Origin of the sequence: Alistipes sp. cv1, from assembly GCF_900240235.1 — a bacterium.
In the GTDB taxonomy this organism is placed as follows: Bacteria; Bacteroidota; Bacteroidia; order Bacteroidales; family Rikenellaceae; genus Alistipes_A; species Alistipes_A hominis.
Window position 1 is genome coordinate 115,343 of record NZ_OEPW01000003.1, and the last position, 57,671, is coordinate 173,013.

Sequence of the window (57,671 nt, forward strand, 5' to 3'; positions counted from 1 at the left end):
TAATTTCGTGCAAATATACAGCGATTATTTTAAATTGAATAATTTGCTCATTTTTTCACTATGAAATGTGAAAAATTATATTATTTTTGCCCGAATGCTCCAGAGCGTTTTCTCGTTTCGGATGTGTTTTTTTGAAAATTAATTGTCTGTAAATCTTGATTATGCGCTACTTGCTGCGGTTGGTAGTTTATCTGTCGCTGTTTTTTGTGACCTATTCGATTTGCTCGGTGCTGTTGCTTCGGGCGGTGCCGGTAACGGTCACGCCGCTGAAGGTGCTCCGTTTCTTCGAGAATTTCACGCAGGACGGTTTTTCAGTGCATTCAAATTGGGTGCCATTCGACCGGATCAATCCGTCGGTCGTACAGGCGGTAATCGCCACCGAGGATAATAATTTCGCTACGCACAACGGTTTCGACTGGGAGGCGATCAACCAGGCGTTCGACGAGAACCGCGAGGGTAAGCGCCTCCGCGGCGGAAGCACCATTTCGCAGCAAACGGCCAAGAACGTTTTCTGCTTTCCTTCGCGCACCTGGCTGCGAAAGGGGTTCGAGGCTTATTACACCGTGCTGATCGAGTGCTGCTGGAGCAAACGCCGTATCATGGAAACCTACCTGAATGTCATCGAGACCGGCCGGAACATGTACGGGGTTGAAGCTCCCGCCCGCGAGGTGTATGGTAAGAGTGCCAAAGAACTGAACCGTTACGAGGCGTCGATGATCGCCACCGTGCTGCCGAATCCGCTGCGGATGCGGTTACAGAACCCTTCGAACTACATGGTGCGCCGCGCCGCCCGCGTGCGTACCCTGATGAACATGGTCGGCGAGGTCGATCTGGGCCGGTGAGCCGCGCCGGATTTTATAGACCGCCGATAAAATTTTTCAGTTCGCTTTTGCTTCCCGAAAATTTCAGCGTCGACAGCAGCGTGTTCCTGTTGGCGTCGAACGCCTCTTCCCGGATCATGTTCAGCAAGCCGGCCGAACTGCGCCCGGCCGATCGCCGGAGCGTTGAACAGGCACGGCTACGGTTTTCGACGCTGATTTCGGTGACCTCGCGGCCCGAATGACGTACGATTTCTGAAAAAACGGGACTGCCGTCGCGTTTATTGTCGCCGTACCCGTCGTAGGCCTCGATCCGGCAGTCGCCGCTTTTCAGGTTGGCGATGAAACAACTGTTGGTGACGGACAAGACCCGCTCGCCGTTCAGGTAGATCGTTACGGGATTTGCCGGACTGACGATGCGGATTCCCCGCAGCGGACGCGCCGCCTGCGCAACGGAAACCGCCGGCAACAGGATCGACAGCGTCGGCAGGACTTTTACGGATTTCATGATTTCCGAATAGAATTCGTTAGTACTTGTATGATACGGCCCTACGCATACAAAACTAATCATTTCTGTGGAATATGCAATATATTATAGGTGAAATTGCGGATTTTTCGGTTGAAATTCGGTATCTTTGTCCTGTCTCGGCCGTCCTCTCCGGAACGGCGTATCAGAAAAAAACGAAATATGGCAGTGCAGATGGATCAAGCGACGGCCCGGCTCGGGTCGGAGCGCGTAGGGAAGTTATTACTCGATTATTCCATTCCGGCGGTGATCGGGATGGTGATGGCGTCGTTGTACAACATCGTCGACAGAATTTTTATCGGGCAGGGCGTGGGCCCGTTGGCGATTTCGGGGCTGGCGTTGACTTTCCCGCTGATGACGCTCGTGATGGCGATCGGTACGCTGGTCGGCGTTGGCGCGTCGGCTCGGATATCCATCGTGCTGGGAATGAATGATGTGCGTTGGGCGCGTAATATCCTGGGGAACGCTTTCGTGCTGACGTTTTTGTTTTCGGCGGTGCTGATTACTTTTTCGATGCTCTACTTGGACGATATCCTGTTGGCGTTCGGCGGCAGCGCGCAGACGATCCCGTATGCGAAGGATTACCTGCGGATCGTGATTCCGGGGAGCGTCCTGTCGAACCTCAGTTACAGTTTCAGCGGGGTGATGCGGGCCACCGGTTATCCGCGCAAGTCGATGTACACGATTCTGATCGGCGTCGGGCTGAACGTGATCCTCGATCCGGTCTTCATTTTCGGATTGAATATGGGGATCGAGGGGGCGGCCGTCGCGACGGTCATCTCGATGTTTGTCAGCATGTTGTTCGTGATGAGTCACTTTTTCAACACCAAACACCAGGTGCATTTCCGGGTCGGTTGTTTCCGGCCGAAGGCCCGGATCATCCGCAACATCGTTTCGATCGGCATGGCCCCGTTCCTGATGAACCTGGCGGCAAGCGTCGTCAACATCATCATGAACAACCAACTGGTGCGCGAAGGGGGCGACCTGGCGATCGGAGCATTCGGCATCATCAACAGCTTCGGTATGCTGATCGTGATGTGCGTGCTCGGGCTTTGCCAGGGGATGCAGCCGATCGTCGGCTTCAATTACGGCGCCGGAAAACACAAACGGGTCAAAGATGTGCTGCTGCTGACGATCCGGATCGCCACGCTGATCGTTACGGTCGGTTTCCTCGCTTCCGAACTGTTTCCCCGCTGGCTCGTCAGGGCTTTTACCGACGATCCCGATCTGACGGCTATGGCCGTGCACGGGATGCGGCTGGGGTACTGCCTGTTGTTTCTGGACGGTTTTCAGATCGTCGTTTCGGTATTCCTGCAGTCGATCAGCAAGGCTCAGAAGGCCGTTTTCATGGGGTTGTCCCGACAGGTGATTTTCCTGATCCCGGCGCTCTATTTCTTTTCGCGCTGGTTCGGCCTGACCGGAGTGTGGCTATCGATCCCGGCCGCCGACCTGCTGGCGGCCGTTGTGGCGATTCTGTTCCTGCGCAGCGAAAGACGCGTATTTTATCCCTCTTCCGGCCGACGGGTATGATTGTTGCACGTTCGAAAATCCGTAAACGATTTTTAAACACATCAATCACATGGAAAAGTTCAATGTACAACCGGGCACGAAAGTGGCCCCCGACCGGTTTCATATCACCGTTATGGAGGAAGGGCCCTATCTGGTTTACGGACAGCCGCCACTGAAACAACAATTCATGTTGCCGAACCGCGAAGGCGAAATCTGGTATTACAAGGCGGGCAAAGAGTATGCTACCCAAGACGAACCGACGGCGCTGTGCCGTTGCGGCGCGTCGAAGACCAAGCCGTACTGCGACGGTTCGCACGTGCATACCGACTGGGACCCGTCGCTTACCGCATCGGAAGAACCGCTGCTGGATGAAGCCGAGTCGTTCGGCGGTCCGGAAGTGGCGTTGACCGATAACCGCGAGTATTGCGCTTTCGCCCGTTTCTGCGATGCGAAGGGGCAGGTGTGGAATCTGGTAGAGGAGGAGGGCGAACGCGCCCGCGACCTGACGATCCGCGAGGCGGACCGTTGTCCGGCCGGACGTCTTTCGGCGTGGCTCGACGCCAGCCATCCGCACGAACCGCATTTCGAACCTTCGCTCGGCCTGTTGGAAGATCCGCAGCGCGGGTGTAGCGGCGCGTTGTGGGTGCGCGGCGGCATTCCGATTCAACGCGAAGACGGGTTTGTCTACGAGATCCGCAACCGGGTGACATTGTGCCGTTGCGGCCAGTCGTCCAACAAGCCGTACTGCGACGGGACGCACGCTTCGATGGGGTTTCGCGACGGATTGCCGGGAAAGCCCGAGCCGGACGGCGAAGAGTGGTAGGGTATTTCGAAAGCTTCGTCGCTGTTTTCGAAAATAATGTTTGTCGGAGGGAAATTTTTCCCTCCGTTTTTTATGCCTGTCGAAATCGTTCGGAAAATCCGCGAAAAATGGTAATTTTGTCGAACTCCCCGATTTTATGACCGCGGGAGGATGCGGAAAACCTAAATAACCGAATTTATGAAAAAACTGAGTGCAAAAGTTGCGGGCCTGCTACTGGCGGCCTGTCTGGTCGTTTCCGGCGCGTCGTCCGCGGCGCGCGGAAGCGCCGGAATCGTTCCCGGAAAACTGACCTGCGAATACCAGATCGACCCGTCGGTCGTAGACGCGCAGCATCCCCGCTTGTCGTGGATCAATACCGCTGCCGCAGGCCTTCGCGGCCAGGAGCAGCGAGCATACCAGATCGAGGTGGCCTCTACCGAAAAAGCGTTGCGGGACGGGACGGCCGATCTGTGGAACAGCGGGAAAGTAAAAAGTCCGCAGTCCACGCTGGTGAAATATGCGGGAAAGCCGTTGCAGTCGCGCGAGACCTGCTGGTGGCGGGTGCGCGTGTGGGACGGGAAGGGCAACGTATCGGCGTGGAGCGAACCGGCCCGCTGGAATATGGGTATCCTCGATCCGTCGGAGTGGAAATGCCGCTGGATCGGCGCGCCGTGGCAGGGCGAGGAGTCGCTGGAGGCCCTGGGCAAGGATGTGCCGCCCCCGGCCCCGTTGCTGCGCAAGTCGTTCGGCGTGGATAAGGAGGTCGCTTCGGCTTACTTCTACGGAACCGGCCTCGGTTATTTCGAGTTGTATATAAACGGCGAAAAAGTCGGCGACGACGTGTTGGCTCCGAACCTGACCAATTACGGCAAGCGTCCCGGGCTCGAAAAGCGCGGAATCCCGGTCGAGGATAATTTCAGGGAGTACCGGGTGATGTACGTCGGATACGACGTGACCGACCGGGTGCGCCGCGGCGAAAACGTGCTCGGAGCGATTCTCGGCAACGGTTTCTACAATGCGAAGATCCATTGGGTAATGGCGTTCGGGTCGCCCCGCTTTTTCGGGGAACTGCATATAACCTATGCGGACGGAACGCAGGACGTGGTATTGAGCGACGGGTCGTGGAAAGCGTCCGAAAGCGCGATCGTCTCCGACGGGGTCTATTCCGGCGAACAGTACGACGCCCGCCGCGAACAGCCGGGGTGGTGCGCTCCGGGATTCGATGACTCGGCCTGGCAGCCGGTCGCGCTGCGCAAAGCGCCCGAAGGGAAGCTCGTCGCCCAGAACGGTCCGGCCGACCGGGTGATGGAACGGCTCGAACCGGTGAAGATCGAAAAACTCGGCGAAGGTCGTTACAAAGTGGATTTCGGACAGGAAATTTCGGGCTGGCTGCATCTGAAAGACGTTCGGGGCGAACCCGGGCAGAAGATCGATATCCGTTATATCTGCGAATCTCCGGTCGGTTCGAACAGCTATACGATGAAGGGCGGCGGCCCCGAGTCGTACCACACCCGTTTTACGTGGTATGTATTCCGTGAAGTGGAACTCAGCGGCTGGCCCGGAGAACTGCGTCCGGAACAGGTGACGGCCGAGGCGGTATATTCGGACGTGGCTACGACCGGCTGTTTCGAGTGTTCCAATCCGCTGTTCAATACGATCAATCGGATCTGGTGGCGCAGTCAGACCGATAACATGCACGGCAGCGTGGCGAGCGACTGCCCGCACCGCGAACGTTCGGCCTATACGGGCGACGGGCAGGTCGCGTGTGTGACGGTGATGCATAACCTCGATGCCGCGGCATTTTACAACAAGTGGATCCGCGACATGTGGGGGGCGCAGAATCCGGAGACGGGTTACGTGCCTAACGGCGCGCCGTGGCAGCCCGGCTGCGGCGGCGGCGTGGCGTGGGGAGCCGCGATGAATATCATGCCGTGGGAATTCTACGTGCACTACGGCGACCGCGACCTGCTGGCCGGCAATTACGACGCGATGAAGGAGCAGATCCGTTTCATGCAGAACTGGGTGGGCGACGACGGCGTCATGCTGATGCAAACGCCGAACCAGTGGATGAACCTCGGCGACTGGTGTCCGGCCTTCGATTTTCCGCCTGCGGAAATGGTGCATACGTTCTACCTGTGGCGTTGCGCCGATTACACGGCCCGCGCAGCCGAAGCGCTCGGCAAAACGGACGATGCAAAGGCCTACCGTGAGCTGGCCGACCGGACGGCTGCCGCTTTCCACAAGCGTTTCTACGATCCGCAGAAAGGAACTTACGGCCGTTACGGAGGAAATATTTTCGCATTGCGGATCGGGGTTCCCGACGAATACCGCGACCGGGTAGTGGCGTCGCTCAGGCAGGATATTCTCGATAACGGAGGTCATCTGGATACCGGCATTTTCGGCACCCAGTTCTTCTTCGAGGTGCTGGCCGAGAACGGATTGGGCGAATTGGCTTACGAAGCGATGAACAAACGGGACTATCCGAGTTTCGGTCACTGGATCGACCAGGGCGCCACGACGACTTGGGAACAGTGGAACGGCGAAAATTCGCGCAACCATCCGATGTTCGGCGGTTCACTGACCTGGTTCTACCGCAAACTGGCCGGCCTGAACGCCGACCCGTCGCAGCCCGGTTACCGTCATATCGTGTTTCGCCCGCAGCCGGTATCGCAGATCGACTGGGCGAAGTACGCCACGGCGACTCCTTACGGGCAAGCGTCGGTCGACTGGAGCAAACGGGGCGGTCGGTTTACGATGACGGTCGAAGTGCCGGTAGGCTGTACGGCTACGGTGTGCGTACCGGATGCGAAAGCCCCTTCGGCCGTTCGCACGGACGGAACCGGTAAGAAAGACGGGAATATCGTTTATAACGGCATGAAGGACGATTACGCCGAATATACGGTGCGTTCGGGCAAATATACCTTTACGGTGGAATAGCCCGGACGGTCGCGATCGACGGAAACGGAGGCATGTAAACGCCTCCGTTTTTGTATGGAGATAAAAATGAGGCGTTTATTCCGTCGATTGCGGAAATTTTATTAAATTTGAAATCAGAATATTCATAAAATACTAAAACTTAGACCGATGAAAAAAATCTTCTTGCTGTCTCTATTGGCTGCCGGTCTGGCCGGATGTTGTAATTCCGGACAGAAGCAGGTGGCGGAACAGGCTGTCTGGCCGAAACTGCAGGCGACCGGCGAAATGCCGATCCTGGCTTGGCACAGCATCCCGTCCGACTGTACGACGCTCGAACGTTTCCGCGAAATGAAGGAAACCGGGATCACACACAGTTTTACCAGTTACCCCGATGCCGATGCGATGCAGCGGGCGCTGGATACGGCGCAGGCGGCCGGCGTCAAACTGATCGTTTCGTGCCCGGAGCTCGAAAAGGAACCCGAAGCGACCGTGAAACGCTTTATGAACCATCCGGCGACGGCGGGTTATTTCCTGCGCGACGAGCCGAACACCGAGTCGTTCGCCGAGCTGGGCCAGTGGGCGAAACGGATCCGCGCCACCGACGACGCGCATTTCTGCTACCTGAACCTGCTGCCCACGTACGCTTCCCTGGAGGCGTTGAAAGCCGACAGCTACCGCGATTACGTGCACCGCTTCGATCAGGAGGTGCCGTTGCAGTTGCTGTCGTTCGACCATTATCCGGTCGTAGGCCGGACGCTGCGTCCGGATTATTACGAGAATCTGGAGATCTTCTCGGACGAAGCGCGCCTGGCCGGGAAACCGTTCTGGGCCTTCTCGCTGGCGACCGCGCACGATCCGTATCCGATCCCGGATCTGGCCCAGATGCGGTTGCAGATGTTCAGCAACCTGGCTTACGGGGCCCAGGGGTTGCAGTATTTTACTTACTGGACTCCGGGAAAGAACCCGAATTGGAATTTCCACCACGGGCCGATCGGTCTGGACGGCAAGCGTACCGACGTCTATGACAAGGTGACGGAATTGAACCGTGAGATCAAGGCGCTTACCGGCGTGTTCCTCGGTGCGAAAGTGCTGTCCGTACGTCATACCGGCGATACGATTCCGCAGGGAACTACTCCGTTGGCGGAGCTGCCCGCGTCGGTCAAGAAGCTGCAAACGACCGGAACCGGCGCCGTCGTTTCCGAATTGCAGAACGGAGACAACCGGTTCCTGGTAATCGTCAACCGCGATTTCAACGACCGGATGCAATTGGATATCGAACTCGATCCGTCGGCGAAGCGGATTCTGAAAGACGGTTCGATCGTTCCGGCGTCGCTCTACTCTTCGACGTTGATGGTCGAGCCGGGGGATGCCGTAATTTATATGCTGCAATAGGATGAAAAGAGTACGGATAAATACGCTGTTGCTGTGTTGTGCCGCGACGCTGCTGGGGGCCGGAATCCTCGGCGCCCAGCCGAAGCTGCCGCAGAAGGAGATTCCGATCTTGGCCTGGTACGGCATTCCGGCCGACGAAGCTAAGGTGGAACGGTTCCAGGAGCTCAAGGACGCCGGATTTACCCTCAATTTCAGGGGGTATTCCAATGCGGACGAGGTCGTGAAGGCGCTCGATGCGGCCCAAAAAGTAGGGGTTAAGATAATCGCCGCCTGTCCCGAATTACGCAACGATACGGAGGCTACCGTGAAACGCTTTATGAAACATCCGGCGTTGGCCGGATATTTCCTGCGCGACGAACCGCTCAGCAGCGATTTCCCCGCATTGGGCGAATGGGCCCGGAAGGTGCAGGCGGTCGATGACAAGCATTTTTGTTATTTGAACCTGTTCCCGAACGGCGGCAAGGAGCATCTCGATGCGCTGGGCGTTCAAAGTTACCGCGAGTACGTGTCGCGGTTCGATCGGGAGGTGCCGATGCAGTTCCTGTCGTTCGACCACTATCCGATCACGTACGACGGCATGAAGCCGGAATGGTACGAGAACCTCGAGGAGTTTTCGGACGAATCGAAAAAGGCCGGCAAGGATTTCTGGGCGTTCGCCATGGCTACCAAGCATTGGAAATACCCGCATCCGACCCTCGCCACGCTGCGGCTGCAGATGTTCAGCGACTTGGCTTACGGCGCACAAGGCCTGCAGTATTTCACTTACTGGACGCCCGTGAATTCGGAGGGTTTCGACTACGAGTTCGGACCGATCGGCCTGGACGGCAGGCGGACGGTCGCCTATGATCTGGTGCGGCAGGTGAACGGGGAGATCAAGGCGCTGTCGGGCGTTTTCGCCGGGGCGAAGGTCAAATGGGTGCGCCATACCGGCAAAACGATTCCGCGCGGTACGCAGCGGCTGACCAAGTTGCCCGAACCGGTCGACGTTCTCGAAACGGAAGGGTTGGGAGCCGTGATTTCGCTGCTGGAAAACGACGGTCGCACGTTCCTGGTGATCGTCAACCGCGATTATCAGCAGCCGATGAGGCTGATCTTCTCGGCCGATCCGTCCGTAAAACGTATTCTGAAAGACGGTTCGATCGTATCGGCCGGAGATTATACTCCGGCGATGAACGTCGATCCGGGCGATGTGGCGATCTATATGTGGTAACGTTTGTGCGTTCCGTTTTCGAAAAACCCGCTTCATCAGAAGCGGGTTTTTCGTTTCGATCCGATGCCGTTCGAGGGTAAATTCTTATTTTTGCCGACAAAATCGGAATGATCGGTATGAAAAGTATGCGAAAATGCGCCGTCCTGTTTGCGGCGGTATTGTTGGCCGCGGCGTCCGTGCGGGCGCAGACGGTCGATACGGTGGAGGTTTACAGTCCTTCGATGGACAAGAAGATCAAAAACGTCGTGATCCTGCCGGCCGGGTACGGTCGGAACGCCGTCGGCCGTTACCCGGTGGTGTATCTATTGCACGGGTATAATAATCGGTACGACAGCTGGTTGCGTAAAACGAAACCCGAACTGCCGCAGACGGCTTCCGCTTTCGGGGTGATCGTCGTATGTCCGGACGGCGAGTCGAGCTGGTATTGGGACAGTCCGGTCAATCCCCGCAGCCGTTACGAGACTTATGTCGGGACGGAACTGGTGGCTTATGTGGATGCGCATTACCGGACGTTGCCCGACCGCCGCGGGCGGGCGATTACGGGGTACAGTATGGGCGGGCATGGCGCTCTATGGCTCGCTTTCCGGCATCCGGACGTTTTCGGCGCGTGCGGGTCGATGAGCGGCGGAGTCGATATCCGGCCTTTCCCGAACAATTGGAAAATCAGCGAGCAACTCGGTCCGTATGCCGAAAACCGGGCGGTGTGGGACGAACATACCGTACTCAGTCAACTGTACCGCGTGGTGCCGTTTACCGATGCGAACCGGGAGGTGGCCTCGACGAAAGCCCGGCCGGTCGATTACGGCTTGCAGCCGGGACAATTGGCGATCGTGATCGACTGCGGGACGGAAGACTATTTTTTCGAGGTCAACCGGAAGCTCCACGAGCAGATGCTGTATTATCATATTTCCCACGACTACATCGTGCGGCCCGGACAACATACGCACGATTACTGGCGCAGCGCGGTCGAGTACCATTTGTTTTTTTTTCGGCGTTTTTTCGATACGCAACAGAACCGGTCGGGAGAGCCTATTTAAACAGCAGTGCCTTGTACTCCGGGTGTCTTTCCAGATAGACTCCGACGAACGAGCAGGACGGGATTACTTTCAGCCCGTTGTCGCGGGCGTAGTCGAGCGCGTTGCGTACCAACCGGGAGCCGTAGCCGCGGCCTCCGAGCATCGGCGATACGATCGTGTGGACGATGTCGATCCCTCCTTCGACCGGGACGTACTCGAGGTAGGCCCGGTGTCCTTCGCCGTCGATTTCGAACCGGCGGCGCTGTGTGTCGTGAATGATCTCCATAAGCGCAGTTTTTAAAGTCGTCGCGGCAAACGGTGTGCCGCTTTCCCAAAGATAAGCGAAAATCGGGTTTTCGCAAACGGTTCTCCGTTTTCCGGATCGCCGGGAAAACGGCAATCCGGAAAAATTTATTACTTTTGTGCTATTGCGGGCAGAAGGTGCAAATTACCGGCGCTTTCGGTGCTCCGGCCGGTCTTTTTACGAAAGACGTTCCCGGCCGGAAATGATCCGGGAAGCGCCTAACAACATATATTCGGATGGATTGCAAAGAGTGTAAAAATAAAGATGCGAAATCGACGCTCGACATCGGACGGGGCTGCGAGTTCTGCCGGTGCGGCGGAGAGGTTTCGGCGTCGCCCTGTTCGGGCTGTTTTAAGTTGCATGCCTACGACTGGCTCGAGGGCATGCCGGAAGTTTTTCCGGACGATATTTTCGAGGTGCGCTTTAAGAATACGCGGAAGAGTTATTACCGGAATGTCAACGGCCTGCCGCTCAAGCGCGGCGACATCGTGGCCGTCGAGGCCTCGCCCGGACACGACATCGGGATCGTGTCGCTGACCGGCGATATGGTAGCCCGGCAGATGAAGCGCGTGGGGTTCAATCCGCAGAACGGCGAATTCAAGAAAATTTACCGCAAGGCGAAACCTTACGACATCGAAAAGTGGCAGGAGGCGATCGGTCTCGAGCACGAAACGATGATCCGTTCGCGCCAGATCGCGGCCAGCCTGAACCTGAATATGAAGATCGGCGACGTCGAATACCAGGGCGATAAGATCAAGGCTATTTTCTATTACATTGCCGACGAACGGGTCGATTTCCGCGAGTTGATCAAGGTTTTCGCCGAGCAGTTCCGCATCCGGGTCGAGATGAAGCAGATCGGGGCGCGGCAGGAGGCCGGGCGCATCGGCGGGCTGGGGTCCTGCGGCCGGGAGCTGTGTTGCGCGTCGTGGATCTCGAATTTCGTATCGGTGACGACCAACTCGGCGCGGCATCAGGAGATTTCGCTGAACCCGCAGAAACTGGCCGGACAGTGCGGCAAGCTGAAGTGCTGTCTGGTGTACGAACTGGATACGTACCTGGACGCCCGCAAGGATTTCCCGCGCGTCAACCAGCCGTTGCAGACGATCGAAGGCGATTACTTCCTGGTGAAAAGCGATATTCTGGAGCGCACGATGTGGTTTGCGACGGATCCGGGATCGCAGGCGAATCTGGTTGCGCTGCCGGTCGAACGGGTGCGCGAGGTGATCCGGATGAACCAGAAAGGAAACAAGCCGGAACGGTTGAGCGACGCTTCGCCCGTATCGGTCGATATCGAACCGACGTTTGCCAACGTGGTGGGCGAAGAGAGCCTGACCCGTTTCGATAAGCAGCAAGGACGGCGCAAAAACCGTAAAAAGCGGAAAGCGCCGGCCGGAGCGAGTCAGAGCGGCGATACCCGTTCCGGATCGCCGAAAGGGGCGAGGGAGCAGAAGCCGGCTTCGGGGAAACCGGAAAACCGGCGTTCCGATAAACCGGCGCCAGGTCAGCAACCTGCCCGCAAACAGCGCGTTCCGGCCGATGCGGCCGGGGGCGCTCCGGCGGCCCGCGAGGATGCGCCGCGTCGCAACAACGGCCGTAATCGCCGTCGCAATCCGAACGGAGGACAGAACCGCGACGGACAGCAGTCCGGCGGCGGAAAACAGGAAAAAGGTGGCGCCGGCGAGTAAAATCGTCCGGAGGTTGCCGGGACTGGTTTGCCTGGCGACTATGGTGTCATGCCTCGCGCCGCAGCAGGCTTCGGTGGCGGAAACCGATCAGTACGGATGGAACCGGTCGGAGCGGGTCGCCGTCAGTTTCGAGAATACCGATACCGCGTCGCTGCGGACGATGGATGTCGTCGTGCGGTACGGCAGTAATTTCAGTTACGACCGGTTGGTATTGGCCGTGACCACCGTAACGCCTGCCGGGTATCGCTGGCGCGATACGGTGGTGGTGCACGTGCCGGACGGGCATCCGGGGTTGGGGCTTTACCGGGACGTCAGCCAGGCTTACCGCAGCGGGGTGTGCCTGTCGCGGCCGGGCAGTTACCTGTTTCAGTTCGAGCCGTTGATGCCCGGCGAAGAGGTGGAGGGCGTTGCTGCCGTCGGAATGGATATTTATTGAGTAGAGATTCCCGGAATACCGGATCGGTTTCCGGATCAGTCGAAGAGGATCGAATGGGAAAAGATAAGATCAGACGTTTTGCGGAGAATGCCACGTTCCGTTGTGTCGTTCAGCCTGGGTTCGAGGAGGTTTTCCGGAAAGATTATGCGTTGAAAGGGAAGTGGAACCGCGATTTTTTCGGGAACGACCGACCGATCGTTTTGGAATTGGGGTGCGGGCGCGGCGAATATACCGTGGCGTTGGGCGAACGTTTCCCGGAACGGAATTTTATCGGGGTGGACGTCAAAGGCGCCCGCTTGTGGCGCGGGGCCAAGACCGCGACGGAGAACGGAATGAAGAACGTGGCTTTCCTGCGTACGCGGATCGAATTCATCGATTCGTGTTTCGCTCCCGGCGAAGTCGATGAGATCTGGATCACGTTTCCCGATCCGCAACTGAACAAAAACCGGATCAAAAAACGGTTGACCGCCCCGCAATTTCTGGCTATGTACGCCCGCTTTCTGCGCGAGGGCGGCATGATCAATCTGAAGACCGATTCGGTTCACCTGCACGAATATACGAAAAATCTGGCCCGGGGCAACGGACTTCCGGTCGCCGCCTGCTGCGACGATATTTACGGGACGGGATTCGCCGACGAGGTGCTGTCGATCAAAACCACTTACGAACAGCGTTTTTTGCAGGAAGGGCTGCCGATCACCTACCTGCGTTTCGGGCTCGGCGACCGCCGGGAGTTCGAGACGATTCCTTTTGCTCCCGACGAAGCGTTGCTGTCGGCCGGAGTTGCCGTACAGCGGTAATTCTTTAATAATTTATTATCCGGGGCGTTCCTGTCGGGACGCCCTGTTTCGTATTTGCGGGGCGGGGATCGGCACAATAATTGAGTTTACGGAGACCGTCCGAGGACGCGTATGCCCGAAACCAATTTAAATTCCATAATTATGAAACATTGTATACTTTTTGCAGCAGCGATCATCGCATGTTTCTTTTCGGAGGGCCTGCAGGCCCAGGTGCTGAAGAACAATGCGAAACCCGATGTGCTTTTTATCAACCGCCGGGGGGCCGAAGTGGACACGATGTCGGCGACCCAGGTGATCGATCTGTACTATTCGACGATCGAAAAGGGGTTTCGCCAGACCGGTCTGCCCAAGTTCATCATTTCGGGTAAAGACCAGAAGATGATCTTCGGTATCGGCGGTAACGTGAACACGCGTCTTTCGTACGATTTCGACGGGATCGCCAACGATCTCGATTTCGTAACGTCGGCCATTCCCGTGCCGAATTCGCCGAAACAACGTCAGCAGTTCCAGCTCGATCCGTCGACTTCTACCCTGTATTTCAAGGCGATCGCCCATGCCGGCAAGCTCGGGCCGATCGTCGGTTACATTCAGGCCGATTTCCGGGAATCGAATAACCTGGGGTTCAGTCTGAATATGGCTTATATCGAACTGGCCGGATTCTCGATCGGACGCCGTTTCACGACGTTCTGCGACCTCGGGGCATCGCCTTCGACGGTAGACTTCGAAGGGCCGAACGGCTATCCGATGGTGTATAACACGATGATCCGTTATACCCGGAAATTCAACGATCACTGGTCGATGGCGGTCGCCGCCGAAATGCCGAATCTCAGCGCGTCGCTGGCGAGCGATATGAGTTCGATCCCGCAGCGGATGCCCGATTTCCCGCTCTATTTCCAGTATAGCTGGAACAAAGGGCGGAGCCACTTGCGCGCATCGGCCATTTTCCGCGATATGTTCTATTACGACGACCAGTCGGATGCCACCAAATCGGTTTTCGGATGGGGAACCCAGTTGAGCGGCTCGATCCAGGCCGGCAAACGACTGACGACCTACATGCAGTTCCTCTACGGCGAGGGGATCGCGGCTTATATTCAGGATATAGCCGGCACGGGACTCGACCTGGTGGTCAATCCCAAACGGCCGAACAGTCTGCAGGCGCTGCCGATGATGAGCTGGATCGCCGGGGCCCAGTACATGTTCTCTTCGAAATGGTTGGCCACCGCGGCTTACAGCGGCGTGAAGGTTTTCAGCCGGAACGACTACCGCGACGCGAATACTTATCAGATAGCCAATTACTTGTCGGTGAATCTGTTCTATAACCTGACCGAAAGTTGTCAATTGGGAGCCGCTTACCTTTACGGAACGCGCCGGAACATGGACAAGGAGCAGGGGCACGCCAACCGCGTTCAGGCGATCGTGCAGTACAATTTCTAAATCTTATTTAATTAGCGACGAAGGTTATGCTGAAAATACAAACGGGACGGGGTACGATTCCCCTGAATGTACTGGTGGCAATCTGGTCGGTTTCGGCGGTGGTTTCCCTGCCGGGGTTGGCCATATCGCCGATTCTGGGCGATCTGGATAAAATTTTCAAACACGCGACCGATCTCGAAATCCAGATGCTTACCTCGCTGCCGTCGTTGCTGATCATTCCGTTCGTCCTGCTGGCCGGTAAGCTGTCGGTGAGCAGGAACAAGCTGCTGATTCTTTACACGGGACTCGCGTTGTTCTGCATCAGCGGTTTTTTCAGCCTGTTCGCAAAGAACATCGTGCTGTTGATTTTTATCAACTGCGTGCTCGGGGTGGGAGCCGGGATGGTGATCCCGCTGTCGACCGGACTGATCGCAGACCATTTCACCGGAGCCTACCGTACCCGTCAGCTAGGGATCAGTTCGTCGATCAGCAACGTTACGCTGGTGCTCGCCACGTCGCTGACCGGCTGGCTGGCGACGGTCGACTGGCATTACCCGTTTCTGGTCTACCTGCTGCCCGGAGTCGCGCTGCTGATGACGCTTTCGTTGCGGAAATACAAGCCGGATCGGGGGGAGGCCGCGACGATACCTGCGGTTCCCGCTTCTCCGACGGATGCGGCTATCGGGGCTGTAAAATGGTTGCCCGGGATCGACGTGCCGCGGCTCGTAGGATTGATGCTGCTCTATTTTTTGGCTACTTACGTCGTACTCGTGGTCACGTTCAACCTGCCTTTCCTGATGCAGCACTATACGCTGAGCAGTTCGGCTTCCGGCGTGATGATTTCGCTTTTTTTCCTGGCGATCATGCTGCCCGGTCTGTTTATCACCTGGATTATCCGCAAATTGAAGAATGCGACCGTTTTCCTGCCGCTGCTGCTGATTTGCGCCGGGCTGCTGCTAATCTACCTGTTCAAATACGAGTGGACGATCGGGTTGGGATGTTTCGTCGCGGGGATCGGCTACGGGGTTATCCAGCCGCTGGTTTACGACAAGAGCGTCCGGACGGCCGATTCGAAAAATACGACGCTGGCGCTGGCGCTGGTGATGTCGGTCAATTACCTGGCGATCCTGCTGTGCCCTTTTATCGTCGATCTGCTGACCGGGCTGTTCGGGAAGTCCGGTTCGGCCGATTTCCCGTTCGTGCTGAACGCTGCGATCGTGCTGTTGATGGCGGTCGTCGGCTACCGGTACCGGGAAAGTTACGTTTTCGGAGCTCCCGATTTCAGCGAATGAAGCGAAATATGGGATCTAAAAAAAGAGGAAGCCTTGCGCTTCCTCTTTTTTGAAAATGGATAGAAAGATTATTTCGTTTCGCTGATTCCTACGGCATATACCGGATCAAGACCTCCCGATACGGTGATGTTGACGGCATCTCCTCCATTGATGGTGAGGCCTACGTTCATGTTATCCGTAGTCTGGTCGATCGAGTTGATCGGGAATCCTCTGGTAAGCCCGATGCTAATCAGTTTTTCGCAGACTTCGTCTTGGGTGAAAGAGGCAGTGCCGGAAACGAAGAATCCGGCCAGGTCGGCATCGGAGGGTTCCCCGTGATATGCGAAGAAACACTGCGTTTTCTTTGTGGTGGTGTGCGGCGCAACCGACGTGTATCCGTTCGGCGCTCCCGGATTCAGGTAGAATCCGTTACCGGTGAATCCTTCGACTACAGGCCAGGGATTCTCTTTCGTGTCGAAGTTAAAGAACGTGTCGCCGTCCCAGTCGCCGGTATAGTGTGCCCAGTTGCCGTTAGTTTGTTTGGCGAACATCGGGCCCTGACCGCCTTTTACAACGACCTGAGAGGCGTGGAATGCGTTCTGGAGGTTGGGCGTTCCCGAAACCAGGATAGTGTTTTCATCCGCATAATCCGCTTTGTAATCCGCAAAGGGAACGGCGTCTTTTCCCAGGTGGTAGGTCGTGAAATCGGACCCTTTTTTCCACATGACCACGTAAGAATTGGTCTCGGGGATTTCATAGACTGCGATCGTAGCGGGAATATCTTTGCCGTTAAACCGGTTGAGGCGTACCCAATCGGCCGGAATGTCTTTTCCGGTAATGTCCTTCGGGTTGAATCCTTCCACAACGGGAAGATCCGCGCCCAGGCAGGTTACGCCGTAGGATACCTCGTTTCCGTATTTATCCGACAGTTTGATCGCGGCGTTTTCGCTCGACAGATTCATCGTGGCCGGCGATGCCGACGGATTTACCAACGTTGCGTTTTCGGAGATGTCGATCGTTACTTCGATGGCCGATTTGTCGATCTGGGTCGTTCCGAAGTCGATCAGGATCTTTCGGGTCGCTTGATCGACTTTTCCGTTGACCGTCGTGCCGTCGTAGGATGCCTGAAGCGATTTTACGAGCGTATCGACTACGGCGGTTACCTGATACGGAACCGTGAAATCGTTCATAACGACATCGACCGTGGCGGGATCCTTCAGATTCAGCGTTTTGCTTACGGCGCCGCTCTCGTTATCTATCGTTGCGCCTTCGATCAGCGTGAAGGTTACCGGAATGGCCTCTACATCCACCGGTCTGGTATAATACAGTTCGATGGCTGCATTCTCTTTGTCGAAGCTTATTTTGGAGACATTGTCCGATTCGACTTTTGAGATCAGTTCGGTAGGAGTCGCTTTGACCGATACGCCTGCCGACATGCCGCCGTCTTTGTAGTCTGCGATGATCGTTACGGTGTATTCGGTGCCGTTGGCCAATTCGTCGATAACCGCTGAAACGGCTTGCGGGTCGGCAACTTTGATCGGTTCCATTTCACCCGGCGCAACGGTAATCGTATAACCCGACAATTCGGCTTTCGGAACGATTTCCGGAACGGCCCATGTCAGCGTGATCGCCTTATAGCCCGCCTGGGCTGCTACGTCCGTGCAGGCCGTGTAGTTGATCGCTTCGGTTTTCGGCGTTTTCTTGACCGTAAGGGCGTCGGACGACCCTGACGCGTAGACGGCTTTCACCGAAAAAGTGTATTCGGTGTCGTTGGTCAGTCCGGTCGCCGTGTATGCCATGCCGTTTACCGTAGCGCTGCCGTTGCCCGGAGTCCAGGTTACGGAGTACTCTTTCACCTCGCCGCTCAAAGGAGCGTCCCAGTTCAGGATGACCTGCCCGTCGCCGGCCAGTCCGACAAGGTTTCTCGGAGCCAGCAACGGGTCGCCGTCCGATTTGTCGTCGTCCTTGCACGATGAAAACATCAGTGCCGGAATCAAAAACAACCATGCACTCAGTTTTAGGTAATTTTTCATAATCAGTGTGTTTTAGTTAAACAAAATAGGATATTGGTTTTATTTCGACGTGTTCGTTCCGTGCTGTTTACGAACTATAAAATAGTTATTGGTAATAGACATAATTAATGAAAATTTTCTTTCGGACCAAATTAAATAAAAAAAATAAAACGAACAAGAGAATGTAAAAAAAATGAGATTAATTTAGATCGGGGCCGGTTCGCGTGGCGTTTCCGTAAGGCGGACGGATCGGTTTTGTTTGTTTTCCGATGGGTTATTCTTCGCTGATTGCGCGGAGTTGTTCGCGGTACGCGGCCAGAATGCGCGATTTGGAAATGAATCCGAGGTATTTCTTATCGGTCGTAACGACCGGCAACATCCAGGCTTTGGAATCTTCGAAAGCGTCCAGTACGCTGCCGATCTGCTCGTTCTGGTAGATCAGGTCGGGCGGCGCGATCATGTAGCGGTCGATCGTCGTCCCGTATTTTTCCGGAGAGAACATATCGGCCCGCAGGTCGTCCAGTTGAACGATGCCCAGCAGGGTGCCGTCTTTGCTGACCACCGGGAAAATGTTCCGGTGGACGGTAGAGATAAGGTTCACGACGTCGCCGAGCGTCGTGTTCATCGAGATTTTGTAGAAATCGGTCTCCATCAAGGCGGGCAGATCGAGGAATACCAGTACCGAACGGTCTTTGTTGTGGGTCAGCAGTTCGCCGCTTTGCGACAGCTTTTTCGTGTAGATCGAATAGGGTTCGAGGTAGTAGTCCAGCGCGAAAGAGAGCGCGGCGACCAGCATCAGCGGGACGAACAACGCGTAGCCGTTGGTCAGTTCGGCGATCAGGAAGATCGACGTCAACGGGGCGTTCATTACGCCCGACATGACTCCTGCCATGCCCACCAGCGTAAACGGAATGATCGGTAGTTCGAGTCCGAAAAAATAGTTCAGCCCATAGACCATCGTCGCGCCGGTGAAAGCGCCTACGAACAGCGACGGGGCGAACGAGCCGCCGACCCCTCCGGCTCCGTTGGTGGCCGACATCGCGACCACCTTGAAAAACAGCGTGGCGATCAGGTACAGCATGACGACCCAGCCGATGCCCCGGTATTGGAAAAACATCGAGTTGTTGAACAGCGCATCGACGTTTCCGTGCATCAGATCGGCCAGCGATTCGTACCCTTCGCCGTAAAGCGGCGGAAACAGGAAGATCAGGACGCCGATGATCAGGCCGCCCGCGATCCAACGGCGGTACATGCTTTTGATCCGGGCGAACAATTGCCCGATTTTCGAGTTGATCTGTGTGAAATAGTACGACATCAGCCCGCATATCAGGCCCAGGACGATGTAGTACGGCAGGTGTTCCAGTTCGAACGAGTGCAGGATATTGAGGTTGAAAACCGGATCGAAACCGTTCAGGAAAAACATCAGCGTCGTGGCGGTCACGGCCGAAATCAGCAGCGGGATGATCGATGCGACGGTGATGTCGAGCATCAGTATCTCCAACACGAAGACGACTCCGGTGATCGGCGCCTTGAATACGGCCGACAGGGCCGCCGCCGCGCCGCAACTCAGCAGCAGCGTGATGTTCTTGTAATTGAGTCGCATGAAGCGGGCGATATTCGATCCGACGGCCGCTCCGGTCAGTACGATCGGCGCCTCCGGGCCGACCGAACCGCCGAAACCGATCGTCGCCGAACTCGCGACGATCGACGAATAGCAGTTGTGCGGCTTGATGCGCGACCCTTTTTTGCTCATCGCGTACAGTACGCGGGTCACTCCTTCGCTGATGTTGTCGCGCACGACGTACTTGACGAACAGTGTGGCGATGATGATTCCGATGACCGGATAGAACAGGTAGAAAACGCTGGCCGTGTCGATGTCGAACCAGCTGGTCAGCACGAAGCGGAAAAACATCAGCGCCCGTTCGAATACGAACGTAGCGAACCCCGCCGCCAGACCGACCACGATCGCGAGCAGAATCATCAACTGTTTATCGGTCAGCCGCTTGGTAGCGATGATCAGGTAGCGGTACAGCAGCGCTATTTTGTTTCTCAGCTTAGGCATGGCCGTCGCAGAGTTTAAGGGATTGCGGTTTAGAACGGTTTGATACCCATGATCCGGCGAACGTCCGACAGCGTCCGGCTCGAACTTTCGCGGGCCTTTTCGGCGCCCTGTTTGACGACCCGGCTCAAGTAGGCGTCGTCGCCGATAATGTCTTGGATGCGGGTGCGGATCGGGGCCACGACCTTGATCATGTCTTCGGCGAGCTGTTTTTTCAGGTCGCCGTAGCGGATCTCGCAGCGGTTCCACAGGTCGGTGAAATGCCGTACCGTATCTTCGGTCGAAACGGCTTTCAGCAGCGTGAACAGGTTGGCGATCACCTCCGGCATCGGACTGTCCGGCGCGGTCGGGCCCGAATCGGTCACGGCTTTCATTACTTTTTTACGAATCGCCTCGTCCGTGTCGGATAGGAAAATACCGTTGCCCTCCGATTTGCCCATTTTGCCGTTTCCGTCCAGTCCGGGGATTTTTACCAGGTTGCCGCCGAACGTGTAAGGCTGGCATTCCGGGAAAAATTCGACCTGGTAAAGCTGGTTGAACCGGCGTGCGAACCGGCGTGTCAGTTCGAGGTGTTGCTCCTGATCCTTGCCTACCGGTACGCGGGTGGCGCGATGCTGCAGGATGTCGGCGGCCATCAATACCGGGTAACTCAGCAGACCGATGTTGACGTTGTCGGCGTGCTTGCGGATCTTGTCTTTGAACGAAGCGGTGCGTTCCAGCTCGCCGACATAGGCGTGCATACTCAGCAGCAGCGACAGTTCGGCTACTTCGGGAACGTCGCTCTGCACGTAGATCGTGGCAGCCTCCGGATCGAGCCCTGCGGCAAGGTATTCCGACAGCACGTTCTTGACGTTGACGTGCAGCATGTTGGGATCCGGATGCGTCGTCAGCGAATGGTAGTCGGCGATGAAGAAAAAGCACCGTTCCGTGTGCTGCATTTTGACAAAGTTCCTGAGCGCCCCGAAATAGTTTCCGAGGTGCAAGTTTCCGGTAGACCGTATTCCACTGACAACAGTTTCCATAATTAAACGTTTGGCGCAACGCGCCGTTTATCGACAACATATTCGGTTGAATGCGAATGTGTTGTCCGGATTCGACATGCCGGGAATCGGTGAATCCCGGAGATTTCAGCAGACAAATTTACGAATTTTACCCTAAAACAGGCAGCTTTCCGGCAAAATAGATAAAGGATATATCGGAAAATGGATTACTTTTGTCCGAAGTAATCTAATGAAATCCAGCGAATGAATACCTATTGGCGGCTGCTCGGCTTTGCGAAACCCATCGAAAAGTACGCGATCCCTTATTTTTTCTACACGCTTTTTTACACGATATTCTATACGTTCACCTTCATGCTGATCATGCCGTTGCTCAACACGTTGTTCGTTGAGGACCAACTGCTCGAGCCGGTGACCGCGCTGCCGTCGTTCGCGTTGAATACGGATTATTTCAGGAGCCTCGTCAACTTTTTGATATACCGTGTCTTCGGAACCGATTATTCGAAAATGGACGTGCTGATTTTCCTCAGCGTATTCATCATCCTGATGTCGTTTCTGAGCAACCTGTTCCGTTATCTCGGACAGCGCGTGATGGAGACCATGCGCGTGCGTTCGTTGCAGCGGCTCCGCAACCGGGTGTACGATAACGTGATGGGGTTGCATGTCGGTTATTTCAACAACGAGCGCAAGGGGGACATCATTTCGAAAATTTCGTCCGATGTGCAGGTCGTGCAGTTCTGCATCACCAATACGCTGCTGGTTGCGTTCCGCGATCCGTTCATGATCGTCGGTTTCCTGATCGCGTTGGTGATGATTTCGTGGAAGCTGACGATTTTTTCGGTGATTTTCCTGCCGGTCGTGGCGCTGGTGATCGGTTCGATCGTCAAGCGGCTGCGCAAGTCGGCTACGGCTGCGCAGGAACGTTTTGCCGATATGGTCAGCCTGATGGACGAATCGCTGACCGGGATCAAAATCCTCAAAGGGTACAATGCGACCGACTATATCCGCAATAAGTTTCACGATATCAACGGTCTTTTCTCGCGGATCTCGCTGAGCATGGCGCGGCGGCAGCAATTGGCGTCGCCGACGAGCGAGTTTCTCGGGATTTCCGCGGCGGCGGTGTTGATGGTCTACGGCGGCAGCCTGGTGTTGTCGGGCGATCTGGAGGCGAGCGCGTTCGTCGCCTACCTGTCGATCTTTACGCAGATCACCCGGCCGTTGCGTTCGTTTACCGATTCGTTCGCCAACATCAACCAGGGGATTGCGGCCGGGGAGCGCGTGCTGGCGCTGCTCGATGAGAAAAGCAAGATCACCAATGCGCCCGATGCAGTCCGGATGACCGGACTGCACGACGAAATCGAGTTCCGCGACGTGCGTTTTTCCTACGATAATAAGGAGGTAATTTGCGGCGTTAACTTCAAAATACGGAAAGGGGAGACCGTTGCGCTGGTCGGTCCGTCCGGCGGAGGCAAATCGACGCTTTCGGATCTGATCCCGCGCTTTTACGACATACAGGGCGGCGCGATCCTGATCGACGGGGTGGATATTCGTCAGTACGACATCGAAAGTTTGCGGGAGTATATGGGCGTCGTGTCGCAGGAGACCATCCTGTTCAACGATACGATCGCCAACAACCTGCGGCTCGGCAAGCAGGACGCCACCGACGAAGAGATCCGCCAGGCGGCCGTCGTGGCCAATGCGCATAATTTCATCATGGAGACCGAGCACGGCTATCAGACCAACATCGGCGACCGGGGCATGAAGCTTTCCGGCGGCCAGCGCCAGCGGTTGAGCATCGCGCGGGCCGTGTTGAAAAATCCGGAAATACTGATTCTCGACGAAGCGACCTCGGCATTGGATACCGAGTCCGAAAAACTGGTGCAGGAGGCTTTGAACGCCTTACTGAAAGGGCGCACTTCGCTGGTGATCGCCCACCGTCTGAGCACGATCCACAACGCCGACCGGATCATCGTGATCGAAAAGGGCCGGATCGCCGAACAGGGGACTCACCAACAACTGATGGAACGGCACGGCATCTATGCCCGGCTGATCGAGATGCAGCAGGTCGAGGAGTAAAATTCCCGCGCGGCTTCGCTTACGGGTTGCCGCGTTGTTTTCAATTTGAAAATCGTTTTTCCGTGCGTGCGGAGTCGCTATTTGTCGATCCCGTCGCGCGAGCGTACGCCCTGCCGGTAATAGTGTTTTATTTCGCGCATTTCGGTTACCAGGTCGGCCCGGTCGATCAGTTCCTGCGGGGCGTAACGGCCCGTGATGACGATCTCGGCGGACGGATGGCGGCGGTCCAACGCTTCGAGCACTTCCCGGACGGTCAGCAATCCGTAGTGCAGGGCGATGGTCAGTTCGTCGAGTATCACTACGTCGTAGTCGCCGCCGGCCATCAGCGCGGCGCATTTGTCCAGTCCTTCGCGGGCCATCCGGATATCGGTCTGTTCCGGCTCCTCGCGAATAAAACAGCCGCGACCCAGTTGCTCGATCCGGAGTTTGTCGAACATTTCCGCTATTTTCGTTTCGTGATAGGCCATGCTTTTGACGAACTGTCCGACGTAGACGCTTTTTCCGGCGCAGAGCGCCCGTACCGCGAGCCCGAAAGCGGCCGTCGTTTTTCCTTTCCCGTCCCCGGTGTACACATGGATGTATCCTTTGTTGCCCATGATCGTCGTGTTTTTACAAAAATACGGTTTATTGCGGGGAAAGCGGCGGACGGTACGGAAAAAAGCCCCGGAACGGAGGTTCCGGAGCTTGTCGTTTTGCGGCGGGAGCCGTTATTTCAGCGGTTGCAGCTTTTTATGCGTGAATGCGATGTGCCCCGGAATGTCGCCCGTGGTGGCCGACCATTTGGTGCGTCCGTCGGAACCGTAGCAATAGATCTTTCCGGGCGTTATATAGTCTTTCGCATCGGTGACGAAAAAGTCTCCGTTGTCCGGGTTGACCGCGATTTCATAGGCTGCGGTATAATTTTTATCCGTTCCGTCCTTGATGAAATTCTGCCCGGCGTCTTTTTTCGTCCGGGTGTCTATGAAAGTGAACGAATAGGCGCTTTTTCCGGTGGTCATGTCCCAGGTGGCGCTGTACAGTAGCAGCGAGTCGCCGCGCAGGGCCATGTTGGCGTTCGGCACTTCGAGCGTGTCGGTCACTTTGTCCGTTTTCGTGTCGATCACGAAAGTCCGCGACGGGATGTCGTAGTAGTTCCCCGGGGTCGACACCCAGAGGTTGCCCGAACGGTCGAGCCTCATCTTCTGTATGTTGATCGCTACGTTGATTTTGTAAATCTCCTTGAATGTGCTCAGGTCGATCACCGAAACCGTGCTGTCGTAGACCGGAGCCCGGTATCCGCCGGAGTTGGCAACGTAAAGTTTGTTGCCGGAGACGACGATGTCTTCGGGCTGATAGCCGACCACGCAGGTATCGACTTTCCCGAGTTGCGCCGTGTCGACCCGGGCCACGTAACCCTTCCGGGCGTTCGGATCGAAATTAAGCGGGCCTGCGTAGGAGCTGATGTAGACGTACTGATCTTTGAATGCGAGTCGGCGGCCGCTCGGAACGGAGATCTGCCCCACGTGCTTGGCCGTGTTGACATCCATTACTTCGACCAGTCCCGAACCGCCGATCACGGCATACAGTTTTTCGCCGTAAACCTGCAGGTCGTTGCCCAGGTCGCCCAATTCCTTGACTACGCCCGGGTTCCGTTCGGGGTAGATGTTTTTTGTGTAGACGCCCGTTTCGTAGTCGAAATAGTCGAGCGAGGCCTTGTTGCTGCCTTGATTGCCTTCGTTCAGCAGGAAGAATCCTTTCACCGTACCGGCGGTCTCTCCCTCTCCGCCGCCCGAACCGGACGAAGGGGTGCCCGTTTCTTCTTTCCGGCAGGAGTTGAGGCTGCAGACGGCTGCGCTGAGCAGCAAAAGCAGCAGTGATTTTGTCAAATGTTTTTTCATAACGTAAAGTTTATTTTGATTTTAAAATTCGTGCCCGGCATCGGGTAACATTGTACGACTTCGTATTGCTGGTTGAAGATGTTGTTCACTTCGGCGGTGATGCGCAGCGCCGTTTTTTTGAACGGGATGTATTTCGAGAGCGCCATGTCGTGCGTGTACCACGGCCGCGCGTAGTTTTCGGGGATGTTCGCGACGGATTCGTAGCGTTCTCCGGTGTAAAGGAAACTGTAATTCAGATCCCATCCCCGGTAGCCGAGATTCAGTACGGCGGAACCGCTGTGCCACGGGATATAGGGGATTTGGCCGCCGTACCATTCGCTCGTCCGGTCGGTGACATCCTGGGCTTTCTGGTAAGTGTAGTTCAGCCGGGCGTTGAAGGTTACCGGACCGAACAGCCAGTCGGTCTGCACGGTCGTTTCGATCCCTCGTATTTCCACGCGACCGAGGTTGATCATCGTCCACTGGAACTGGTTGCTGGTGGGCATGGCGACGATCTTGTCGTCCACTTCGTTGTAGTAGGCGTCCGCCTGGAAGTCGATCCGCCGCAGGACGCCGTCGAAATTTTTCGCATAGGTGACGCCGAGGTTGTATTGGGTGGTGTATTCCGGGTTCAGGTATTTGTTGCCGATGAACGTGTAGTACAGGTCGTTCAGCGTAGGCATCCGGAAAATCCGTTTGTAGAATGCGCGGAAACTCAGCTCCGGCCGACTCCACGGTTTGTACCAGACTACGAAGGTGGGCGTGAATTCGCTTTTGTCGCCGGCGCTTCCCCCGACGGCTTTCGTCCGGTCGTGGACATAAGTGTGCAGCAGGCTTGCCTGCACTTTGACCCGGGAAAATTCGAACGAGGTCGCCGCGGCCGTCAGTACCGAATAGCGCTGCGGATAGACGAAATCGACCAAGTCGGCGTCCAGCGTGTTCCATTGGAAATCGGCGGCGAGGTTGGCTTTCCACCATTTGAAAAACGTAAATTCGTTGGCTGCCGAGAAATACGTCTCCTGCTGGTAGTAGTGGTTGTTGACATACATCGTGCTCTCGTCGAGGCGCGGATCGGACAGGTAGTGCAGGTAATCGTAGGCGTACTTGCCGTTCAGCAACAGACTGTAAAACGGACTGAAGGTTTTCCGGAAAGAACCCTGTACGAAAAAGTTGTCGTCCCACTGCCGGTCTTCGTGCCGGAACCGTCCGGGTTCCTGTCGCACCGAAGCGCCCGGGTAGCCCCGTTCCGAGTTGTAAAAGTAGACTTTCGCTTTCCATTCGCCGTTGCGTACCAGGCCGAAAAGGCCGCCTTCGGCCCGTAGGGCGCGCACGTCGCCGTTGCGGCGCACTTCAGTCGTGTCGTATCCGTTTTTTTTCGTGTAGCTGAACTTGTAGCGGCCCGTGGTGTACAGGTATTCGACGTTGAACGAACTGCTGAGCCGGTCGTTGAACCGGTGTTCCCACAGGATCGACGGGTTGGCCGTGCCGAAAGAGCCGGTTTTCATCGACACGCCGAAATGGTTGTTTTTTCCGTCTCGGTCGAAACGGGGCGTTCGCGTCTGCATGTAAATCGAACCGGCCGATGCGAAATCTTTAGCCGGCTGGAATACCGCGCTTTTCTGCCCGTTGTACAGCGAAATGGATTCCATGTTGTCCAGCGAAAAGCGTCCCAGGTCGATCTGCCCGTTCTGTGCGTTGCCGAGTTGGATGCCGTCGAAGAAAACGCCGACGTGCTGGGTGCCCATGCTACGGATATTGATGGTTTTGAGTCCTCCGATTCCGCCGTAATCCTTGATCTGCACCCCGGAAAAATAGCGTACCGCATCGGCGACCGACAGGGCGTTGAGTCGCTGCAGTTCTTTGCCGGAGAGTTCCTGGGCGGGGATAATCCGGGACGGTTGGTTCTGTCCGTATACGGTCACCTCGTCGATGCTGTAATGGCGTAGGCTGTCCGGATACGCTTTGCGTGTCAGGCTGTCGGAGCCGTTCTGCGAATAAAGCGCCGCCGGTGTCAGGCAACACATAAACAGGAAGAGATAAATGGGAGGAATACGTTCCATGCCGCTCGTTGATCGTTAAAAAATCCAATTCGGTTTTACAGCGGGCGGCATCGTGCGCAAATAGGTCAGCCGGAAATTCCGTCGATTTTCGTCTGTTCACCGCAGACTGTAAAATCCGTAAAGCAAAGGTAGGTCTTCTGACTCGTTTCCGTTTCGGCGCCTTCCCGACTCGATGTCAGTGGCCAAGAGTGTCGAAACATTTTATTCCTTTCGGAACTGAAACTTACAGCAGCGGGGACTGTTGCCGATTCGCACGGCATTCCCTTTTAATTCCCTGATCGCGGTCGAAAGCGCGATGCGGAAACCTTTGCACGGCAAAGATAGTTTTTTTTCGGGACGATGCGGCCTAATAATGAAAATAATGTGCGTTCCGGTGGGCATACTGCCTGGGTTGTCTTTCAGAAAAATACGTCCGCGATGGAAAATATATCCCGGAAAGTGTTACCTTTGGACCGGACCTACAGGAAAGAGAGTGACCGGGTTCGAAACGTGGTGTACAGACCTTTTACAATGTAACCTATGCAAAATATGTTTAGTTTCAATTTGATAAAGAATACCGTTTCCTCTACGGTTGTCGTATCGCCCGTTCCCCAGAGAAATAACAGCATTGATATAGCAAGAGGCATTTGTATGTTTCTCGTGATGCTCTATCACTCGGAATGTTATTTTCCTACGAGCATACATATCCAACCATTTTTTGCACCGTTTTTTCTAACAACTTTTTTCTTTATAACAGGAAGATATATCGTCAAAGAGACTGCGCCGCTCTCTTTTCTTCGGAAATTAAAACGAATATTTGCCACTCTGGTTTGGCCTTATTTGATATTTACAACCCTTATTTGGCTACCGAAAGCATTTGCCCACGGAAATGACGTGACAATAAAAAGCATGTTATATGATGTTCTGGGAGGAACAGCGTCTTGGTTTGTTGCAGCCCTTATTGTCTGCGAAATTCTTTTCTACATTTTTTACAAACTCTTTCGAAATGAATACATCCTGTTGATTTGCGGGCTCAGTCTCTTAATTTTGGGCACTTATCTGAAACGTGTGGATCCTGCACCTTCTTTCTGGTATTATAAAGAAGCTTTCGTCAATCTGATATTTGTTTGTTTGGGATATATTTGGAGCCTGCACTACAACGTGATTCAGAAAACTTTGTCGGGTAAATACAGCCTGTTGGCCTTTACTTCGCTTTATATAGCCTTGTTTGCAATTTTTCGATACACGCCCGTTTCAGAATACGATGGAATTATGATCGATAGTTTTAAATCGTTGGTTTTGTCAGGGAGCGGGATTGTGTTTATCTTAAAATTGTCGGAATTTATCCGCAATCAACCTGTTCTTGAATATATCGGTCGGAACTCAATATTGTATTATTTTCTAAATGGAGGCGTGATTTTGATTCTGTCAAAAATACTGAATAAAATAAACATTCCTCATTATTACGTGATCGATTTCTTAATTGCGGTTATTGCAACTGCTGTCATTACCGTGCTTGTTTGGATTATTAATCGATATCTCCCGTTTTTCAAGCGGTTTCCCTGGGAGAACAATCGGTCGCTCCACTTTGCAAAGAAAGGATAAGTGGAAATATTATTAATATAAAAGATTTAGTCCAAAAATTTTCGATAATCAGAATTGTTGATTAACTTTGCACCCGCAATAGGAGAGTTGCCGGAGTGGTCGATCGGGGCAGACTCGAAATCTGTTGAACCGCTTATGTGGTTCCTGGGGTTCGAATCCCTAACTCTCCGCGATCAACACTGAATATTAGTGTATTGCAAGATCAACACCCGACTTTACACCCAAAAATGTAAGGTCGGGTGTTTTATTTTCTACATCTAAAATCTCATACAATATAAACTAATGAATAAATAAAAGTCTATTTGATCTCGGCCATAAAATATCAGATACATCTGTTAATTAATTTATTGGCAGATGTTTCTATTTATGCAATGGATAAAGTAGAAACAAAAACTAAATAGATAAATTTCTCAACATTTTCGAAGGCATACGGGTATTTGCAAACTTTTTATTTCCATTACCCGATTCTATACTTTACTTTGATGTACCAGCCATTGAGGAAGTATCTTTCGGCTCATTTCTCCCAAACGGTTGGAAACCGTCTGCCGCGGAGCTGATCGGGGAATGTTGCACTTGAACATTAATATATTAATGTATATAATCGATTGAGTTTAGCTGCTCTAAAAATGTCAGACTTTGTTAGGGGAAAATCATTTTACACATGTTTATATTCGGTAAATGTGTATATTTGCACTAACCATGTTGGTAAAATGTGATTGATATAAAAAACGGATATATGGAGATCAAAAGGGATATAACGGCTGCATTGCTTGAATGGAAACGGCGGCCGGAGCGCAAGCCGCTTATCATCCAAGGCGCACGTCAGATAGGCAAGACATGGATCATGCGGAAGTTCGGAGAAGAATTTTTCGACCACGTCGCCTATTTTAATTTCGACGCATCGGAAGAATTGTGCCGGGAGTTCGAGAATACGAAAAATCCCGAAAGACTGATCGATATTCTCCGTCTTTATACGGAATATCCCATCGAGCCGGGGCGAACGTTGATCATCTTCGATGAGATTCAGCAGAGCAACAAGGCGCTCAATAGCTTAAAGTATTTTTGCGAGGAGGCTCCCGAATATCATATTCTTGCGGCAGGATCGCTCTTGGGTGTATCTCTTTCGCAGGGAGATTCGTTTCCTGTAGGTAAAGTGGAATTCCTGAAAATGTATCCGGTTACATTTCGGGAGTTTCTGCGTGCCGATACGCCTCGGATGTACGAATATCTGGAGAACCTGACGGAGATCGCGCCGTTGCCGGAGATCGTTATGGGACGTATCGCAGAGGCATACCGCCGCTATCAGGTTTGCGGAGGGATGCCGGCGGCTGTTGTTGCTATGCTCGAAAAACGCGGCGTACAGGAGATCGAGGGGATTCAGAAAGCGATTCTGACGGCCTATGCGCTTGATTTTGCTAAACACGCTCCGGGTAAAGACATTCCGCGTATTGCCGCCATCTGGAACTCCATACCATCGCAATTGGCGAAAGAAAACCGAAAATTCGTCTACAAGTTGGTCAAAACCGGGGCGCGGGCACGGGAATATGAAGACGGGCTGTTGTGGTTGGAGTACGCCGGGATGATCTATCGTATTTACTGCTCTTCCAAGCCCGGTTTGCCGTTGAGCGCATACGACGACCTTTCGGCGTTCAAAATCTACCTGTGCGACGGGGGATTGTTGCGTGTTATGGCTCAGCTTCCGGCCGAGGTACTCTGGTCGGAGAATCCGCTTTATACGGAGTTCAAAGGGGCAATGGCTGAAAATATGGTATTGCAGTCCCTCGCAGCCCATTTCGACGTAATGCCGCGATATTGGATGTCGGAAGCCACCGCTGAGGTGGACTTCCTGTTGCAGGACAACACCTCTCTGTTTCCGGTCGAGGTTAAGTCCGGCACTCGTTTGGGTGGGAAGAGCCTCGGTATTTACATCGACCGCTTCTCGCCGGAACTGGCACTACGTTACTCCATGAACAACCTGAAAAGGGACGGTGCGATTCTCAATATTCCCGTATTCCTTGCGGATTGGACAAAAAGGTGTGTCGAAATATAATATTAGAATCAATACAACAAGACTTATGAAAGCATTGGAAATTAATATGGAAAATTGCTTCGGAATATCAAAGTTCGAACATAAATTCGATTTCGACGATGATACTTGCGTATTGATTTATGCGCCCAATGGAATGATGAAAAGTTCATTTGCCCGTACATTTGAGTGTATTTCAAAAGACGATAAGAAATCGGTTCCATGTGATCGAATATATCCACAAAGAAAAACCAATTGCACTATTAAATGCGATGGGAAATCTATTAATCCAAAGTCAATTTTCGTTGCGAATGCAGAATCCCACATTGCTACGGATAATAGAATAACGACATTTTTGGCAAGTAAAGAACTGAAAGAACGATATGATAATATTTACCAAGAACTTGACAAAGTAAAAAATGATTTTTTAGCAAAGCTTAAAAGTATATCGAAGAGTACCGATTGCGAAAGCGAGGTTGTCTCGACTTTTCGAACAGGAGAAACAGATACTCTGTTTTCATGCCTTCTCTCTATTGAGGAGAATATTCGTAAAGCCCGGTACTATTATGATTTCAGATATAACGATGTCTTCGATAAAAAAGGTAATGTCAAGAAGTTCTTAGACAAACACAAAGATTTGATTCAACAATATTTCACGGATTATCAAAAGTTATTAAGTCGTTCCAGATTCTTCAAAACGAATCGTGAGGGCGTATCGTTTGGTACATATCAGGCGACGGTTCTGAGGGAATCGGTAGCTGATGAAGCTTTTTTTGTTGCCAAACATAGAATAAAATTAAGTTCCGGAGTGGAAATAGCATCCGCAGAACAATTACAGGAAATCATCAATGCAGAGATAGATAAAGTTATCAGCGACGGTAAACTAAAATCTACATTCGAAAAAATAGATAAGGCAATCGGTAATAACAGTGAATTGAGGGCCTTTAAGGCTGTATTGGAAAAAGATAACACGATCATCCCGCTATTGATGAATTATAATGAGTTCAAGAAACAGGTATGGTATGGGTTTATTCACAGGTTGTGTGATGATGCTATTGCCTTAATCAATTTCTATAAAACCAAAACAGAAATATTAAACGATTTAATTGCCAAAGCTCAACAAGAGAGCCATACATGGGAGACGATTATAGATATATACAACAAAAGATTTAGTGTTCCTTTTACCGTAGAGATCAAAAATAAAGCGGATGTTATACTCAAACAAGATACGGCAAATCTCGTATTCAAATACAAAGATGAACGGGCTGAAGAGCCGATTGAGCAACCCAAAGAAACTCTGTTGAAAATTTTGAGTAGAGGAGAATGCCGGGCGTTTTACACATTGCAAATATTATTTGAAATAGAAGCTCGTAAACATTATGCAGAAGATAGTTTGCTGATTCTCGACGACATTGCAGACTCTTTTGATTATAAAAATAAGTATGCCATTATAGAGTATCTTGCCGATGTATGTAAGGATAGTAGATTCAAAATAATCCTGCTGACCCACAATTTCGATTTTTATAGAACGGTCGCATCCCGACTCGGTCTGAAAAAATCCGTATTTATGGCTATACACGATACAAGCGGAGGTATAAAATGCAAAATAGGACAATATAGGAAAGATGTTTTTCAGCACTTTTCAAAACGAGCGAATGAGAAAAGAGTATTCATTGGATTATTGCCTTTTGTAAGAAATATCATTGAATATTCTAAAGGTGAACAATCGGATGAATACAAGTGCTTGATAAATTGTTTACATATTAAAGCAGGATCGGGAACTATTTCCTCAGATATAATCTGTCAGCTATATAAAACCTATATTCATAATTGCCAGAATCTCGTTATTGATTTTGGTGCGACTTTAATTACAGACCTGATACTGCAAGAAGCTGATGTAATCGTTAATGAAAATCCTTTGATTGACGAAATATTATTGGAGAATAAATTAGTTTTATCCATCGCTATCCGATTGCGGGCAGAACAGTTAATATTGAAACTGATAAGTGGCATTAACACAGATGAAATTTTGTCGAATCAGACACGTGTGTTGATCGACAAATACAAACAATCGGATGCTCCGAATCCTGAAATATTATCAATTTTCGATAAAGTAAGCCTGATGACCCTGGAAAATATCCATGTAAATGCGTTCATGTACGAGCCGCTGATCGATATGTCTGTAATGCACCTCATTAAATTATATAATGACATAAAGTGTCACATGGCAGACTGATATTTATCTGTCAACTACTATTGTAAAATAGTATACCATTACATTGTGTTCTAAACACCGGAGTCCTGCCGCAATATTAGCGGAAAATATGAATGTCAATAAGTTTTTTTATTCTGATTTAATGGTAAATAAAAAAATATTCAATATTGTGGCATTATTATGAATAAAATTTGAGGACAAAACAATTATGTCATAAATGTTATCGTACGGCATTAAATCATATGAATTTTAAGTGAAATTTGTTATAGTACTCACATAGAACGAAAATGAGGTTAGAGTTCGTTTAACCTCACGAACGGGCGGACATAATCGACCCGGGACGCATTTATGTAAATGCGTCCCGGGTCTTCGTGTACTAATGTTATGTAGAGGATATTCCTCGTCGAAAGGTTATTACAAATCCCGATATTCGATCGTGTAACCGCATTTGTCGGGATTCAACAGCACGGTTTTCCAGTAGTTTTCGGTCCCGTCTTCCTGAAGATCGTCTTCGTATCCGGTCGCACCGGTAGGCACGATCAGTTTCTTTTGCCCATCAGGCACGTTCAAGCCTGCCAGATAGTTTCTGCCGTGGTCTTCATTGATCATTCCGAAATCCTCGAATTTCACCGCAGGGGCTTTCTTGGCTTTGCAGGTGATGGTTTCCAGATTGTAGCATCCGAGCAACACCCTATTGTTGAAAGCGGCCGTATTGGACGGGAAGGTCACGGATGTCAACGCTTCATCCTGATAAAAGAATCCGAGTCCGAATGTCAACGGAGCTTCCCCGTCTTCGATAACGGCGGTTTTCAGGTTCGGCATATCGGCGAACGCCACCTGTTCAACCGTGGATACCGTACCCGGAATGGTGATCGACTCCAGAGCCGTCCAACGGAAAGTTTCAGATCCTATGAAAGTAATATTGTCGGCAAAGGTTGCTGAAGTTAATTTTTCGCATTGTTTGAACATCCTCGGCGACAGTACGGTAACCGCGTCGGGAAGTACGATCGAAGAGATGGATGTTCCCGCAAAAGCGCCATAATCGATACTGGTCACCGATTCGGGCAGATTGATCTCTGTTATGCCCGAACAACCGCTGAACGCATTGTACCCGATGGTTTCCAGTTGCGGCGGGAAAGTTACGGCCCGAATGCTTTTGCAGTTGGCGAATATTTGATCGGGAATCGCCGTCATATCGTCGGGGAAAGTTACGTTCTGTATCTCTAAATGTTCGCACCCCTCGAACAGCAGACGCTCGTAAGTGGTAATGTTCGACAAATTGACGGTTCGCAGATTCGTACAGCCTCTGAAAGCCATTGTCCTTAACGTCGTCACGCTTTCGGGCAGTGTGACTTCGGTCAGCGAAGTGCAGTTCTGGAAACCGCCGGCCCCGATATATGTCATTGCATCGGTCAAACCGACACTTACCAAATTACTGCACCCTTTGAAAAAATAGGCCGGCATATAGGTAATGTTCTCCGGGAATATGAACGAACGCAAAGCCGTGCTGTTTTCGAAAGAGTTGTTGAACATGGTATTCCTTTCGAATATGGCTTTGCTCAGGTCGATCACTTCGAGATTCCGATCCTTTATCGCGGTGAGATGATTCTGAGTCAATTTCTGTCCTCCGACGGAGAGCGCCGCGAACGAAGAATAGGTCCCTTCCGGCATATCCGCTGTTTCCCATTTCGTCCAGTCTTCACCGTCCAGCGAATAGTAAAGTCCCGTTTCGGTAGGCGTATCTTTCGGCTCGGTCGTTTCGATGTCGTCTCCGGCGAAAGCGGCTTCGGTCTCGACATGGAGCGTTCCGGTTTGAGTAAGCAGGGCGCCGGTCACGTTGGTACGGTAGTTCTGTTGCAACGGAATGTTGGTCATGTTATATGTCACGACTTCGCTATTGTCGGCACGGTAGAAATGCACGTCCATATCCACTACGTTTTTCCCTTCGGACGAAGTGAAATAATAACCGGTGAACACCTTGTTCTTGTCGGGCGTAGTACCTTCCTTTTCGGTCTTGACAGCCACATACGAGCGGAGATCGGAAGTCGCCGAACCGAACGAAGTCCCGGTCAGTACATTGAAATCCGCCGCCGTCGTTATGGTAAGGCCGGTGTAGACGGGTCTGAAGCTCTCCTCCACCTGCTCATAGTCCGTAGTAAAGATATTGAGCTGCGCTACGGCACGGGTCAGGATAATGGTTTCGTTTATGGGTGCATCTGCGGTCACTTGCTTGTGTGCCGAAAAAGCATCGCGGGTGGCTGCCAGCCCGTAGTCGTGCTGCTCGTCGGTAATATAGGTCTTTTCGGACCGGCTGACCTCCTTCAAACCGTTGACGGTCGTATAGTGCATATCCTCGTTGCCGCCGTCCTCGGCATAGTCGGCCCACAAGAGAAAATCGAAAGTACGGCCGGAAAGGAGCGTGACGTCGAAAGAGGTCGTCTTGTCTGCGTCCGCCTCCTTTACGATCCGTTTGTAGAGTTCGGGCTTATCGCCGCTTGTCCAGATTTCGAGGATATACCGCAGGTGGTATCCCTCTATGTCCGCTACCTGTTCGGTTACGGCCCTCGATTGCGGGGCCGACGGCAGCCGCGTAGCGAGTGAAACGGCTACTTCCTTCGTCCGGACTTGTCCCGGATCAAGCTCTTTGCTGCACGATGTAAAGGCCAACGCGGCCGATAACATCACCAATGAAAACAATGTGAACTTTTTCATAGAATTAGAATTATTAAAAAGGTGAAACTTAAAGGTAGATATCGTATTCTCCGTCATAATCCGGATCGATGCCCACACCGGAATTGTAGCTTCGGGTCAGAAAGTCCCCGTATATCCGGGTGACGACATTCCGCTTATAGGGAATGCGGATGCCGGTGCTTTCGCTGACGAGTTCGCCTCCGTCGTCGTATATGCGTATGTCGGCCGTTACGGCGGATTCTGTACCGTTGACGAACACATAATCGAAGGCGAGCGTAGCCGAGGTTTCGCTCACTTCGGCCAGCGATGCGTTGAAAGCGACTCCCTGCACGGCATCGCTGGGATTGTCCGTAGCCGCGTTATACGTGGATGGCAGGTATCCCCGGTAGGCGACTTCGACCCGGAAAGAGGAGAGGTCGCCGCCCGTTCTCGCTTTGGCGGCACGCTGTCGCCGGAACTCCGCCACGTCGCGCGTGATGATCTCGTAGCGGGCGAGGGGCCTGTCGAGGGTGATTCGTTCCTCGACGACTGCGTTCCGCTGTCCTCTGTATCGGGAAAGGTCTATGCGTTTGTTGGCGGCGAAGGCGTCTTTCGTTTCCGCATTACCGCGATAAGTTCCGCAGAAACATACGCTGTGAAGTCTGTCGGCCGTGTAATGCAATTCATCCCCCGTTTCGGCATCCTGATAATCGGCCCATGCGAGGAGCAGGTAGGCCCGGGGAGCCAATTCGAGCGTCAGTTCTACGGGATCGTCGCAAAAGGCCCTTTCGTCCAACGGGATCACCTGCCGCAAGCAAGGTTCGGCCCCGTATATATCGGAAGGGTACAGTTCCCCGCCGGGATGGTTGTCGGTATAAGCCTCGACGATCAACCGGGCAGGCCCTGCGGCGTTTTCCGTTCCGGCAGCGCCTGCACGGGTAATTTCATGGACATCCTCAAAAGGGGTAAGGAAGTTTATGTCGACCATGATCCGGACCTCCATCGTCGAAGGCGTTCCGAAATCATCCGGAAATTCGTGCACGTCGCAGGCGGTCAGCCATGCCAGCGGAAGGCATATCGCCAGGTACAGTAGTCTTTTCATCGCCTGCCTCCTTTCTTTTTCAGGTCGAACGTATAGGAGAACGACACGGCGGCGTTATCTACCCCGAAGAAGGTCTTGCGGACGGTCGAGGAATACGCTCCGCCGGGTTCGTTGTGGAACTTGTCGTAATGCAGGCGGTACGCGCCCGCGCCGAGCGAGAACTCGACGTTCCAGCGGTCGTTGCGGCCGAGGGGCATCCGGTAGCCGACGCTTACGCCTCCGCCCAAAGCCGGGGTCGTCCCGTCGTGGTCCTGTATGCGCCACTTGCCGCCGAGGGCGAGGTTGTACGAGGCGACGCCGAAGTGGACGCCCGCGAAGAAGCGGCGATCCCGCGTGGGCCAATAACGCAGTTCGGGCTGGGCGGCCAGTATGCGGAACTTGGTCGTCCCGCTGAAGTAGTTCCATGCGGAGTAGTAAACCGGGATGTTGAGCGACAACCTTTGCGAGAGGTCTATCTCCACCGCGACATTACTTATGGCCATAGCCCAGCCGACGGCGTTGGTCTTGACTACGAGCCGGGGAGTCCACCCCTTCGCTTCGGGACTGGCCTTGCCTATAAGTGCCGGGATTGCTTCCCCGGCTTCGTCCGTACGTTCAGGTGCGGCGGCCGTATCGGGAACGGTTGCCGGTTGCGGCTCGTCGTTCTCCGCAGGTTTCAGTCCAGGTTCCGGAGCAGGGGGCGGAGCGACCGCAGGCGGTTGCGTGCTTTCCGGTGTTTCTTCCGACCGGAAGTATAATGTCACGACGACGCTGCTTCGCAGGTCGGGGAAGAACTCCCGCAGCATATAGCGATAAGGTTCGCCGCCGCGCAGGTCCATCAGCCGTTGTTTACGGCCGCCCACGACCTGGTTCTTTTCATCGAAGATCCAGACGGGCGTGTTGTCCAGCACGTCGAGCACTTCGTCGCGGTACAGCATGCCGGATGCGGCCACCTGTGCCCGCAGTTCGTCCCACGCTATCCCGGCGGCCTGCCTGTCGATCAGGGAGGCGGAAACGTCGGTATGACGGACGATATAGGAAACCAAAGAGTCTGCACGGCGCTCGGACAACAGTTCGTTGGCACGGTTAGCCCCGTCCGGGGAGGCTCCGGAACGTACTACGATACGTTCTATCGTTCCGTCACGGAGTGCTCTGCGGACAGATTCTGTAAAACGTGACAACTGCATACCGTTGTCGCGGTAGTCAGATTCTACGTAACGGTAGCCTGCCCGGTAGTAGATACGCACCGAATCGGCTCCCTGCCCGGCATGGGCCGACAGAAAGCACGACAGGCAAATGACCGATAAAAAGATTTTTTTCACCGACATAGCCGCGAACATCCGTTAACCCGTTCGTAACCGGGAAAATCTTTCATGTCGTTGCGGATGCCGGTAATGTCGTATTGATCAAACCCGGTCGGCACGGCTCCGACCGATAGAATAGAAATAGGCAGATTGTTTTTCATGTGTGTAAATCGGTCCCGCCCGTCCCCCGGCGGAAGTTTAGTTACACATATAAAAAAGACGTGGGACAGTACCTTTTATTTGCTTTTGAGGTCTTGGCCAACCGTGCAGACAAATAAACGAGTAAAGCCCACGTTACCGTGAGCGTTTACGCTTTACTCTTGTCTGCGATTAAAACGGCCAAGTTTCAAAAGCAAGAATAAAAGCTAACGCTTTTTATATTTTATCTCTTAATATTTCTCCGTTTATGCCATAGGCATCGTCTAATTAATTGGTTTGTCGCGGTAAATATACGAATTTTGGCTAAATATATTAATAAAATGCCGGGGAAAGGAGCAAAAGACTGGGGCGGGATCTATCTCATCCGCATTCCCTGCCCTTGTTCACGGTCTTTGATTTTGATTCCGATATGCTCCAAAAACTCTTTCGCTTTTTGCCGGAACCATTGCAGGATCGGTATTAGGTCGATGAACAGTTGAAACCCTCCGGGGCCTTTCTCATCCCGCATGAGCCGGGCTTCCGAGTGTTCGGTTTCAAAGTGTTGGGAATGTTCGTGCGAATAGAGTTCTCCGGAGAAACGAACAGGCCGCATATTTACGAGATCACGGGCCTGCCCGTCGGAGAATCCGAGCGAACGGCAATACTCTCCCCACTTGACAAGCTGGGGCGTATCGGGGAACCAACCGTAAATGCGATCTATCTCGCCTTGAAGTCCTTTGGCTGTCTGTTCATGTTCCCGCCTCTCCCGGTCTATCGTCTTGTTCTGCCTCCGTATCTCGGAGTGCAGGCGTTCGTTCTTTTGGGCAAGATCGTCTATCTGCTGTTGCTGCCGCTTGACTTTCGACGTTCCGATCATCGAGCCGATACCGTCGAGAATGGTCATGCCGACCTCAGCGGCGGAGTTTTTCAGCTTCTCAGTTCTCAGCTCTCCTTTTACCGCCTTCAGTTCCGCTTCGGCCTGCTCTTTGGCTACCCGGGTTTTCTCGGCCTCTTGCTTCTGCTTGGCGATAATGTAGTCCGTCCGTTCCAGATGTTCGCGTCCGGTCAACTCTTTCGACGTGCCGCGTTCCATACCGAGCGCTTCGGCCAATATGGTCTGCATTTCGCTCGTGTCCTGCGGCGAGAGTTTGCAGGACTTTCCCGTGTCGTGGTCCATCCAGTCCCACACGATATGGGCGTGGTAGTTCGGCTTCCATGTGGTTTTGTCGCCGGGCGTTTGGTAATGTCCCTCGTCGCGGTGTATGAAGATCTGCAAGGGCGTGATGCCCCAACGCTCGTGGCACAATTTTCCGTATCGCTGTAACTGTTCCATCGTCGTGTCGGCCTTGCATACGATAACGCCTTCTTTGATCGGCGTACTGCCGCGCACGGTAACGGTCTTCCCGGTCTTCGGGTTTACCCGTGTACGGTCTTTGGTCTGCATCGCCCGTCCGGTCTTCGCCTTGACCATTTCGCCGATGTACTTATAATACTCCCTAAGCGATATGCCCTCGATGCGCGGTGATACCCACGCTTCGTTGTCGTCCATAAGGTCGGTACGCAGGTAGATATTTTCTTTGTTGATGCGGGCGAGGTATTGGGGTGTTCGCCTGTTGTGCGCCTCGCTCTGCCCGATATTGCATGGGCGTATGTTGTCCGATGTCTTTGCCATAATCTTTGATTGCTATAAGCTATAAAAGGATTGGGGTCTTGGGGCGATGCTCCGAGCGGAGTTTCCAAAGAGAGGGTCACTCTTTGGTCGGGTTGCACAGGGCTGAAAGTCCTTGCCGGGTCGAGGGCAGCGCCCTCGTGGGACGGGGCGAAGCCCAGCCCTCGGAGAGCCCACAACTACCGAAGCGCAGCCGGTAGTTATAGTGGGCTATAACAAGGCGAGCCTTGTGATTTGCGTGCCGATCCTCCCGCTTGCTCTTGTTTCCTTATTCCTCCCTCTGTTTGCTCGATGCTCTATATCTTGTGCCTGTGCGATCGTTTCTTGTGTTGCGCCCGTTGCCTCTCTTGCAGGTATTCGTTCAAATCCTTGTACCTGTGGTAGTGCTCGGACTGGTCGGACAGGTTGCGGCATGCCGCTTTCAGTTCGGCGGTCGCCTTGCGCCCTATTTGCGTAATGGCTTTGTCGATCTTTCCGCTTTTCTTGATGCGGTTGGCCGTTGGTAGGCTACATCCGAACAATTCGGCGATCCCGCGATGCCGTAAACATGTTTTCTCTGCGGAGCAACGACATAGGGCTGTCGCTCCGGTTGCTCGCTGCTGTTCTGTTGCAGGTAAAGAAATTCTTCACCCGTCATCTGCCACAGCGGTTTCGATTTCAATGCTTTTATATCCATAGACGAATCACATTTGGTAAGACATGCGATCGCCGGCCGGTCGATCGTGGTGCAAATGTAATTCGGCAAAAAACGGAGCGCGAGCAATCGTAGTCAATACGGGATAACTGTACTGACTATGAATGATATATAAAAATAGTATGTGATACGGAATCGTACTACGGTCGTAGCCGAAACACTAAAAAGGAAGGTCGTAAAAGATCGTACGGTAATCTTGCGTCAGCGGTTCGCGTCGCTTGCGCTCGAAGTTCTGGCCGATCGGGATTCGGTAACGCTCCTCGAAAAAGCATTTGATCGCCGCATCGCGGTTCGGAAGGAAATAGCCGTTATCGAGCAGACCGGCAAGAAACGTAACCAGCCGTTTGATATCCGGTTTGCCGTTCTTGTGCTTCGCCTGCCAATGTAAGTTTTCGTCGAGGTCGCCCGACCTGATTAATCGCGATTCCAATTCACGAAGTTTGTCGAATATCCGCGACCGGAAAATTTCGTCGGGCAAAATGCTTTTGGCTTCGGCCGGCCGTACGTACAATTCTGTAGGTGAGGATGTTATTATTTTCTTTTCAACAGGGAAATAGCTGTCGAAAACTGCGGCGAACGAACGGCTCGTTTCGCAGATGGCAGCGTAGTAGTCCTTGCATATCCATGCGACATTTTCCTGTCGGTAGCGATTGCGTTCGTTATCGAGTTCATTGAGTTCCGACCGATTTTCCCGCAACAACTGTTCGCGCTCCCGCTCCGTCGGATAGGGGTATTCTTCGATCAGTTTTCTGTCGTTCACCAGCAATGTACGTTTCCCGGCAAACAGATACTCCTCCTGAAGCCGGCAAAGAGCCTCGAAATCGACTTGGCTGAAAACCTCTTGGCGGGTTTCGCAGATATGGATATTCTCCCGTATCAAATCCCGCAAACGGACAAGTACACGGTCTCCGATTTCCTCGGCGATAAGGCGCAGAGCGACCTGCTCCACGGGTACGGCACACAATGCAGCGTAGGAGTCCCGATATGCCTGCTGTCGGTCAACCTGATAAGCGTTCGTCGTACAGGGATCGGACTTCAGACATTTGTTGAGCGTTTCGTAAACTGCGGTCAATTCCGTTATCGAAGTATAAATATCCTTTTCCATCATCACAGCGTATTGAATTTATCCATCGCGCTGGCCTTGATGCTGTCGGCAATGTCAATGTAAGGTTTCATAGCCTTATAATCGCTGTGTCCCGTCCATTTCATTACAACCTCTGCCGGAATACCCAACGCCAGCGCATTACAAATGAATGTCCTTCTTCCTGCATGGGTGCTCAATAATGCGTATTTTGGGAAAATCTCATCTATACGCTCGTTCCCTTTGTAGTACGTTTCTCGTACAGGTTCGTCAATCTCCGCGAGCTCGCCCAGCTCTTTCAGATAATCATTCATCTTCTGATTGCTGATAACGGGCAATACCATGTCGTCCTCAAATTGGATATCCTTGTATTTTTCAAGTATGGCTTTGCTGTGGTCGTTCAGTTCGATAATCAGGCTGTCGGCAGTCTTTACCGTGGTTACTTCGATATGGTCAGGTTTGACATCGCTTCTTTTCAAGTTGCGGACATCCGAATATCGAAGGCTCGAAAAACAACAGAACAGAAAAACATCCCGGACACGTTCCAGATATTGTTTGTCTTGAGGTATCTGATAATCTTTCAGCTTGTTCAACTCGTCCCATGTCAGGAATATGACTTTTTTAGGGGTAGTCTTCAATTTCGGTTTGAATGTGTCGTATGCCGTGTGCTGATGATAACCTTTCTTGAAACTCCAGCGCAGGAACCATTTGAGAAATCCGATTTGTTTCCCGATGGTGCTGTTCCTCATGTCCTTTTCGTCGCGCAGGAAGTTTACATATTCGTTCAATCCGAACTCGTCGAAATATTCAAAGGCAACATCCTCCTTAAACTCTTTAATGTGGGCTTTTACGGCTGCAAACTTTTCGTAGGTGGATTTTGTCCAGTCATTTTGGTTGCCGCATTCCTTGACAAACTCATCGAACACCTCCCAAAAGCTTATTCGAACATCTTCCTGCTGTTCCCCGTGCGTGTCTTTCATTCGCAGGTTAAACGCATCCTTTAGCTGTTGTGTGGTCGGCATGGTTTCCCGCACCTCGAACTCCTTGAACACGTTTTGAATCTCGGTATAATATTTCAGAAGGTCAGCATTGATTTCGGACGCGCTTTGCTTCAGTTTGTTGGTGCATCCATTCTTTACCCGTTGCTTGTCGGCATCCCATTTGGCCACATCAATGCGGTAGCCCGTTGTAAACTCGATACGCTGGCTTGCGTATATCACGCGCATACGGATAGGCACATTCTCTATGATCGGAACGCCGTTCTTTTTCCGGTTTTCCAATGCGAAGATGATGTTTCGTTTGATATTCATAATTGGGTGCACATGAAATTCTACACCCAAATATACACCCATTTAGAGATATTTTAATTTACTACAACTTGTAATAATCTGGTAATTAACAGCAAACTGCAATTTTATGATACTCTTTAATTATTTAGGTTCGAGAGCATATCTCTCCGCCAAAAGACACTGAATAAGGAAGCAAAACCCTGTAAATTACACATTTACAGGGTCTGTTGTTTTTAAGCCTATGGCGAAAAAATGCGGTTTTAAGCGTTTTTTCGGTGGCAATTCGGTGGCAAAAATATTTTTAGGAAATTGCCACCAAAAACGTATGTAACGCATTATTGTTCATGGTTCTGCCTCTTGACATCTGCACTTGACGAATATAATTTTGTAACCAAAAAATCAAGTGAAATGGAAAAAACAACTTTCAGTCTTGGGTTTTACATTCGTAAAACCCGAACAAACAAAAAGGGCGAGGCCCCTATTCAGGTACGTGTGACAGTTAATGGCATGCGTGCTGACACGACGGTAAAAGAAACAATCACTCCGAAGCTATGGAATGACGCCAAAGGAAAAGCCTACGAACGGAATCCGCTTACAAAAGAATTGAATATGTATTTGGATGCTGTCCGAGCCAAATTTATGCGCATCCACCGCGATATGGAAATGGACGGAGAAGAATATATTACCGCGCAAAAGGTAATGGATCGTTATTTAGGCAAGGATCAATCCGAACGCCATACGTTGGTGGAATTATTCCGTGAACACAATGAGAAATGCCGTAAACTCTCCGGCATAGACATGGCCCCTGCAACCGTCCAGCGTTACGAAACCTGTTTGAAACACACGCAGGAATTTATGCAATACACCTACAAACGGAGTGACATTTACCTTGATGAAATGAATCGTCAGTTTATCGAGGATTATGAATTTTACCTGAAAACCGTCTGCAAATGCAATCATAATACAACGACTAAATACCTGAAGAACTTTAAGAAAATTACCCGGATAGCGATCCAAAAAGAGTGGATGAAAAAAGACCCGTTTGCCGATATTAAGTTTTCGCTGAATCCCGTAGAAAAAGATTTTCTGGAAAAACACGAAATCGAAATTATCCGCCAAAAGGAAATCGGCATCGAACGCCTTGCACTGGTACGGGACATCTTCGTATTCTGTTGTTTCACGGGACTGGCGTTTTCTGACGTAAAACAACTTACCCCGGAACATATCTCCATCGACATCAACGGGGATAAATGGATCAGGAAGATGCGGCAGAAAACCAAAAATATGTGTAATATACCGCTGTTGGAAGTTGCTCAGGAGATTCTGGCTAAATATGAAAACCATCCCTACTGTGTAACGAAAGGCGTATTGCTGCCTGTTCTGAGCAACCAGAAGATGAATACTTATTTGAAAGAGCTGATCGACATTTGTAACATAAAAAAGACCATAACTACTCACCTTGCCCGCCACACATTCGCAACGATGATGCTGACGCTCGGTGCAGACCTCTACACCACTTCGAAATTACTCGGCCATGCTGATGTGAAAATGACACAGGTGTATGCCAAAATCATCAATCAGAAAAAGGACGATGCGGTCAATCTGGTGAACGGATTGTTCGACTAAAGCAGGCACCGAATTTTCGGGTCTCCCGATGTTTTTTTGCCGGTATAGTTTATTCCCGCGCGGGCATATATAATTCTGTTTAGTTTAGTATTTCTCTATATATAGGGCAAGAAAACTAAAGTAAACCGTTTCGTGCAAACAACTGAAAAGAAATGCGGTTGAACTTCGATGACCGAAATCGTACTCTGAAACAGGATTCTTACACTCGAATGCCGGTAGCATTATCGACAAGGAAAAGGTCGTAATTCGACCGCTGAGAAATGAACGGATTATGTCGGAGAAACAACCCTGTTCTTAACCCACAAGAAACAATTATGGGTAACACATTCTTTTTATTCCCTTTTGTCGGCCGAAACCTGCCCGAGAACTAAGATCTAAATCTTCCGACAAGGAGAGATGTTTTTTATCCATTTGACTGCCATTCTATAATCCGTCATATATCGGACAATTCCACTGCCTTTGCTTGCAGATTGAGTGGCAATTCTCCCGATGACGAATATCGGGCGAGGTATTAGGCTCCCCCGAAACATTTTTCGTGACACCCGGGCAAGCCCGAACTAAAACGGCTTTGGCACCGACAATACTGAGATTGCTCCGAGAATTCTATAGCCTTGCTATCAACTCATTCCCGAGAGTTGCTCACCGTGACTTGCCCTACTTGGAGTTTTAAGTCGATCAAATCATAAGGAAAACTATTTGAATCGAGGAGAAATGAATGCGATTCGCTTTTTACTTTTGGAAATGGTGTATTTTTCCAAACAGGTGAAATCGAAGAACCGTGGGGAACGTCTTTCATTGGAAAAGAACCGAATCTGCACCATTTCACCAATTCGTCTGCCGTAAAGGGACGTTTGGTTATGGTGCAGATCCGTTCATTTTGTTCATCATCCGTTTTATTCAATTCCTCCTCCGAGTGCATGGTAGAGCGAGACGACACCTTGCAATTCGGAGAGACGGTCTGCAATGGCTGAGAGCTGGGCTGAAAGCAAAGTCTGTTGTGCTGTCAGCACTTCAAGATAAGTCGTCGAACCGTGCCGCATCAGGAGTTGCGTGCTTTCGACGGCCCGTTCGAGCGAGCGGAGCTGTTCGCGGCGCGAGTTCGTCTTGGCGCGGGCTGTCTGCACCTGCGTCAGGGCATCGTTCACCTCCGCTCCGGCGTTGAGCAGGGCTTGCTGGAACGCGAGTTTCGCCTCCTCCTGCTGCGCCTTCGCGATCTTCACACGGGCACGGTTCTGTCCCGCATTGAAGATTGGTTGCAGGAGTGATCCTGCCGCCGAGAGCAACAGTTTTCCGGGATTGACAACAATGGTTCCGGCACTGTTCGTCCAACCTGCCGACCCGCTCAACGTCAGCGATGGATAGAGCGCGGCGCGGGCTTCGGCTGCTGCATAAAATGCCTGCACAAGTGCCTGCTCGCTTTGGCGGATGTCGGGACGGCGGGACAAGAGTTGCAGCGGAACGCCGATGACCAGTTCCGTCGGAGTGGATTGTGCATCCAATGTGCCACGTTCGATCGTGTGCGGCGTGTCGCCCAAAAGAAGTGTCAGCGAATTTTCAGTCTGCCTGATCGAATACTGCAAATCGTGCAGTGTCGTTTCGGCTGCATGTAGCGTTGCTTCGGTCTGGGCAACGGCGGCTTCATTCACGTTTCCGGCCATTTTTAATGCCTGAATAACCCGTACCTGCTCCCGATAGCGTTCGACAGCCTGCTCCGTAACAGCGACTTGCGCGTCGAGGCTCAACAACCGATAATAATAGTTGGCTATGTTGGCTATCAGTTGCGCCTGCACTGCATCACGGTAGGCTTCGCTTTGCAGCAAAGCCGCACGCGAACGCCGTTTTGTATTGGTCAGACGACTGAAAATATCGACCTCCCAACTTGCCGTAACGGGAACGCTGTATGTCCACGCGGCTTTCGCACCATCAAAGCTGCTCACGCCTCCCGACGGCGCGAAGTTGAACGACGGCAAATAAGCCAGCCGCGCAGCTTTCAGCGTGGCTTCTGCCTCAGTGATGCGAAGTTGTGCAACCTGCAAATCGGTGTTATGCACCAATGCCGTGTCGATCAGACGCTGCAACCGCTCGTCGGAGAACAACTCATGCCAACCGATGTTTGCAACCGATGCGGTGTCGGTCGTCGAATACTCCGCACCGTAGAGGTTGCCGGTCCGCACTTCGGGGCGGGTGTATGGTTTGTAGATGCCGCAGGCAGTCAATGTGCATGCGGTCATCGTTATTATGATTGTCTTTTTCATCATTCCTCCTTTTTCGGGGTCTTCAAATCCTCCATTTCGGCTTGTATCGACCACTCGGCAGCTCGCTCGAACTGTACGGGGCGGCTCTTCTCCTGCAACCACTGGAAAGCGACGAACAGCACGGGTACGATAAAGAGCAGGGCAAGCGTTCCCACGAGCATACCTCCGACGGCCCCTGAACCGAGCGTGCGGTTGCCGTTGGCTCCGACTCCTGTCGATACCATGAGCGGCAACAGACCGAAAATCATTGTCAGGGCGGTCATCAGAATCGGACGCAGACGCACTTTCGCAGCCCCGACAGCGGCCTGAATGAGCGACATGCCCGCCTCGCGGCGTTTGACGGCGTATTCGGTGATAAGAATCGCCGTTTTGGCCAGCAGACCGATCAGCATGATGATGCCCGTCTGCATGTAGATGTTGTTCTCCAGTCCCATCAATTGAGCGAAAAGGAACGAGCCGAACAGACCGAAGGGCAGCGACAGCACAACGGCCAGCGGGATGAGGAAACTTTCGTACAGAGCGCTCAGTATCAGATAGACCAGCACAAAGCAGATGGCGAAAATCATCACTGTATTACTCGTCGAAGTGCTTTCCTCGCGCGTGATGCCGCCGAACTCGTAGCTGTACCCTTTGGGCAGCGCCGCCTGCGCGGTTTCACCGATGGCATGGATTGCATCGCCTGACGAATAACCGTCGGCAGCCGCGCCGTTCACGGCAATCGAGCCGTAGAGGTTGAAGCGGTTGAGCGACTGCGGGCCGTAGGTCTTGGTCAACCGTGCGAACTGCCCGACAGGAGCCATCCCGCCTCCGGATGTGCGGACATAGATGTGGTTCAGCGATTCGGGCGTCACGCGGTACGCCGGGTCGGCCTGAATCATCACACGGTAGAGTTTCAAGAAGCGGTTGAAGTTAGAGACATATTGTCCGCCGTAATAACCCGACAGGGTCGCCAGCACGTCCGACGGCGAAATGCCCGACCGCTCGCACCGCGCGGCATCTATGTCGAGCGTATATTGCGGATAGCCCGATGAGAAAGACGAATAAGCCGCACCGATTTCAGGACGTTCGGAGAGTGCTGCAATGAATCTGCGCGTCGCCTCGTCCAGTTCGGCGACGGGTTTGCCCGCCTTGTCCTGTACATGCAGTTCGAAGCCGTTCACCATGCCGTAGCCCGTAATCATAGGCGGTGCGGCAGCGAAGATCTGCGCATCGGGAATCTTGGCAGACAGTGCGTTGAGGCGGTCGATGACCGACTGTACGTCGTCGCCCTTTCCGGAGCGTTCCGACCAGTCGCAGAGCGAAAGGATAATCATGCCCGCACTTGCGCCCGAACCGCTGAACGAATAACCGCTCACAGTGGCATAGTGTTCTACCTGCGGCATTTGTTGAATCTCCTTCTCGATTTGCGACAGCACTTTGGTCGTTGTGTAAAGCGACGTACCGGGCTTGGTGGTAATGCTCACCATGACCGATCCCGTATCCTCGTCCGGGACAAGTCCCGTCTGTGTGTTTCTCATAAGAAGGACAAGGAGCACAACAGCGGCAACCAGTGTCCCCCATGCCACAAAACGGTGGCGTACAAACCAGATGACACCGCGTACATAACGTTTCACCATCACCGAGAAAGCGGCATTGAACGCCTTGCGGAAGCGGGCAGCGAAATTCTCCCGTACATTACCTTCCTCATCGACGTAAGGTTGCAGCATCAGAGCGCACAAGGCAGGTGAAAGCGTCAAGGCATTGACCGCCGAAAGCCCGACGGCGACAGCCATCGTGATACCGAACTGTGTATAGAAGACACCGGATGTACCTCCCATCATCGAAACGGGAATAAACACGGCCATAAAGACGAACGTCGAGGTGACGATCGCACCCGTGATGCCCTGCATGGCATCGTTCGTTGCCATATACGACGATTTGTAACCAACATCGAAACGCGCCTGCACCGCCTCGACCACCACGATGGCGTTGTCGACCACCGTGCCGATCGCCAGCACGAGGGCGAAGAGCGTCAAAAGGTTGATCGAGAAGCCCAGCAGCGACATGACGGTGAACGTCCCGACCAGCGAGACGACGATGGCGATGGCCGGGATCAGCGTCGAACGGATGTCCTGCAAGAATACGTAAACCACCAACACGACCAACAGAATTGCCTCGATAAGCGTCCTCAATACGTTTTCCATCGAAGCGTAGAGGAAACGGTTCACGCTCAACAGGTCGGCGAACGCCAGTCCGTCGGGCAGGTTTTCCGTCAGTTCTGCTATGAGGGTGTCGATATTCTCCACCACCTCCGTAGCGTTCGATCCGGCACTTTGGTATGCTTCGCCGATACACCCGGCGTGGCCGTCGGTAAGGGCACGGTAAGTGTACGCCTCGTCACCCATCTCCACACGGGCGATGTCTTTCAGACGCAGAATATCCCCATTAGGCAGTGAGCGGATGACAATCTGTTCGAATTGTTCGGGCGTCGAAAGACGACCGCTCCACTTGATTGTATATTCATAGGCGTTCTCGTGGTTCTCACCGAATGCGCCCGTCGCCGATTCGAGGTTCTGCTTTTCAAGGGCAGCGGTCACGTCAGAGGGAATCAGTCTATACTGTGCCATGATGTCGGGTTTGAGCCAGATACGCATTGAGTAGTTCGATGCCAGCACATTGAACTCGCCAACGCCTGCAATACGTTTCATGCGTGGTTCGACGTTGATCTTCATGTAGTTGTTGATGAACTGCATGTCGTAGCTGTCGTCGGGGCTGTACAGAGCAACCACCTTCAGTAGCGACTTCTGCTGTTTGAGGGTCTGCACGCCGATTTTCGTCACTTCGGCAGGGAGCAGTCCCTGAGCCTTCGACACGCGGTTCTGTACATTCACGGCGGCCATGTCAGCATTGACCCCCTGACGGAAATATACGTTTACCGTCACATCACCCGTATTGGAGGCTTCGGAGTGGATGTATGACATATTCTCTACGCCGTTGATTGCCTCTTCGAGCGGCACGATGACGGCCTTCTGCACCGTCTCGGCATTGGCTCCGGGATAGGAGGTCGTTACCTGTACTGTCGGTGGCGCAATGTCGGGATATTGTTCGACCGGAAGGGTTGTCAGGGCGATAACGCCCAACAATACGATCGTAATCGAAATGACGATTGAGAAGATCGGACGGTCTATAAAAAATCTCAGATTCATACGTTACCTCCTGCTTTGTTGTTCACCTTGATTTCGTCGCCGTCGTTAAGCAAACCCACGCCCGTCGTGACGATTACGTCACCGGCCGAAAGACCTTTCGTCACGGTGTAGTTCACACCGTCGTGAATCGGACTGACCTCGATACGTGTAGCGACAGCTTTGCCGTCAATGACACGATAGACGAAGATTTTGTCCTGTAATTCATAGGTCGCTTCCTGCGGGATAGCGATTGCATTCTCCAAATGTTGCGGGATTACCACATTCCCTGTGCCGCCGCTGAACAGTATGCGGTTCGGGTTTGGAAATACAGCGCGCAGCGAACCGCTTCCCGTCTCGGGATTCAGCACGCCGCTGATGCTTTCGACGCGCCCCTCTTCGGCGTAGAGGGTTCCGTCGTTCAGCCGCAGCTGCACAGCGGGCATGTTGTCGATCGTCCGGTCGAGCGAACCGTAACGCATGACCAGCTCCTGCAACCGATTCTTGGACATCGAAAAGTAGACGTACATCTCCGAATTGTCGGCCACGGTCGTGAGGGGCTGCGAAGAGGTCGGGCCGACCAATGCGCCCACCCGATAAGGAATCGTGCCGACCACGCCGTCGGCGGGGCTCTTCACCTCCGTATAGGAGAGGCTGTTGCAGGCATTGGCCTCCTCGGCCCGGGCCTGCTCCAGCGAGGCTTCGGCGACGGCCAGCGCATTGCGGGCGGTCGAGAGATCGAATTCCGAAACGACATTCTGCCGGAACAGTTCCTGTTTGCTCTCGAAAGTGATCCGCGCCGTCTCGACCTGCGCTTCGGCGGCATGAACATTAGCCACGGCCGTGCGCAGTGCCGCTTCATACGGCACCCGGTCAATAATAAAGAGTGATTGTCCCTTTCGTACTTTTTCTCCTTCCTTGACGCAGACGCGCTGAATCGTTCCGGATACCTGCGGATAGATCTCGATGTCTTGCCGTCCACGCACCGAAGCGGAATAAGACTCCGTAAGCGTCACATCGGTCCTGGCAACCGTCTGTACCGAATAATCCACTGGCTGTTGCGGAGGAACAGCCTCCTTGCACGATACCAGACATATAGTCAACAATCCTGTTACACTCAATAACTTCTGTTTCATGGTTTCTTTTTGCTTTTTCAGGGCGCAAAATTACGGAATCTCCGATGTCCAAGCGGCATACAAATCCAAACGAAAAGAGTACTTTTGAAAACTAAACTTATTTTTTCACCTATATCTCGTATTTTTGCGGTCAAAAACAGAAACTATGGTACAGAATCGGGAAACGGAATGCCGCGTTGCGACATCCGATCTGCATACGTCGTGCGGCTCAGCATTGCGGACAAAGGGGTGTATGCTGCTCTTTTGCCTGCAAGGCAAAGCAGTCGTTTCAGTCAACCTCGAACGGCGGGTGTTCCGAAGCGGAAACATCGCAGTCATTTTCCCCGATACGCTGTTCGTTGTCCACAAGGCGTGCGGTGATTTCCGTGTGCGCATGATCGAGTTGTCGCCCGAACTCACCGATGAAGTAATCCTGCCGTTGTCGTCGGCATTCTTCGAGCGCATCTACGACGAACCTATATTGCCGACCACCGGGGAAGAGCGGACATTGTGGGAAACATGGAACACCCTTACCGACTATTACACGCAATGCTCCGCCGCAAAATCCGCCCGCATGATGTTCCGAAACCATCTGCAGAATCTGTTTCTTGCGATAGAGGTCAAGCTGGTTTTCGATGCTCCGGCCGAGAACCTCAAATCCATTCCTTCCTCGCGCCGACTTTTCAACGGCTTCTGCAAACTGGTGACGGAGAACTGCTATGCGCGGCACGAGGTGAAATTCTATGCCGACAAGCTCTGCATCACCCCCTACTACCTTTCGAAAATAACGGCCCGAATCGCGGGGACTACGCCCAAGCAACTCATAGACTGGCAGATTGTGGCGGAAATCAAACACCTGCTCACCACGACCGATATGACGGTAACGGAGATTGCCGACAGGTTTCATTTCGATTCAACCTCTTATCTGGGCCGTTACTTCCGCCGGCACACGGGTATGACGCCTACCGAATTTAGGAAACAGTAAGCCGAAGCGAATATCCTTGCCCTCCAACTCAACTTTGTGAGTTGCCCGACTCACAGAAACAAGTTGCCCAATTAAGAGTTTTACGTCGAACAACTTGCAATGAATCCGGCTGAATCTGCCGAAATTTAGTCGAATAGACATTGTAATCGTAATTATTTTTCTGGTGTCGAACTTAGTTGCCCAAGAGTTTTCTAACCATTTGTATAGGTTTCAGAAGTATGATTCAGTCCAAAAGTTGCATTGCAGCCAAAAGAGAAAATACGATGTAGTTCCGGGTTCTTTTTTGGCTGAGCGATTGTGAGGAAGAAAGGGCAAAAAAGAGGGGAAAATTCAGTTTAGTTTAGTACATTAGCCTATATATATGCTAAATCAAAGTAAACTAAATTTAGGTAGGCATATTTACCTTTTCATATGCCTATGACTTGATAGGAAAGTCTACCTTTGCGGGGAATAAAAGTTCTAAAGAGCGTGTAACCTGAAGATAATCTTTGGCTCATTTTCTCTTTTGGCTGCAACAATTCATCAACGCGCGCTCCAACAATATATTCTCAGAAAAACGACCGGTTATCGGGAAAATAGTTTGAAAAGCCTTTCAGTACGACCAAGTGAAAAGAATGAAATCAGATGCAAAGCAAAAAACGGAGAATCGCTTAAATTATTGATTTTGTTGCTGCTTTGTTTCTTTATTCCGAGGAGTGCCTGTATAAAATTCTTATTTTCAATATATTACTATATGTATAAATGACATTTACCAGTCTTTACAAGAAAGCACAAAACGGAGATATATCGGCTATGAGCGATTATGTTGGTGTGTTGGAAAGTGCTGAAAAATTGCAAACCAAGTTAGAAAAAGCCGAATCCGAACTAACAACGGCGCAGATGTCCCGTTTAACAAAAATCGTTACTAAAATGACAAATGCTGTATTGTAAACAGATAATGGTTGAAATGAAAACGGGAGCAAATTGCTCCCGTTTTTTGTTATCGAATGTTTGGTGTAACTTTGTATATAAGTGCCATAAATAATATTTATGATCTATTTATTACAGCATCAGGTTATGAAGAACGAGCAACCTTTATTGCATTAAAAAATATAAATGCCAAGAGAAAAGTTGTCATTGTTTTTTCTAAAAATAAACAAAATAAAACGAGGGAAAATAATGACAAATTTTATCATCAAAATAAATTCGAATATCTATTCTCCGATGGTAGTCAAGGTAAGGTAATTACTAACATTATTGATGATTTTTTGAAAGAAAATCAAAACCATGTCATAAACATTTTAGTCGATTATTCTTCTATGACTAGGGTATGGTATAGTTCAATTATTGATTACTTTAACAATTTGAATACATCAAAAGATATTCGAGTATTTTTTAGCTATACTAGAGCACAATTCACACCTCCTCCCATGACAGAAGATTTAAATCATTTTTGTGAGCCTATATATGGATTTAGTAATATTACTATACCAAATAAAGAAACAGCTCTCATATTAGGATTAGGATACGAAAAGAGAAGAGCATTTAGTCTCAAAGAGTATTTCGACGCTGAAGAAGTGTATATGTTCATGACAGATGCTGAAAGTGCCCCCGATTTTTATAAAGATGTTACAGAACGAAACCACGAGCTTTTATCACATGTCGACAACAGTCACAAATTTTCATACCCTATGGATGATTTATTATTCACAAAGAAAATTCTCTACGATCTATGTAAAGATTTATTGAATAATTTTAGAGTGGTTATTGCTCCATGCGGACCTAAACCTTTTACATTAATTAGTTTGTTAGTAGCAAGCGAACTGAGAAATATTGATGTATGGAGAATCAGTGGTAATAAAGACATTACAAATCGAAAGCCTACGGATGACATATTGACCATTTTGGTTGAATTCGAAAGTTAATCACAACGTATCAGTTTGTCATATTTATCAAAATCGTCATACATCTACCTTGTAGTTTATTTTGCTCGGAAACGTATTTAAATATAAAAACAAAGACTGATTTTGCAAGGTCAAAGTACATTAATAGTAATGAGCAAAAACCAGAAATATAAAGCGACTGATATAGTGCAAGATCGGAGGATAGCAGGAGAGATATTTTATAAGAGATGGAAATACATCTCACTGTAAAAATTACAAAATTTCTTGTTGAGTATTTTTTATGGAAAAATAGTCTATCTTTGTTATAGTCGAATGCAATTCAGGGTAAAACACAGCAAATAAGTTGTGGGCTATTCGGTGGAATTTGGATAATCTGATTTTATAACAGGTTGATATACAGGAGTGATTTGGGGCGAATACGTTCCCTATCTCTCCGCAGTATGATTTATCGATAAACAGAGACTCCGCATGATCCGGTCGATCGTGCGGATGTTTTTTATGATTCCGTTCAGGAATTTTCCCGCTTTTTGCGTTGTAAATCGTAACAGTCGTAGACGGAAGCGCTTATATGCCGACATGTAAGCGCTTCCGTCTATGTTGAAATCGGCCGGGGGAGGCAGACCTGCCGCCGTTTTATTCCTTAAGGCGGATAGGCCGTCTATTTTCGGTCTCCTTCGCGGTTCCTGACTGCACGTTCGAATACTTCCCGGTCGTATTTCCAGTCGTCGTTGCGGTACCGTATCTTCCAGCGGAGCGAACGGAGATATTGTTGCTCTTTTTTCTTTCCTGCGTTGGTGAACCAGAGCTTCAGTCCTATGCTGGCCCTGCCTTTTTTAGAGACGATCATACCCGTGCAATGCGTGTAGCCCTTTTTGAACGGATCGTCCACCGGCAGGGTGTACAGGAACACCGAGTCGGCATTGAACCACCTCCGGGCTTTGCCGCCCGAAACGATCGTTACGTAGGTTTCGAAATCTTCCCGGGTGAACACTTTCCCTTCCACCGGGTTGAAAAAGCCTTCCGTATAGCCGTAGGCCGCTTTCAATTCGCCGGTTATCAAGAGGCGGGGATAGTTGTCGTTCGTGAGCAGCTCGTTCGTTGGCGGCGACTTTTCTAACTTTCTCATGGTTTGGTCTATCTCGATCTCGCCCTCGGTTCTGTAAATTAAAAAGCTCAGGTACATCAAAATGAACTCCCCGTTCTCGGATTCGAGTACGGGAGCATATGCAGTTCCCGAGCGGTGTCCTCTTCGGATCCACTGTCCCGCCAGCGTATCCAAATCGATCATATGCCTGGGCCGGGCCCAGACGATATCGAATGCAGCGGCACTGAATTCGGCTCTTTTCTCAAAAGATTCCGGGGATATCGCTGCCGTTCGCTGCTGTGCACAAACTACCGACGGGAACAGAAATAGGGCGAGTATCGTTAGGCGTTTCATAAAAGCAGTGTTTTAATTTCGACTTTCGGATCGTACCCTACCGTACGCTCGTACGCTGTTGGCTTCGAAAACGTCGGTGACCTCTTTTCTGTGAACCATGATAGGAGTTCCGTCGTTTGTATTTTGGGTATCTTTTATGTAAACCCAATTAATGTCGGCTTTGACCGCCGGGGCTGCATGTCCTCCCGAATTCGCCATCTTGGTTGCCACGAGATAGACGTTTCCCGAACCTTGCGAATATTGGTAAGAATGCGAAATGCCGCTTACGGACACTCTGGTGCCTTTTGCGTAATTGGCCGGAAAATACTTACCAGGTCGGAATCGCCGAGTCCAGCCACTGCACGCGGCGGGTTAGGAAGTCCTTGGCGTACTGCACTTCGTTTTCCCAGGTTCCCAGCGTGATGACTTCGACGCTGACCGGCGTGTTGAGGATGTTCCACTTCGTGAAGTTGGCCCGCTGCGATACGGAGATCTTCTGAGCCGTCTCGTTGATGTAGGCGTAGAGCTGCGGCAGGTATTCGCTTTTAAGCGTTTTCCAGCGCTCTTTGACCAGTCCTGCGAAGTAGGGATCCTGCATCAGCCGGTCGAAATAGAGCGAACGTTGTACCAGGACGTCGTGGCGGGCCGGTTCGGTGTAGTTCCAGCCGATGCCGAGCGACCACTCGAAGTCCCAAACCGGCGACATGCCGAGTTTGGTGTCCGGCTGCGCGTTCTTTTTGAAGAAGTAGTAGTTCGTATCTTTGTTGCACAGGGTTTCCTGTACCAAGTACCAGTTCACCCAACTGTCTACGTCGATGTATTTGCGGTATCCCTCTTCCGGGTCCATGAAATTCTGCGAATAGAGCACATATTCGAATTTATTGACGTAATCTTTGATGTAGGCGACCTGTTGCTGCGTGATGTCGTCCGTATCGGGATGCTTGAACGTGAACGGGTTGCCGCGGTCGGTCATAAAGTACAGCGGTTCCTGCTGGTAATAGCCGTCCCGTTCGATCAGGTAGCCGTCGTCATCGGCGTTCAGCCGGTTTTTGGAAACTTTCACGTGTTCGCCGAGCAGGTAGTTGCCCTCGTAACGCCCGTTCAGGAACAGTTCCACGAATTCGGTGCGGGGCGTCCACGGCATCGACATCAGCTCGCTCAATTTGAATGCGATGCTGGTGCGCAGCAGCGATTTGTCGCAGTAGTTGGCCAGCAATACCCACTCTTTGTCGGACGGCATACCCAGAATCTCGGATTTTTCGTCCAGCTTGATCTTGTACGGCTTTTTCGGATACCCGAACGTGGCGTTGCCCCGGCCCCGGATACGCATGGCGCCTTCGTATCCGGCTTTGAAATCGGCGGTTTTGCTAATCGTCAGCGTTCCGTTGACGTAGTTCTCTTTCGACGTGATTGCCGCACGCTGGTCGGTTTCGACCGTAACGACCGGCAGACCGGTGAAATTGAACAGGTTGACTTTGTATTCGGCGGACGTTCCCTTGCTGTCCGTAACCGTATAGACGACCTCTTTCGTGAAGTCGTTCGCCGTGACGCCCGACTGCTGCGAAACCTTGCCGACGGAGATCTGGTCGAAACGGCCCAAGAAGGTCGGAACGAGTTTGTCGATGTCCGTCACGTAGGGTATCAGGCCCGAAATCGATGTTCCGTCGATCGTGCATTCGACGTCCGACAGTAGGTACAGCGGGTTTTTGGCCGCTTCGAAAACGAACGACGTGATCGCCGGGCCGGACTCCGCCCCTTCGAAACAGGATATGTTGACTTTATAGTCGACCGTTTGTCCGATGCTGTCCATGACCGTATAGACGACCTCTTTCGTGAAATCGTTTTCCGAAACGCCCGATTGCTGAACCGTATGGTTTACCGAGATCTGAGCGAACCGGCCTTTGAAGGACGGAACGAGCTTGTCGAGGTCGGTCGCGTAGGGGATCAGCCCCGAAATTTCGTTCCCGTCGATCGCGCATTTGATGTCCATGATCAGCGTTTGCGGATTCCGGGCGGCTTCGAATACGAAGGCGGTAATCGCCGGTTGGGTGGCCGGCGAGTCGGGCCGGCCGTTTTCGTCGTTGTCTTTGCAGCCTGACAGCAGCGCGACGCATGTGGCGAAAAGGAGTAGCTGTTTTTTCATAAACGGTAAAGTTTTAGGTGGATTCGGATGTCCGGGGGTCGCCGGACGGTAAGTGGCGTTTTTATAGAACGCCGTTCGCTAATTTAACGATAAAATTCGAAAATGCAATCGGTTGCCGGATAAATACGCAATGTGCGGCCGGCTCGGTTCGCAGAGGCGTGCCGGGAAGATACGAAAAA

At 52.1% G+C, this 57,671-nt stretch carries 39 protein-coding genes, 1 tRNA gene, 1 pseudogene and 1 riboswitch; of the genes and pseudogenes, 21 read left to right on the forward strand and 20 right to left on the reverse strand.

Annotated features, from left to right (window positions below):
* Positions 1-161 precede the first annotated feature (161 nt).
* Positions 162-842: a monofunctional biosynthetic peptidoglycan transglycosylase gene (mtgA, locus tag C1A08_RS06410; protein WP_101572412.1), complete on the forward strand. Its 681-nt coding sequence runs from the start codon at positions 162-164 to the stop codon at positions 840-842.
* A gap of 13 nt (positions 843-855) precedes the next feature.
* Here mtgA and C1A08_RS06415 read toward each other — a convergent pair whose 3' ends face one another.
* Positions 856-1,326 (reverse strand): hypothetical protein, encoded by a 471-nt coding sequence (locus C1A08_RS06415; protein ID WP_101572196.1) that lies wholly within the window; start codon positions 1,324-1,326, stop codon positions 856-858.
* A gap of 180 nt (positions 1,327-1,506) precedes the next feature.
* Between C1A08_RS06415 and C1A08_RS06420 the strand changes: the two genes are divergently transcribed.
* The 6 genes from C1A08_RS06420 (at position 1,507) to C1A08_RS06445 (ending at position 10,210) form a co-directional block, all read left to right on the forward strand.
* Complete coding sequence (locus tag C1A08_RS06420; RefSeq protein WP_101572198.1) at positions 1,507-2,874, forward strand: MATE family efflux transporter; 1,368 nt, start codon at positions 1,507-1,509, stop codon at positions 2,872-2,874.
* A gap of 49 nt (positions 2,875-2,923) precedes the next feature.
* Positions 2,924-3,676 (forward strand): CDGSH iron-sulfur domain-containing protein, encoded by a 753-nt coding sequence (locus tag C1A08_RS06425; RefSeq protein ID WP_101572199.1) that lies wholly within the window; start codon positions 2,924-2,926, stop codon positions 3,674-3,676.
* A gap of 177 nt (positions 3,677-3,853) precedes the next feature.
* Positions 3,854-6,592 carry a family 78 glycoside hydrolase catalytic domain gene (locus tag C1A08_RS06430; protein WP_101572201.1) on the forward strand — a complete coding sequence of 913 codons (2,739 nt, stop codon included), beginning with the start codon at positions 3,854-3,856 and terminating at the stop codon, positions 6,590-6,592.
* Between the two features lie 147 nt (positions 6,593-6,739).
* Positions 6,740-7,963: a beta-galactosidase gene (locus C1A08_RS06435; protein WP_257937058.1), complete on the forward strand. Its 1,224-nt coding sequence runs from the start codon at positions 6,740-6,742 to the stop codon at positions 7,961-7,963.
* Between the two features lies 1 nt (position 7,964).
* Entirely contained in the window at positions 7,965-9,173 is a 1,209-nt protein-coding gene (locus tag C1A08_RS06440) for a hypothetical protein (protein ID WP_101572203.1), read from the forward strand.
* 125 nt (positions 9,174-9,298) lie between these two features.
* Positions 9,299-10,210, forward strand: coding sequence for an alpha/beta hydrolase (locus C1A08_RS06445; RefSeq protein ID WP_101572416.1), 912 nt, complete (start codon positions 9,299-9,301; stop codon positions 10,208-10,210).
* Here C1A08_RS06445 and C1A08_RS06450 read toward each other — a convergent pair.
* Complete coding sequence (locus tag C1A08_RS06450) at positions 10,203-10,475, reverse strand: GNAT family N-acetyltransferase (protein WP_101572205.1); 273 nt, start codon at positions 10,473-10,475, stop codon at positions 10,203-10,205. The two genes, C1A08_RS06445 and C1A08_RS06450, sit on opposite strands and share 8 nt — an antisense overlap.
* A 254-nt stretch (positions 10,476-10,729) precedes the next feature.
* On the opposite strand from C1A08_RS06450, the gene C1A08_RS06460 reads away from it, so the two are divergent.
* From C1A08_RS06460 to C1A08_RS06480, 5 genes are all read left to right on the forward strand, one after another.
* Complete coding sequence (locus tag C1A08_RS06460; protein ID WP_101572207.1) at positions 10,730-12,178, forward strand: PSP1 domain-containing protein; 1,449 nt, start codon at positions 10,730-10,732, stop codon at positions 12,176-12,178.
* A gap of 13 nt (positions 12,179-12,191) precedes the next feature.
* The gene (locus C1A08_RS06465) at positions 12,192-12,614 is read left to right on the forward strand and encodes a hypothetical protein (RefSeq protein ID WP_153518044.1); all 423 of its coding nucleotides are present in this window, start codon (positions 12,192-12,194) and stop codon (positions 12,612-12,614) included.
* A 53-nt stretch (positions 12,615-12,667) separates the two neighbouring features.
* Positions 12,668-13,411: a tRNA (guanosine(46)-N7)-methyltransferase TrmB gene (gene trmB / locus C1A08_RS06470; protein ID WP_101572211.1), complete on the forward strand. Its 744-nt coding sequence runs from the start codon at positions 12,668-12,670 to the stop codon at positions 13,409-13,411.
* Positions 13,412-13,552: 141 nt separating this feature from the next.
* Positions 13,553-14,845 carry a DcaP family trimeric outer membrane transporter gene (locus C1A08_RS06475; RefSeq protein ID WP_055205757.1) on the forward strand — a complete coding sequence of 431 codons (1,293 nt, stop codon included), beginning with the start codon at positions 13,553-13,555 and terminating at the stop codon, positions 14,843-14,845.
* Between the two features lie 29 nt (positions 14,846-14,874).
* Positions 14,875-16,116 carry an MFS transporter gene (locus C1A08_RS06480; RefSeq protein ID WP_101572418.1) on the forward strand — a complete coding sequence of 414 codons (1,242 nt, stop codon included), beginning with the start codon at positions 14,875-14,877 and terminating at the stop codon, positions 16,114-16,116.
* Positions 16,117-16,184: 68 nt separating this feature from the next.
* Here the strand turns inward: C1A08_RS06480 and C1A08_RS06485 are convergent, their stop codons facing one another.
* The 3 genes from C1A08_RS06485 to trpS form a co-directional block, all read right to left on the reverse strand.
* Complete coding sequence (locus tag C1A08_RS06485) at positions 16,185-18,128, reverse strand: fibronectin type III domain-containing protein (RefSeq protein ID WP_101572213.1); 1,944 nt, start codon at positions 18,126-18,128, stop codon at positions 16,185-16,187.
* 253 nt (positions 18,129-18,381) lie between these two features.
* On the reverse strand, positions 18,382-20,169 hold the full coding sequence (locus C1A08_RS06490; RefSeq protein ID WP_101572215.1) for a chloride channel protein: 1,788 nt from the start codon (positions 20,167-20,169) through the stop codon (positions 18,382-18,384).
* Between the two features lie 29 nt (positions 20,170-20,198).
* Positions 20,199-21,188, reverse strand: a complete 990-nt coding sequence (gene trpS / locus C1A08_RS06495) for a tryptophan--tRNA ligase (RefSeq protein ID WP_055205763.1) — start codon at positions 21,186-21,188, stop codon at positions 20,199-20,201.
* 222 nt (positions 21,189-21,410) lie between these two features.
* Between trpS and C1A08_RS06500 the strand changes: the two genes are divergently transcribed.
* On the forward strand, positions 21,411-23,240 hold the full coding sequence (locus C1A08_RS06500) for an ABC transporter ATP-binding protein (RefSeq protein ID WP_101572217.1): 1,830 nt from the start codon (positions 21,411-21,413) through the stop codon (positions 23,238-23,240).
* A 77-nt stretch (positions 23,241-23,317) separates the two neighbouring features.
* Here the strand turns inward: C1A08_RS06500 and cobO are convergent, their stop codons facing one another.
* The 3 genes from cobO to C1A08_RS06515 form a co-directional block, all read right to left on the reverse strand.
* A complete protein-coding gene (gene cobO / locus C1A08_RS06505; RefSeq protein ID WP_101572219.1) occupies positions 23,318-23,836 on the reverse strand; it encodes a cob(I)yrinic acid a,c-diamide adenosyltransferase in 519 nt (172 codons plus the stop codon).
* 111 nt (positions 23,837-23,947) lie between these two features.
* The gene (locus tag C1A08_RS06510) at positions 23,948-25,117 is read right to left on the reverse strand and encodes a DUF5074 domain-containing protein (protein WP_101572221.1); all 1,170 of its coding nucleotides are present in this window, start codon (positions 25,115-25,117) and stop codon (positions 23,948-23,950) included.
* Positions 25,114-27,120: a TonB-dependent receptor gene (locus tag C1A08_RS06515; protein WP_101572420.1), complete on the reverse strand. Its 2,007-nt coding sequence runs from the start codon at positions 27,118-27,120 to the stop codon at positions 25,114-25,116. Before C1A08_RS06515 ends, C1A08_RS06510 begins: the two co-directional genes overlap by 4 nt.
* A 146-nt stretch (positions 27,121-27,266) precedes the next feature.
* Positions 27,267-27,480: riboswitch (cobalamin riboswitch) on the reverse strand.
* A gap of 195 nt (positions 27,481-27,675) precedes the next feature.
* Between C1A08_RS06515 and C1A08_RS06520 the strand changes: the two genes are divergently transcribed.
* The 4 genes from C1A08_RS06520 (at position 27,676) to C1A08_RS06535 (ending at position 33,002) form a co-directional block, all read left to right on the forward strand.
* Complete coding sequence (locus C1A08_RS06520; protein WP_101572223.1) at positions 27,676-28,740, forward strand: acyltransferase family protein; 1,065 nt, start codon at positions 27,676-27,678, stop codon at positions 28,738-28,740.
* Between the two features lie 81 nt (positions 28,741-28,821).
* A tRNA-Ser gene (locus C1A08_RS06525) sits at positions 28,822-28,910 on the forward strand.
* A gap of 566 nt (positions 28,911-29,476) precedes the next feature.
* On the forward strand, positions 29,477-30,790 hold the full coding sequence (locus C1A08_RS06530) for an ATP-binding protein (protein WP_101572225.1): 1,314 nt from the start codon (positions 29,477-29,479) through the stop codon (positions 30,788-30,790).
* Between the two features lie 25 nt (positions 30,791-30,815).
* On the forward strand, positions 30,816-33,002 hold the full coding sequence (locus C1A08_RS06535; RefSeq protein WP_101572227.1) for a hypothetical protein: 2,187 nt from the start codon (positions 30,816-30,818) through the stop codon (positions 33,000-33,002).
* Between the two features lie 393 nt (positions 33,003-33,395).
* On the opposite strand, the gene C1A08_RS06540 is transcribed toward C1A08_RS06535, so the two are convergent.
* The 7 genes and pseudogenes from C1A08_RS06540 to C1A08_RS06570 all read right to left on the reverse strand — a co-directional run bounded on the left by C1A08_RS06540 (position 33,396) and on the right by C1A08_RS06570 (position 42,928).
* On the reverse strand, positions 33,396-35,693 hold the full coding sequence (locus C1A08_RS06540) for a leucine-rich repeat domain-containing protein (RefSeq protein WP_180951533.1): 2,298 nt from the start codon (positions 35,691-35,693) through the stop codon (positions 33,396-33,398).
* 28 nt (positions 35,694-35,721) lie between these two features.
* Positions 35,722-36,753, reverse strand: coding sequence for a DUF6562 domain-containing protein (locus C1A08_RS06545; RefSeq protein ID WP_101572230.1), 1,032 nt, complete (start codon positions 36,751-36,753; stop codon positions 35,722-35,724).
* Positions 36,750-38,060: a DUF3575 domain-containing protein gene (locus C1A08_RS06550; RefSeq protein ID WP_101572232.1), complete on the reverse strand. Its 1,311-nt coding sequence runs from the start codon at positions 38,058-38,060 to the stop codon at positions 36,750-36,752. Before C1A08_RS06550 ends, C1A08_RS06545 begins: the two co-directional genes overlap by 4 nt.
* A 490-nt stretch (positions 38,061-38,550) precedes the next feature.
* A complete protein-coding gene (locus tag C1A08_RS06555; RefSeq protein ID WP_145996529.1) occupies positions 38,551-39,846 on the reverse strand; it encodes a hypothetical protein in 1,296 nt (431 codons plus the stop codon).
* Positions 39,847-40,256: 410 nt separating this feature from the next.
* Positions 40,257-40,480: pseudogene (locus tag C1A08_RS13370) on the reverse strand (DUF3853 family protein); the annotation flags it as partial.
* Positions 40,481-40,697: 217 nt separating this feature from the next.
* A complete protein-coding gene (locus C1A08_RS06565; RefSeq protein WP_101572236.1) occupies positions 40,698-41,642 on the reverse strand; it encodes a hypothetical protein in 945 nt (314 codons plus the stop codon).
* 2 nt (positions 41,643-41,644) lie between these two features.
* Positions 41,645-42,928, reverse strand: a complete 1,284-nt coding sequence (locus C1A08_RS06570; protein ID WP_101572422.1) for a site-specific integrase — start codon at positions 42,926-42,928, stop codon at positions 41,645-41,647.
* A 387-nt stretch (positions 42,929-43,315) separates the two neighbouring features.
* On the opposite strand from C1A08_RS06570, the gene C1A08_RS06575 reads away from it, so the two are divergent.
* Positions 43,316-44,533: a site-specific integrase gene (locus tag C1A08_RS06575; protein WP_101572238.1), complete on the forward strand. Its 1,218-nt coding sequence runs from the start codon at positions 43,316-43,318 to the stop codon at positions 44,531-44,533.
* An 893-nt stretch (positions 44,534-45,426) separates the two neighbouring features.
* Here C1A08_RS06575 and C1A08_RS06580 read toward each other — a convergent pair.
* From C1A08_RS06580 to C1A08_RS06590, 3 genes are read right to left on the reverse strand one after another with little or no spacing between them, the layout of a single operon-like run.
* A complete protein-coding gene (locus C1A08_RS06580; RefSeq protein ID WP_373419255.1) occupies positions 45,427-46,791 on the reverse strand; it encodes a TolC family protein in 1,365 nt (454 codons plus the stop codon).
* Positions 46,788-49,973 (reverse strand): efflux RND transporter permease subunit, encoded by a 3,186-nt coding sequence (locus C1A08_RS06585; protein ID WP_101572240.1) that lies wholly within the window; start codon positions 49,971-49,973, stop codon positions 46,788-46,790. The genes C1A08_RS06580 and C1A08_RS06585 overlap by 4 nt, the downstream gene beginning before the upstream one ends.
* Positions 49,970-51,085, reverse strand: coding sequence for an efflux RND transporter periplasmic adaptor subunit (locus C1A08_RS06590; RefSeq protein ID WP_180951534.1), 1,116 nt, complete (start codon positions 51,083-51,085; stop codon positions 49,970-49,972). Before C1A08_RS06590 ends, C1A08_RS06585 begins: the two co-directional genes overlap by 4 nt.
* A 145-nt stretch (positions 51,086-51,230) precedes the next feature.
* On the opposite strand from C1A08_RS06590, the gene C1A08_RS06595 reads away from it, so the two are divergent.
* From C1A08_RS06595 to C1A08_RS06600, 3 genes are all read left to right on the forward strand, one after another.
* A complete protein-coding gene (locus tag C1A08_RS06595) occupies positions 51,231-52,049 on the forward strand; it encodes a helix-turn-helix domain-containing protein (protein ID WP_101572242.1) in 819 nt (272 codons plus the stop codon).
* A 741-nt stretch (positions 52,050-52,790) separates the two neighbouring features.
* Complete coding sequence (locus C1A08_RS13225) at positions 52,791-52,979, forward strand: hypothetical protein (protein WP_180951535.1); 189 nt, start codon at positions 52,791-52,793, stop codon at positions 52,977-52,979.
* A 56-nt stretch (positions 52,980-53,035) separates the two neighbouring features.
* Entirely contained in the window at positions 53,036-53,953 is a 918-nt protein-coding gene (locus tag C1A08_RS06600) for a hypothetical protein (protein WP_101572244.1), read from the forward strand.
* 637 nt (positions 53,954-54,590) lie between these two features.
* Here C1A08_RS06600 and C1A08_RS06605 read toward each other — a convergent pair.
* Both C1A08_RS06605 and C1A08_RS06610 read right to left on the reverse strand, forming a co-directional pair.
* Positions 54,591-55,370 carry a hypothetical protein gene (locus C1A08_RS06605; RefSeq protein ID WP_145996531.1) on the reverse strand — a complete coding sequence of 260 codons (780 nt, stop codon included), beginning with the start codon at positions 55,368-55,370 and terminating at the stop codon, positions 54,591-54,593.
* Positions 55,371-55,677: 307 nt separating this feature from the next.
* A complete protein-coding gene (locus C1A08_RS06610) occupies positions 55,678-57,492 on the reverse strand; it encodes a CotH kinase family protein (protein WP_101572248.1) in 1,815 nt (604 codons plus the stop codon).
* Positions 57,493-57,671 lie beyond the last annotated feature (179 nt).

What these genes read in the sequence shown, in the direction of transcription:
- mtgA (WP_101572412.1), top strand. Translation starts at nt 162, where the DNA reads ATGCGCTACTTGCTGCGGTTGGTAGTTTATCTGTCGCTGTTTTTTGTG.
- C1A08_RS06415 (WP_101572196.1), bottom strand. Translation starts at nt 1,326, where the DNA reads ATGAAATCCGTAAAAGTCCTGCCGACGCTGTCGATCCTGTTGCCGGCG.
- C1A08_RS06420 (WP_101572198.1), top strand. Translation starts at nt 1,507, where the DNA reads ATGGCAGTGCAGATGGATCAAGCGACGGCCCGGCTCGGGTCGGAGCGC.
- C1A08_RS06425 (WP_101572199.1), top strand. Translation starts at nt 2,924, where the DNA reads ATGGAAAAGTTCAATGTACAACCGGGCACGAAAGTGGCCCCCGACCGG.
- C1A08_RS06430 (WP_101572201.1), top strand. Translation starts at nt 3,854, where the DNA reads ATGAAAAAACTGAGTGCAAAAGTTGCGGGCCTGCTACTGGCGGCCTGT.
- C1A08_RS06435 (WP_257937058.1), top strand. Translation starts at nt 6,740, where the DNA reads ATGAAAAAAATCTTCTTGCTGTCTCTATTGGCTGCCGGTCTGGCCGGA.
- C1A08_RS06440 (WP_101572203.1), top strand. Translation starts at nt 7,965, where the DNA reads ATGAAAAGAGTACGGATAAATACGCTGTTGCTGTGTTGTGCCGCGACG.
- C1A08_RS06445 (WP_101572416.1), top strand. Translation starts at nt 9,299, where the DNA reads ATGCGAAAATGCGCCGTCCTGTTTGCGGCGGTATTGTTGGCCGCGGCG.
- C1A08_RS06450 (WP_101572205.1), bottom strand. Translation starts at nt 10,475, where the DNA reads ATGGAGATCATTCACGACACACAGCGCCGCCGGTTCGAAATCGACGGC.
- C1A08_RS06460 (WP_101572207.1), top strand. Translation starts at nt 10,730, where the DNA reads ATGGATTGCAAAGAGTGTAAAAATAAAGATGCGAAATCGACGCTCGAC.
- trmB (WP_101572211.1), top strand. Translation starts at nt 12,668, where the DNA reads ATGGGAAAAGATAAGATCAGACGTTTTGCGGAGAATGCCACGTTCCGT.
- C1A08_RS06475 (WP_055205757.1), top strand. Translation starts at nt 13,553, where the DNA reads ATGAAACATTGTATACTTTTTGCAGCAGCGATCATCGCATGTTTCTTT.
- C1A08_RS06485 (WP_101572213.1), bottom strand. Translation starts at nt 18,128, where the DNA reads ATGAAAAATTACCTAAAACTGAGTGCATGGTTGTTTTTGATTCCGGCA.
- C1A08_RS06490 (WP_101572215.1), bottom strand. Translation starts at nt 20,169, where the DNA reads ATGCCTAAGCTGAGAAACAAAATAGCGCTGCTGTACCGCTACCTGATC.
- trpS (WP_055205763.1), bottom strand. Translation starts at nt 21,188, where the DNA reads ATGGAAACTGTTGTCAGTGGAATACGGTCTACCGGAAACTTGCACCTC.
- C1A08_RS06500 (WP_101572217.1), top strand. Translation starts at nt 21,411, where the DNA reads ATGAATACCTATTGGCGGCTGCTCGGCTTTGCGAAACCCATCGAAAAG.
- cobO (WP_101572219.1), bottom strand. Translation starts at nt 23,836, where the DNA reads ATGGGCAACAAAGGATACATCCATGTGTACACCGGGGACGGGAAAGGA.
- C1A08_RS06510 (WP_101572221.1), bottom strand. Translation starts at nt 25,117, where the DNA reads ATGAAAAAACATTTGACAAAATCACTGCTGCTTTTGCTGCTCAGCGCA.
- C1A08_RS06515 (WP_101572420.1), bottom strand. Translation starts at nt 27,120, where the DNA reads ATGTGTTGCCTGACACCGGCGGCGCTTTATTCGCAGAACGGCTCCGAC.
- C1A08_RS06520 (WP_101572223.1), top strand. Translation starts at nt 27,676, where the DNA reads ATGCAAAATATGTTTAGTTTCAATTTGATAAAGAATACCGTTTCCTCT.
- C1A08_RS06530 (WP_101572225.1), top strand. Translation starts at nt 29,477, where the DNA reads ATGGAGATCAAAAGGGATATAACGGCTGCATTGCTTGAATGGAAACGG.
- C1A08_RS06535 (WP_101572227.1), top strand. Translation starts at nt 30,816, where the DNA reads ATGAAAGCATTGGAAATTAATATGGAAAATTGCTTCGGAATATCAAAG.
- C1A08_RS06540 (WP_180951533.1), bottom strand. Translation starts at nt 35,693, where the DNA reads ATGAAAAAGTTCACATTGTTTTCATTGGTGATGTTATCGGCCGCGTTG.
- C1A08_RS06545 (WP_101572230.1), bottom strand. Translation starts at nt 36,753, where the DNA reads ATGAAAAGACTACTGTACCTGGCGATATGCCTTCCGCTGGCATGGCTG.
- C1A08_RS06550 (WP_101572232.1), bottom strand. Translation starts at nt 38,060, where the DNA reads ATGTCGGTGAAAAAAATCTTTTTATCGGTCATTTGCCTGTCGTGCTTT.
- C1A08_RS06555 (WP_145996529.1), bottom strand. Translation starts at nt 39,846, where the DNA reads ATGGCAAAGACATCGGACAACATACGCCCATGCAATATCGGGCAGAGC.
- C1A08_RS06565 (WP_101572236.1), bottom strand. Translation starts at nt 41,642, where the DNA reads ATGGAAAAGGATATTTATACTTCGATAACGGAATTGACCGCAGTTTAC.
- C1A08_RS06570 (WP_101572422.1), bottom strand. Translation starts at nt 42,928, where the DNA reads ATGAATATCAAACGAAACATCATCTTCGCATTGGAAAACCGGAAAAAG.
- C1A08_RS06575 (WP_101572238.1), top strand. Translation starts at nt 43,316, where the DNA reads ATGGAAAAAACAACTTTCAGTCTTGGGTTTTACATTCGTAAAACCCGA.
- C1A08_RS06580 (WP_373419255.1), bottom strand. Translation starts at nt 46,791, where the DNA reads ATGATGAAAAAGACAATCATAATAACGATGACCGCATGCACATTGACT.
- C1A08_RS06585 (WP_101572240.1), bottom strand. Translation starts at nt 49,973, where the DNA reads ATGAATCTGAGATTTTTTATAGACCGTCCGATCTTCTCAATCGTCATT.
- C1A08_RS06590 (WP_180951534.1), bottom strand. Translation starts at nt 51,085, where the DNA reads ATGAAACAGAAGTTATTGAGTGTAACAGGATTGTTGACTATATGTCTG.
- C1A08_RS06595 (WP_101572242.1), top strand. Translation starts at nt 51,231, where the DNA reads ATGGTACAGAATCGGGAAACGGAATGCCGCGTTGCGACATCCGATCTG.
- C1A08_RS13225 (WP_180951535.1), top strand. Translation starts at nt 52,791, where the DNA reads ATGACATTTACCAGTCTTTACAAGAAAGCACAAAACGGAGATATATCG.
- C1A08_RS06600 (WP_101572244.1), top strand. Translation starts at nt 53,036, where the DNA reads ATGTTTGGTGTAACTTTGTATATAAGTGCCATAAATAATATTTATGAT.
- C1A08_RS06605 (WP_145996531.1), bottom strand. Translation starts at nt 55,370, where the DNA reads ATGAAACGCCTAACGATACTCGCCCTATTTCTGTTCCCGTCGGTAGTT.
- C1A08_RS06610 (WP_101572248.1), bottom strand. Translation starts at nt 57,492, where the DNA reads ATGAAAAAACAGCTACTCCTTTTCGCCACATGCGTCGCGCTGCTGTCA.